Below are 44886 nucleotides of genomic sequence, written 5' to 3' on the forward strand. Positions count from 1 at the left end.
GACGTGAAACCCCCTCTTTTTCATCACTGTCCGTAAGCGGCTCACCTTCCATCAACTTGACAGTATGGGCAGTGCCATCTTCCAGGAGGCCTGTGACCTCAAGCCACCCAGACTGGCCTGCTTTCAGGAAGTCCCATTTTTTCACAACGACAGCGACGCTCCCTTCATCGCCACGCAACGTCAACACGTCATCAACGGCCTCGGGCACTTCCGGTCTCGACAACGCTACCGGGACACTGAAGTGAAGGTCGGTGATCACTTCACAAACTCGGGTCACGGTACTTCTGATCGTCATGACTTTGGTGATTTCAGGACTATTCAGCTGCGCTGGTTTCTGATCACATTTGATGCCACTTTTCGACGTTAACTGTTTATTAGTCACTGTAAGCCTCCAGGTCCGGCTAAATAGTCGTCATCCTTAAAACAAGGTCTATTTACTGTCCGAGCGCCAGAAGCTGTCTACTGTCATAGTTGACAGGTACATCAGGCAAGCGGCCGGCAAGGCCGCCCCCCGTTAAAGCCCCTCCAACTCGGCCATCAAATCACTCAACCGATCCACCTTCTCCACGCTGATCTCGTTGCCCACCAACCCCTCGATATACTCCGCCAGCTCTGCCACCGTGCTGCACTCGAACATCGCCCGCAGCGGCACATCGCGTTGCAGGGTTTTCTGCACCCGCGAGGCGATCTGTGTGGCGAGCAACGAGTGGCCGCCCAATTCAAAGAAGTTGTCCCGCACCCCTACCCGTTCGACTTTCAGCACCTGGGCCCAGATCGCAGCCAGCGTGATTTCCAGTTCGTTGCGCGGTGCCAGGTAATCCTGACGGTGCAATTGGCCGATTTCCAGTTCCGGCAAGGCGTTGCGGTCGAGCTTGCCGTTGGCGTTGAGTGGCAGGCGATCAAGCCATAGCCAGTGCAGCGGCACCATGTATTCCGGCAGTTCAGCGCGCAGGCGTTGCTTGATGCGGTCCAGGCGCTCGTCAGGGTCAAGCGCCGCGTCGGCGGCCACCAGGTAGCCCACCAGGTGTTTGCCATTGACGCCCTCTTGCACGCCCACCGCCGCGTCGCGCACTTCGGGTTGTTCGTGCAGACGCGCTTGGATCTCACCCAGCTCGATGCGGTAACCGCGAATTTTCACTTGATGGTCGATGCGCCCGACGTACTCCAGCACCCCGTCACTGCGCTGGCGCGCCAGATCGCCGGTGCGGTAGAGACGCTCGCCCGGCGCGCCAAAGGGGTTGGGCACAAACACCGGGGCGGTGCGCAGCGGATCGCCGACATAGCCACGGCCGACACCGGTGCCGGCAACACACAACTCACCCACCGCGCCTTGCGGCACCAGGTCCAGCGCACCGTCCAACAGGTACAAACGGTTGTTGTCGGTCGGTGTGCCAATCGGCAGGTACGTGCCGCGAGTCGAGGCCAGGTCGACGCGGAAGAACGCCACGTCGTCCGAGCATTCCGCAGGGCCGTAGGCATTCACCAGGCCAATCTGCGGATAGCGTTGCAGCCATTGATGCGCCAGCTCCGGCGGCATCGCTTCACCCGTCGGCAGCATCCAGCGCAGCCCGTCCAGGCTGATGCGGTCGTGGGCGAGCATGCCCTGGATCAGCGACGGCACGCTCTCCAGCACGGTAATGCCTTGCGCCTGCACATGTTCGAGCAAGCCCTGGGGGTCATGGGCGATGGCATTCGGCACGATATCCACCCGCGCACCGAACAACGGCGCCGCGAGAAATTGCCACACGGAAATATCGAAGCTCTGCGAAGCGGTCTGCGCGATGACGTCTGCCGGCGATAGCTCCAGGTACGGCACCTTGCTCAACTGGTTATTGAGCATGCCGCGCTGTTCGACCATCACGCCTTTGGGCAGGCCGGTGGAGCCCGAGGTGTAGATCACGTAGGCGAGATTGTCCGCCGCGCTGTAGATGCCAGGATTCTCGCCACGGGCCGGCACCTCTTCCCACACCAGCAACTGGCACTGGGTGCCTTCGAGTAACTCGATGGCCTGTTCGCGACACGCCTCGCTGCACACCAGCAACGGCGTGCGGCTCAACTCAATGATGCGGCTCAGCCGCTGGGCGGGCAGGCCCGGGTCGAGCGGCAGGTAACCGGCACCGGCCTTGAAGCTGCCGATGATCATGCCCAGCAGGTCGAGGTTGCGCTCGGCCAGCAATGCCACCGGCTGGTCTAGGCCCACACCCGCGCTGATCAACGCATGGCCCAGGCCGTTGCTGCGACGGTTCAGTTGCTCATAGGTCCATCGCTGGTCCAGGCAACTGGCAGCAATGCGCTGCGGATGCTGCGCCACCTGCTCTTCGAACAATTCGACATAGCTGCGCGCCAGCGGGTAATGCTGTGCACTCTGGTTACAGCCTTCCACCAGGAACGCACGCTCCTGATCGCCGATCAGCGGCAGGTCGGCCATGTCGCCATGAAAGCCCTGCATCAGCGCCAGCAGCAGACGCTTGAACTCGCCGAGCATGCCTTGCACGGTGGTTTCATCGAAGTAGCGCTGGTCGTAGGACAGGTGCAAACCGAGGTCATCGCCCGGATAGCACACCGCCGTCAGCGGGAAGTTGGTGTGGGTGCGACCGGAATCCGAGGTGGCGTTCAGGCTTTGCGCATGGTCCAGCACCGAGGTGTCCACCGGGGCGTTTTCGAACACGAACAGGCTATCGAACAGCGGCTGGCCCTTGGGCAGTTCGCTGTGTTCCTGGATCGTCACCAGCGGCAGGTATTCGTACTCGCGCAGTTGCATGTTGCTGTCGAGCAGGCCGTTCAACCACTGGCGCACGCTGCAAGGCTGATCGTCCTCGGGCAGTTTCACGCGCAGCGCGATGCTGTTGATGAACAGACCAACGGTGCGTTGCATCTCGGGCATGTCCACCGGGCGGCCGGCCACGGTGACGCCGAACAGCACGTCACGCTCGCCGCTCAAACGCCGCAATACCAGCGCCCATGCCGCCTGGGCAAAGGTATTGACGGTGAGTTGATGGGCCTGGGCCAGTTCGCGCAGTTGCGCGCCGTCGCAGGCATCCAGCCGGGTGTAGCAGTCGCCCACCAGCATGCCGCCGCTGTGGCCTGCATGTTCGCGCAGGAATGGCCGGTCGCTGGGGATCGGCGTGGTGCGTTCAAACCCCTGCAGATTGCGCTGCCACCACTGGCGCGCTTCGTTAAGGTTCTGGCGTTGCAGCCAGGCGATGTAGTCGCGATAACGTGGCGGCGTGGCCAGTTGCGCTGCGCGGCCTTCGCCCAGGGCGAGATAGATCTCGAAGAAGTCGTTCATCAACAGCGAACGGCACCAGGCATCGATGAGGATGTGGTGGTTGCTCATCATGAACCAGTAGCGCGCTTGGCCCACGCGAATCAGGCGCAGGTGGAACGGCGCCTGGTTGAGCAGATCGAACCCGGTTTCGCGCTCCTGCTTGAGCAACGCTTGCAGGCGCGGCTCTTGCTCGTCCTCGGGATCGCGGCTCCAGTCCAGGTACTCGATCGGCGCGCTGCCGGGTTTGTGGATCACTTGCAGCATGTCTTCGCCGACGTTCCAGCAGAACGACGCACGCAGGGCCTCGTGGCGCGCGATCACCGCTTGCCAGGCCTGGGCGAAACGCTCGGGGTCGAGCACGCTGTTGATGCGGTAGCGGTCCTGCATGTAATACAGGCCGGTGCCCGGTTCGAGCAGGGTGTGCAGCAGCAGGCCTTCCTGCATCGGCGTCAGCGGGTAGACGTCTTCGATCCGGCTGGCGGCCACCGGCAGGCTGTCGAGCTGCGCCTGGTTCAGGTGCGCCAGGGGGAAGTCGGACGGCGTGAGGCCAACAGCCTCGTCTTCCAGGCAATGGGCGATCAGGCCCTGCAGCTCGGCCAGATACCCCTCGGCCAACGCGCGAATGGTCTGCGGTGTATGGCGCTCGCGGCTGAAGGTCCAGCGCAGCACCAACTCGCCGCCGTACACCTGGCTGTCGACGCTCAGCTCATTGGGCAGCGGCGCGTCCGGGTCATGCGCCAGCCCGGCCGGCTCATCCAGCGGATGGAACAGCGCGTCACTGCCAAAGCTCTGGTCGAACTGGCCGAGGTAGTTGAAGGTAATGGGCGCATCCGGCAGGGCCATCAGGGTCTGTTTGCACAGGTCGTCGGCCAGATAACGCAGTACGCCGTAGCCCAGGCCTTTGTGCGGCACACCGCGCAGTTGCTCCTTGATCGCCTTGATCGAATCGCCCTGGGCAGCCGCTGGCGTCAGGCGCACTGGATAGGCACTGGTGAACCAGCCGACGCTGCGGGTCAGGTCGATGTCATCGAACAGCGCTTCGCGGCCATGGCCCTCCAGTTGGATCACTGCCGAGTCGTGGCCGCTCCAGCGGCACACCACCCGTGCCAGGGCGGTCAGCAGCAGGTCGTTGACTTGGGTGCGGTAAGCGCTCGGCGCCTGCTGCAACAGGTGGCGGGTGCGCTCGGCATCCAGGCGCACGCTGACCGTCTCGGCATCGCGGTTACGCAACGCGCCCTGAGGCCGCGCCACCGGCAACAGCACGCGGGGCCCGGCCAACTGGCGTTGCCACAGACTCAACTCTTCACGCAGGGATTCGCTATGGGCATACGCCTGCAAGCGTGCCGCCCATTCGCGCAGCGCACTGGTCTTGGCCGGCAGGCTGACGGAGCGGCCGTCGCTCAGTTGGCGATAAACGTTCTGCAGGTCTTCGAGCAACACGCGCCACGACACGCCATCGACCACTAGGTGATGGATCGCGATCAGCAATCGCTGCTGCCCCTCGGGGCCATCGATCAGCAACGCGCGCAGCAACGGGCCGTGTTGCAGGTCGAGGCTGCGCTGGGTCTCGGTGAACAGCGCTGCGCACTGCGCCATGTCCTTCACCTGCGCCTGCATCAGCGCCCCCCCGTGTGGCACGCCCAAGTGTTCGGCATGCCACTGGGCATCGCGCCGGGTGAAGCTCAGACGCAGCGCATCGTGATGCTCCAGTACCGCCAGCAACGCCTGCTCCAGGCGATGAGGGTCAAGCAGTTGCAGCGGCTTGAGCAGCAACGACTGGTTCCAGTGCTCGCGCGCCGGGATGTCGCTGTCGAAGAACCAGTGCTGGATCGGCGTGAGCGCCGAGGCACCCGTGAGCACGCCTTGCTCGGCAATGACCTGCTCGGCGCGCGTGGCGACGGCGGCCAGGGTCTGCACGGTCTGGTGCTGAAACAGGTCGCGCGGGCTGAAATGAATCCCGGCCTGACGCGCGCGACTGACCACCTGGATCGACAGGATCGAATCGCCGCCCAGCTCAAAGAAGTTGTCGTCGAGGCCAACCTGCTGCACGTTCAACACCGCGCACCAGATGGCGGCCAGGGTGCTTTGCAGTGCGGTGCGTGGCGCCACGTACTGTTGACGATTCGCCTCGGGGTCGGGCTGCGGCAAGGCGCGGCGGTCAAGTTTGCCGTTGGCGGTGAGCGGCATGCTGTCGAGCACGATCAGGTGCGCAGGCACCATGTAGTCCGGTAGCTGCGCCTTGAGGTGCGCTTTGAGCGCGTCGCGCAACGCGCCGTGCTCCGCATCGCTGACCAGGTACGCCACCAGCTGTTTACCGCTCGGCGCCTCCAGCGCCAGCACCACCGCTTCGCGCACGGCCGGGTGTTCGAGCAGACGGGTTTCGATCTCGCCCAGCTCGATGCGAAAGCCACGAATCTTGACCTGATGGTCGATGCGGCCCAGGTACTCGACCAGCCCGTCGGCACGCTGGCGCACCAGGTCGCCGGTGCGGTACAGACGACCGCCCTCGCGGGCAAACGGGTCCGCGACAAAACGCTCCGCCGTCATGCCCGGCCGTTGGTGATACCCCAGGGCCAGACCGGCGCCGCCAACGTAGAGCTCGCCGGTTGCGCCCTGCGGCACCAGCGCCAGGTCGGCGTCGAGAATATAGGCGACGCGCGCGCCGATGAGGCTGCCGATCGGTACGCTGGCGGCACCCTCGTCCAGCTGCTCCGGGGCCAGGCTGGCGAGCGGCATCACCACGGTTTCGGTCGGGCCATAGGCATTGAAAAACACTTGCGGCTGGAACGCTGCGCGAATGCGCTGCAGATGTTCACCGGTCAGCGCTTCGCCACCGGTGATGCACATGCGCACCGGTAACGTCTGCTGCTGGGTGGCCAGCCACTGCGCCAACTGGCTGCCATAGCTTGGGGTGAAACCGAGAATATTGATGCGATGGGTACGGATCAGCGCGCAGATTTGCTCGGCATCCCACTGCCCCTGGGCACGCAATACCACCTGCGCACCGCTGAGCAGCGGCACCAGCAAACGCTCGGTGGCGGCGTCGAAATTGATCGAATAAAAATGCAGCTCGCAGTCGTCCGGGCGCATGCCGAAACGCTCGATCACCGCCTGGCAATGCATGGCGATTTCACCATGGGACACCACCACGCCCTTGGGTTTACCGGTGGAGCCCGAGGTGTAGATCAGGTACGCCTGATGTTGCGCCAGGCTGACAAATGGCACCTCGCTGGCGGGGTAGTTCGCCAGCGACGGCAGGTCATTTTCCAGGCACCAGCAGGCCACGGTCGCCGGCAGCGGGCCGAGGGCCTCGAACATCGCCGCATCGCTGAGCAACAGGCCGATGCCGCTGTCTTCGATCATGTAGTGCAGGCGGTCCAGCGGGTACTCCGGGTCCAGCGGTACGTAGGCGCCGCCGGCCTTGAGGATCGCCAGCAAGCCGATGACCATTTCCAGTGAGCGCGGCAACGCCAGGCCCACCCGCACCTGCGGACCCACACCGCGTTCGCGCAGCACCCAGGCCAGGCGATTGGCGCGTGCATCGAGTTCGGCGTAGGTCAGGGTTTCACCGGCGAAGGTCAGCGCGGGGGCGTCACCGCGCTTGAGCGCCTGCTGGCTGAACAGCGAATGGATGCACTGGTCGAGGCGATACTCACCGGCTTCAACCCCGAGGCTGTCCTGCAAGGCACGCTGCTCTGCCGCCGCAAGCAGCGGCAATTCGCTGAGGCGCTGCTGCGGATCGGCGATCAACGCCTCCAGCAGGTTGCGCCAATGCTCGGCCATGCGTGCAATACGTGGTTCATCGAACAGGTCGGTGCTGTAGGTCAGGCAGCAACCCAGGCGATGGTCGAGGTCGGTGACTTCCAGGTTGAGGTCGAACTTGGTGGCGCGCGCATCGTTGGCCAGGTACTCGACGCTCATGCCGGCCAGTTGGCGGCTTTGCTGGAACTCCCAGCGCTGCACGTTGCACATCACCTGGAACAGTGGGTTGTACGCCGCACTGCGCGGCGGTTGCAAGGCTTCAACCAGGTGATCGAACGGCAGATCCTGGTGCGACTGCCCCTCGATCACCGTGTGGCGCACCTGCTCGAACAGCTCGCCGACGCTCATCTGCCCGTTGAGCCGGCAGCGCAGCACCTGGGTATTGAGGAACGCGCCGATCAGCCCTTCGCTTTCCGGGCGAATGCGGTTGGCCACCGGCGCGCCGATGCGCAGGTCGGTCTGGCCGCTGTAGCGGTAGAGCAACACCGCCAGTGTCGCGGTCATGGTCATGAACAGCGTGAGGCCACGTTCGGCGTTGAACGCGCGTACGCGCGCCGCCAGATCAACGCTCAGATCAAAGCGATACAGTTCGCCTCGGTGGCTTTGCACGGATGGCCGTGGACGGTCACCGGGCAGTTCCAGCAACGGGTGCTCATGCCCAAGTTGCGCGGTCCAGTAATCGAGCTGGCGCTGGCGCTCGCCGGCTTCCATCCACTGGCGTTGCCACACGCTGTAATCCAGGTATTGCAAAGGCAGCGGCGCCAGCGGCGAGTCGCGCTCGTCGATAAAGGCTTCGTACAGGGCGCTCAGTTCACGGGCAAAGATGTCCATGGCCCAGCCTTCGGTGACGATGTGGTGCAGGGTCAGCACCAGGTAATGGTCCTGCTCGGCGGCCTTGACCAGGCACGCGCGCAGTAACGGTCCGGTTTCCAGGTTGAAGGGGGTGTGGGCTTCGTGGTCGGCCAGTTGCTGGATGCGTTGCGGGCGCTCGGCCTCGTTCAGCGCCGAGAAGTCCTGCCAGTCCATGCGCAGGCCGGTTTGCGCCGCGACCCGCTGATACGCCACGCCATCGACGCTCGGGAACGTGGTGCGCAGGGTTTCGTGGCGCATGATCAAGGCCTGCAACGCCGCCTCGAACCGGCCCACGTCCAGCACGCCGCGCAAGCGTGCCATGCCACCGACGTTATAGGCCGGGCTGTCGGGTTCCATTTGCCAGAGGAACCACATGCGTTGCTGGGAGTAGGACAGCGGCACCTTCTGGTTGCGGTCGACCCGGGCGATGGCGGTTTGCTGATTGCGCTGGCCGGCGTTCTGGATCAGCGCGACTTGGGCTGCAAACGCGCCCAGTTCGCTGGCGTCGAACAAGGTACGCAACGACAGCTCGACGTCGCAGGCCTGACGGGTGCGCGAGATGATTTGCGTGGCCAGCAACGAGTGGCCACCGAGGGCAAAAAAGTCGTCGTGCAGGCCGATACGCGGCAAGCCGAGCACTTCGCGCCAGATCGCGGCGATCTGCTGCTGCAGCGGTGATTGCGGCTCGACGTGTTCGCGGATGTGCCACACCGGTTCCGGCAACGCGCGGCGGTCGAGTTTGCCGCTGGGGCTCAGCGGCATTGCGTCCAGGCGCATCAGCACGGCGGGCACCATGTATTCCGGCAGCTCGGCGGCCAGGGCGGCTTTCAGCGCCTGGGGGGCCAGCTCGGCATGGCCGGTGTAGTAGCCGATCAACTGCGCATCGCGCACCAGCACCACGGCCTGGGCGACGCCGTCCTGGGCGAGCAGGCGCGCTTCGATTTCTTCCGGCTCCACGCGGAACCCGCGCAGCTTCACTTGCTGATCCAGGCGGCCAAGGTATTCGAGCACGCCGTGAATGCTCCAGCGCGCACGGTCACCGGTGCGGTACAGGCGCGTGCCTGGCTCGCCCAGCGGGTCGGCGACAAAACGTTCGGCGGTCAGCCCGGCCCGGCCCAGGTAACCCCGGGCCAGGCCGATGCCGCCGATGCACAGCTCGCCCGGCACACCGGCCGGCAGCGGGTTGAGTTGCGCATCCAGCACGCGGCAGATCACGTTGCCCAACGGCCGGCCAATCGGCGAATGCTCGCCATCGACCACCGCGCACTGCCAGTGGGTGACGTTGATCGCGGTTTCCGTCGGGCCATAGCGGTTGTGCAACTGCACCGCCGGCAACTGCGCCAGCACACGGTTGCGCAACTCGGCGGGCAAGGCTTCGCCGCCCGAGAACAGGCGACGCAAGCTGGTGCACTCGGCCGCCAGCGGTTCGTCGATAAACAACTGCAACAATGGCGGCACGAAGTGCAGCGTGGTCACGCCATGCGCCTGCACCAACTGCGCAATGCGATGAGGATCGCGATGCTCACCGGGCCCGGCCAGCACCAGACGGCAACCGGTGATCAATGGCCAGAAGCATTCCCACACCGACACGTCGAAACTGATCGGCGCCTTTTGCATCAGCACGTCGTTGGCGTCGAGCTGATAGGTGGCCTGCATCCATTGCAAGCGTTCGGCCAGGGCCGCATGGGTGTTGCCCACGCCCTTGGGCTGGCCGGTGGAGCCGGAGGTGTAGATCACGTAGGCGAGATTATCGCCGTGCAGGTGCAGGCCGGGCGGCTGGGTGGGCCAGCTGTCCAGGTGCAGGCTGTCCATGGCGATGACGCACACCCCTTCAGCGCCGGGCAGTTGCGCCAACAGTGAGGTCTGGGTGAGCAGCAGGTGCACGCCGCTGTCCTCGAGCATGTAGGCCAGGCGCTCGGCCGGGTAATCCGGGTCGAGCGGCACATAGGCGCCGCCGGCCTTGATGATCGCCAGCAGGCCGACCAGCAGCTGCGGCGAGCGCTCGGCGGCGATGGCCACGCAAACGTCCGGGCCGACGCCTTTGTCGCGCAGGTAATGGGCCAGGCGGTTGGCCTGGGTGTGCAGTTGGGCGAAGCTCAGGCTGCCGTGCTCCCACACCAGCGCCGTGGCCTGCGAGGTGTGCTGATTGAGCAACTCGGGCAGCCACTGGGTGGCGGGCGCACACGGCGTGGTGTTCCATTGGCGCTGCTCGTCCTCAAGCATCAGCGGCAAGTCGCCAATCGCCTGTTGCGGCTGCGCGCAGGCGGCGTGCAGCAGCGCAATGTAGTGTTCGGCGAGACGCTGGATGGTTGCGCCATCGAACAGCTCATCGGCGTAGTCGAACGCCAGGCTCAGGCGTCCATGACGGTCTTCTTCGCTGTGCAGTTGCAGGTCGAACTTGGCTTCGCGACTGTGCCAGGGCAGCTCATCGGCGAGCAGGCCGGGCAGGCGGCGCAACGCACTCAGGTCGCGCTGCTGGTGGTTGAACATGACCTGGAACAGGCCCAGTTCGCGGGCCTGGGGGAAGGCTTCCAGCAGTTGCTCGAAGGGCAGGTCCTGATGGGCCTGGGCGCCGAGTGCGGCCTGGCGCGTTGCCGCCAGCAGTTGATTGAATGGCTGGCGCCCGTCCAGCTCGGCACGCAACACCAGGGTGTTGATGAAGAAGCCGACCAGCCCCTGGGTTTCCTGGCGCGGGCGGTTGGCGTTAGGCACGCCGATGCGGATATCGCGCTGGCCAGTGTAGCGATGGAGCAGGGTCTGGAACGCGGCGAGCAACAGCATGAACGGCGTCGACTCATGGGCCTGGGCCGCTTTGCGCACCGCTTCGCAGAGGTCGGCGCTCAGGCGCACGCTGTGGCGGGCGGCGGTGTGGCGGTGATGGGCCGAGCGCGGGTGGTCGGTGGCCAGGCTCAAGGCCGGATGCTCATCGCCAAGGCGGGCCTTCCAGTACGCCAGTTGCCGCGGGCCTTCGCCTTCGGCCAACCATTGGCGCTGCCAGCTGCCGTAATCGGCGTACTGCAGCGCCAGCGGCGCCAGCTCCAGGGGCTGGCCCTGGGAGGCCGCGGCGTACAGGCGCGAGAATTCATCGATAAGGATATTCAGCGACCAACCGTCGGCGATGATGTGATGCAGGGTCACCAGCAACTGGTGCTCTTCATCGTCCAGACGCACCAGGGTCACTTGCAACAGTGGGCCTTTTTCGAGATCGAACCGGGTCTGCGCTTCGTCCTCGCGGATCTGCTGCGCGCGGGCGTCACGCTCATGGGCAGGCTGGTCGCTGAGGTCGATGACGCGCAGCCCGAACGCCCCGCTCGCCTCGATGCGCTGGAAGGCCTGGCCGTCGCGCTCATAGAAGCGCGTGCGCAGCGCTTCGTGGCGCTGGACCAGGTACTGGAAGCTTGCGCGCACGGCGTCTTCATCCAGCTCGCCGCGCAGGCGCAGCGCGCCGGGAATGGTGTAGGCACTGCTGTCGGGCTGCAGCTGCCAGGTGATCCACAGGCGATTCTGTGCCAGGGATTGCGGCAGTTCGGCCTGGCGCGACAGGGCCTGAATCGCGCCCTGGGCGACACCGCCGTCCTGCTGCAAACGGGCAACGCTGGCGGCAAAATCCTGCAGGGTCGGTGCTTCGAACAGCAGGCGCAGGTTCAGCTCCAACCCCAGGCTTTCGCGCAGCCGTGCGACCACCTGGGTGGCGGTGATGGAGTTGCCGCCGAGCAGGAAGAAGTGATCGTCGGCAGCGACTTGGTTGACGTGCAAGTGCTCGCACCAGATCGCCGCGATCTGGTTTTGCAGCTCGGATTCCAGCACCGCATCCTGGGTCTGCACGGGCAAACCGGGGAACTGCGCGTAGCTGTCGAGGCTGCCATCGGCGTGACGAAGCGCGCAGGCTGAGCGCTGCACCTTGCCACTGGAGGTTTTGGGCAGCGCGCCAGGATTGAGCAGCACCACCACGCTCGGGGCCTGTTGATACGCCTCGGCCACCGCCTGACGGATAGCCTTGATCAGCGCTTCGGGCGGCAGGATTTTCTGCACGCTGCGGCTGATTTCGGCGGCGATGCCGATGCCTTCCAGGCCCTCATCGTTTACCGCAAACGCGGCGACCCGCCCCTTGCGCACCACTTCCACTTCGCGCTCGATGGTCTGTTCGATGTCCTGGGGATACAGGTTGTGGCCGCGCACGATCAGCAGGTCCTTCAAGCGACCGGTGATGTACACCTCGCCGTCGCGCATGAAGGCCAGGTCCCCGGTGCGCAACCAGGTGCGGCCGGCATGCTGCACGAACGTTTTGGCGGTGGCTTCAGGGTTGCGCCAGTAGCCGTGGGCGATGCTTGGGCCACTGGCCCAGAGTTCGCCGACGTGGTTGTCCGCCAGTTCGCTCAGGGTATGCGGGTCGACGATCAGTACGGCATGGTCGGGCTGACCGGTGCCGCAGCTCATGATCGCACTGCCCTGCCCCGGCTCGGCACGGTTGGCGGCCAGCGCCTGGTCATCCACCCGCAGCGCCGGGATGCCCTGACCACGGCGCCCACCGGCGACAAACAGGGTCGCTTCGGCCAAGCCATAAGAGGCGAAAAAGTTGTTGTCGCTGAACCCGCAGACGGCGAACTTCTCGGCGAAGCGTTCCAGGGTATCGAGGCGGATCGGTTCGGAACCGGAATAGGCCACGCGCCACCGGCTCAGGTCGAGGCGCTCCAGTGCGGACTCGCTGACCCGTTCGCTGCACAGGCGGTAGGCGAAATCCGGACCGCCACTGATAGTGCCGCCGTATTCGCTGATCGCTTCCAGCCAGCGCAACGGCCGGCCAAGGAAGTAGGCTGGCGACATCAGCACGCAAGGCACGCCGCTGAAGACCGGTTGCAGCAGGCCGCCGATCAGGCCCATGTCGTGGTACAGCGGCAGCCAGCTGACGATCACGTCATGCGGGTTCAGATCAATGCCAAAGCCACGGCGGATCAGCACTTCGTTGGCCACCAGATTGCCGTGGCTGACCTGCACGCCCTTGGGCAGCGCAGTGGAGCCGGAGGTGTATTGCAGGAACGCGATGTCGTCGGGCTGCAGTTGGGGCGCGATCCACTCGCCGACACCCTGCACGGTATCGACGCTCAGGATCGGCGGCGCGTTCTCAATCTGTGCCAGGCCCTCGGCGAGGCTGGCGATGGTCAGCAGCAGGCGCGGTTCGGCATCTGTGATGATCGACAGCAGGCGCTCCTGATGATGGCGTTTGGTGGACTCCGGCGGGTAAGCCGGCACCGCAATGACCCCGGCGTACAGGCAGCCGAAGAACGCCGCCACATAGTCCGGCCCGCTGGGGAACAGCAACACCGCACGGTCACCCTGTGCGGCGCTGGCTTGCAGGGCCGCGGCAATGGTGCGCGCGCGCAGGTCGAGGTCGCGGTAACTGAGCACCACGTTGTGCTCGGCCGACTCGGCAAGGAAGCGCAGGGCGACCTGTTCCGGGGTCTGCGCGGCACGGCGTTGAAGGGACTGGACCAGGGTGCGGGGAAGTTCGAAGGCGTCCATCATGGGGTTCCTGCCTGAAATCGGCTTGCGGGAAATCGGGAAATAGGGGCTGTCAGCCGGCGGCCAGTTGCCGCGCCGCGCCATTGCGAAAGCGGGCCAGGTGTTCCTCGGCGTAGCGGCGCAGGCAGCGCAATACGGCGCTTTCGTGCTGCATGAGGAAGAAGTGGTGGCCGTCGAACATGTCCAGAGAAAACCCGCTGGCTGCGTCGAGTTGCCAGTCGAGCAACTGGTCGGCGCGCACGCTGTCCTGCTTGCCGCCGAACACATGGATCGGCAGGCCCAGCGGCTCACGCTGGCCGTAGGTGAAACTGCCGCACAGCAGGAAGTCGGCGCGCAGAATCGGCAGCATCAATTGCATCAATTCGGGGTTGGCCAGCGCTTCTTCGGCGGTGCCCTGCAGTTCGCGCAGGCGGGCGATCAGTTGTTCATCGGTCTTTTCGACGGCGTATTCGCTGACGTCCCTGGTTGCGGGTCCAGCCGTGCCGGAGGCAAACAGCGCCAGCGGCGCGGGCACGTTGAGGGCGCGCAGGGCGTGGACCAGCTCGAAGGCCAGCAACCCACCGAGGCTGTGGCCGAACAAGGCGTAGGGGCCGTTCAAATCGCGGCTGATTTCCTCTGCAAGCTGCGCGGCCAGGGCCTTGATATCGCGCTGCAAGGGCTCGTCCATGCGCATGCCGCGCCCAGGCAGTTCCAGCGGGCACACTTGCAGCCAGTCCGGTAAGGATCGACGCCAGCGCGCATACACCATGGCGCTGGCGCCTGAGTAAGGCAGGCAAAACAGCCGCAACCGGGTTGGCGTACTCATCGAGCCGGAACTCCAGGCAAAGACATGCTGCGTGCGCGATAAAAACCCATTGCGTCCTCCTGCGGGTGCTGGTCCATGGCCGTTTTTCCAACGAGCCTGTCACCCAGAAGAACGGACGGCATCGGCAAATAATTAGTCGTCGAGGGCGAGCAAGAGCGCTCACTGCAAGGAGGCGCACCCAGGATTAGTTCGTCTTCTCATTTGACAATCATTATCATTAAGCATAATTTGTTGCCCGATGTGTAGGAGGCCTCAGCAAGGAAGCCCTCCCCTAACCTATTCAGCAGTCAGGTGATTTCCATGACGGAACAAGTATTCACAGGCAGGTGCGACTCGCCCCTTCTGCAGGCCTTTGTCGATAATCGGCTGATTCTGGTGAAGATCGCGGCACGCATCACCGGGTGCCGCTCCCGAGCCGAAGACGTGGTGCAGGACGCTTACTTCCGGCTGCAATCGGCGCCGACGATCACTTCATCGTTCAAGGCCCAGTTGAGTTACCTGTTCCAGATCGTGCGCAACCTGGCCATTGATCACTATCGCAAGCAGGCGTTGGAGCTCAAATATTCGGGAACCGAAGAGGAAGGCCTGAATGTGGTGATTCACGGCGCGTCACCGGAAACCTCGCATATCAATTTCAGTACCCTGGAAAACATCGCTGACGCCCTGACGGAACTGCCCCAACGCACCCGCTACGCGTTCGAGATGTACCGCCTGCACGGCGTGCCGCAAAAGGACATCGCCAAGGAACTGGGGGTTTCGCCGACGCTGGTGAACTTCATGATCCGCGATGCGCTGGTGCATTGCCGCAAGGTCTCGGGCAGCCATAGCGATACGTTTGCGCGCAGGGTCTGACACACGGCACACATTCATGTGGGTGGGAGCGTGCTCCCTCCCACATTTTGATTATCTTTGGCTTCAGTGCACCGGCATCACATCGATGCGATACGGCTGGAAAATCTTCAACAGCTGGCCGTCTTCGCGCAGGCGCTTGAGCAACCCGGCGAACGCCTCGCCGCTGATCGGCGCGTTCGGCCGTAACAGGGCGTAGTGGTGATACACCTGGTCAACGCGGTCGGAGACCAGGTATTGCTCGGCCATGTCGGCATTGCGCACCAGAAAATCACTCAGGTACGAGCGCGTCACCAGCGCGATATCCGCCCTGCCGCGCGCGACCATCAGCAGATTGCTGTCGTGGGAGTAGGTCAACGTCGCGTTGAACTGCTCGACCATGAACCTGGGGTCGGGGTTGAAGTTGGCAAAGGCGTAGTGGTAACCGCTGAACACCGCCAGGCGCTTGCCCTTGAGGTCGGCGAAATAGCCCTGGTCGCGCCCGGGCTGTCGCTGAGCGACGAACACCTCGGCGTCTTCCAGGCCCATGTCGACGCTGGTGTGGGGGATGTCCTGCCAACCCCAGTCGGGATTCTCGAAAATGGCCATGTCGATCCGGCCTTGCTCAAGGTCGCGAAAGCGCCGGGGGATCGAGGTGGGCACCAGCACAAAGCGGTAGTCGGTCTGCGTGGCATTCAGGGCTTCGATCAGTTGCGGCAGCAGGCCGGTGTCGGCACCCTGCTCGGGGCGTACGGTGTAAGGCGGAAAATGCGCGGCGCCGATCCTGACCACTTGCGCGGGATTGGTCTGCGCCCACCCTGCGGTGCCCAGTGCCCATAAAGTCAGTCCTGCAGCCAGCCGCCATGGCGAAAACATCAAGGCACACACCGTTCGATTCTCTGATGGCGATAAGCTAGGCGTTTTTGTCTGCGGAGACAACTTTGTACTGGCAAATTAATAGTTTGCCTCTCGATCGGCGTTCAGCCCGGGCGCTGATCAAAAAGCGGCGCGGAACTACAGGCGCGGGCTACGCTCTATCCCCATCAGGACGGGAAAAGTACGGGAACCTGCACCATGCCTCATTGGCTGATTATTGACCTTGAAGCCACAACGGATGAAGGCGGCTGGCCCGTTACGGAGATGGAAATCATCGAGATCGGCGCGAGTCTGGTGAACCGCCAGGGCCGCGAGCTGGATCATTTCCAGCGTTTTGTACGGCCGTTGCGTCGGCCACTGCTGACGCCCTTTTGCCGTCAACTCACCCATATCACCCAGGCGAATATCGACGCCGCCGCGCCGATCACCGAGGTGTGGCCGCTGTTCGAACGCTGGCTGGGCCAGCATCAATCACGCCTGGAAGGCTGGGCCAGTTGGGGCGACTATGATCGCGCGCAGCTGGAGCTTGAATGGCAGCGTCATGGCCTGACCAGCGCGCTCGCAAACACACTGCATGTGAACCTCAAGCAGCGCTTCGCCAAGGCCCGGCGCCTGGACAAACCGCTTGGGCTCAACGGCGCCCTGCAATTGGCCGGCATGCAGTTCCACGGCCAACAGCACCGGGCGCTGGAGGATGCACGTAACACTGCGCGCCTGCTGCCACTGATTTTGCCGGTCTAGGCAGTTACAGCGGCCTTGGGCATACTGGCCGACCTTTCCAGACCCTTTTGCGAGGATTCGCCCATGTTCAAAGTCAACGAGTACTTCGACGGCACCGTCAAGTCGATCGCCTTCGGCACCGCAGAAGGTCCGGCGACCATCGGCGTCATGGCCCCGGGTGAATATGAATTCGGCACCGCCCAGCGCGAAATCATGCACGTGGTGTCCGGCGCCCTGAGCGTCAAGCTGCCCGACGCCAGCGACTGGGAAACCTTCGCCGCCGGCAGCCGCTTCAATGTGCCGGCCAACAGCAAGTTCCAGCTCAAGGTCGCCGTCGACACCGCCTACCTCTGCGAATACCGCGGCTAAGCGTTGCGGCGCGAAAAAATGCCCGTCTCCTGCGAGACGGGCATTTTTTATTCCAGCACCGTCACCGGCATCCCGACCGCCAACTCACCGATGCCGTCGTTGACCAGGTTCTGGCCGAACATCGCACCGTTCTCGGTCTTGCGATAGGTTTCGAGCGTCGCGAAAGGCTCGCGGTCGGCGCTGCGCTCGCCGGTCTGCGGGTCGATGGTGGTAAGGATGCAGCGTGAGCAGGGCTTGACCACGCGAAATTCGATATCGCCGATGCGCAGGCGTTTCCAGCCATCCTCAGCGAAAGCTTCGGCACCTTCGATCACAAGGTTGGGACGAAAACGCAACATCGGCATGGGGCGCCCTATGCGCGCGGATAAATCGTCGAGCGACGCCTGGCCAATCAACAGCAGCGGGTAGCCGTCGGCAAAGCCCACTTGATCGCTGTCCTTGCCAAAGCCTGCGTCGGTGGCACGCGCACGCTCCAGCGGCATGTGCACCAGGCGCGTTGGCTTGCCGATGAAGTCGCTGACCCAGCGCGCGGCGGCTTCCCCCGCATCCGGCACGCGCAGAGTGTCGCGCCAGATTGTGATGCCGCGCAGTTCGGCCGCGCTGTCGGGCAACGCCACGTCTAGCGTGGCGTAACCCGGCGAGCTCAGCGTGAGGCCGCCAGCAGGGTTGTACAGCGCCGACAGCTGGCTCATTTTCGCCACTGCCCGCTGTGTGAGAAATCGCCCGCTGGCTTCGTCCACCAGCATCCAGCGTCGATCCCCTTGCAGCCCGAGTTTATCCAGGCCGATGTGCTGCAAGGTGTCGGCCTTGCCGGACTTCAAGGGGTAACGGTACAACGCGCTGAGACGAAGCATGGGCCTGCTTTCCTGAGGGGCAAAGCCGTCACCCTAAGGTCAAGCCGACGCTTCGTCCAGCATCAGACGTTGACGTACTACATCCACCAGCTTGTCGGGCTGGAATTTGGAGAGGAAGTTGTCGCAGCCGACCTTCTTCACCATGGAGTCGTTGAAGCTGCCCGACAACGAGGTGTGCAGCACCACATACAGCTGCCGCAGGCGCGGATCGTTGCGGATCTCGGTGGTGAGGCGGTAGCCATCCATCTCGGGCATTTCGGCGTCGGTGAAGATCATCAGCAGTTTGTCGGTCATCACCTGGCCGCTGTCGGCCCAGCCCTTGAGCATGTTGAGCGCCTTGAGGCCATCGCTGGCTATGTGCATTTTCATGCCGAGCTGACCCAGGGTGTCGCGCAATTGCGAAAGGGCGACATTGGAGTCGTCCACCAGCAGCACTTCGCGGCCACGGGCGCGCTCGAGCACCGGGTCTTCGAGTTTTTCGCGGGAGACCTTGGCGTTGTACGGCACGATTTCGGCCAGCACTTTTTCCACGTCGATGATTTCCACCAACTGGTCATCGACCTTGCTGATGGCGGTGAGGTAGTGCTGACGCCCGGCGCTGGTCGGCGGCGGCAGGATGGCTTCCCAGTTCATGTTGACGATGCGGTCGACGCCGCCCACCAGGAATGCCTGCACCGAGCGGTTGTACTCGGTGACGATGATGGTGCTGTTCGGACCCGGTACCAGCGGGCGCATGCCGATCGCCTGGGACAGGTCGATGACCGGCAGGGTCTGGCCACGCAGGTTGACCACGCCGCACACGAACGGGTGACGCTGGGGCATCAGGGTCAGCTTGGGCAGTTGCAGCACTTCCTGCACCTTGAACACGTTGATCGCGAACAGTTGCCGCCCGGCCAGGCGAAACATGAGGATCTCCAGGCGGTTCTCACCCACCAGTTGCGTGCGTTGATCTACCGTGTCGAGAATGCCGGCCATTGAAAGCTCCTGGTGCGCTGAGGGATTGTGCTGTTCGCTTAAGGTTGTTTATCGGCGGCGGGCGCCAGACCTTGACCCCTGTAAAATGCCATTTAAACGCGTTGATGTCACACTGATATCATGCTTTACTTCGTTGGTGCTTCCATACGGCATTGCCATGACGCCACGCGACCTTCAAAACGACGCAGGGTTCCGTCGTGTAAGGGGTTCCCCTAGGCGCAATCAGGCCCAACCTGATATTCGCAATATCTAATAGCCATTAATGTGACGCCATTCTCATTGCACGAATGGAGTCAGGCTTTTGCTTGCCATCGCCAGCCCTCGGCCTAAAGGCCTTCAAGACGTAAACCTGACGGCAACCGAAGCGGTGCGAATGAACCCGGCTGCACGTGTCACACGGGTCAGCCAGACGCTTTTAAATAAACTTCCTACTAAAATATCGGAAGCTGCCTACAGATCTCAGTCATATTTCAGCGCTAGTTTTAAGCCATTCACCCAGTGCGGCATCTCACCACCCGACCTTACGTTGTGGAGACTTGCATGATGAACGACGCTAACGAATGGCAAGTTGCACTTTCCCGATTTCAGCAGGAGTCCGAAAAACTGCTGGCCAAGTCGGAAGAGTGCCTGAGCCACCTGCAGATGATTCGCAACGACAGTGACGCCATCGACTGCATGCAGAGCAGCCTCAGCACGCTGGCGGAAAAGGCCGACAGCCTGGCCCTGCAGGGGATCGGTGAGTTTTCGCGGCACATCCAGCACCTCATCGCCAATGCCGAAAACCCCTTGCAACTGCACGATCAGGCGCTGGCAGCCCTGCACGACTGTCTGACCTTACTGGCCTGGCAACTTGAGCTGATAGATGCCCGTACCGGCCGACTGCAATTGGACGAAACTGAACAAACCACGCTGATCGCGACGGCCTCTCTGCAGATTCCGCAGAAGAACTTCAGCTATAAACCCCAGCAACGTTTGCACCACAGCGCCTGAGTTGCAGGCGGGCATATATTCGTTAACGACGCGAATCGTCGCCGTTTGAACTTTACTTGCCGGCAAAAATATCGATTGGTTGTAAACCGCCCTGCCAATACATACGCGACGGGATACCGCACCGTCCCTTTTCTGACTGCCAAAACTGCCGCCCGGGCCATTGGCCTGAACGGGCCGGGCGACGTCATGCGCCTGGCGACCAACGGTAATAGTGGTGGTACTATGCGCCGCTCGAAGACTCAACTTCATTGGCTCCATCTGCTATGTACGCCAGCCTCAAGTCACTCATCACAAGGTCTGTTTCGCGCAGCAATGCGCGCCGCATGGTTCTTGTCCTGTGCCTTGGCTCGCTGTTGCTGAGTCTGTGGGCGTACGCCCGCTCCAACCCGCTGCCGCTGGCGGTGCTGCTGCTCAACCTGGCGATGTTGCTGGTGGTCGGCCTGCAACAGTGGAAATCACGCACAGCCATCAGGTTCCAGCCTCAGGAGCTGGCCGAGCGCCTGCTGCAGGTGCAGGAAAACGAACGCCACCGCCTCAGCCGCGAACTGCACGACGATATCGGCCAACTGCTCACCGCCGCCAAGCTGCAAAGCGAATGGCTGCAGCGCCGCCTGCCGGACGACCTGCAGGGTCACTGCACGGTGCTGTGCAACACCCTGACTGAAACCTTGGCCAAGGTGCGCGACGTGTCCGCCATTCTCAACCCGCGTCAATTGTCCAGCCTGGGCCTGGAAGCCAGCCTGCGCGCGCATCTGCTCAAGACACTGGCGAACACCCCGGTGCACTGGAGCCTGGAATGCCAGCAGCGGCTGACCGGTATCCCGGAAGAAATGGCCGTGGCGGCCTTTCGCATTACCCAGGAAGCGGTCACCAACATGCTGCGCCACGCCCAGGCGCACAATCTGCTGGTGCGCCTGCAACGCCTGCCCGAAGGCCTGTCGCTGGTGATCCACGACGACGGCCAGGGCTTCTCCCCCGCCAGCAACCCCGCGCTTGAAGGCCAACGCGGCATGGCCGGGATGTGCGAGCGGGTCGACCAGCTGGGGGGCACCCTGGTGGTGAGCAGCCAGCCCGGCAAAGGCACTTGCATCGACGCACTATTCCCCTGGGCACCGCGCGCCCTCGAGCGCGCCAATCGTACGAAGGTTATCGAGTGACCTGCAGTGTGCTCCTGGTGGACGACCACGCGCTGATCAGAGCCGGCGTGCGCGCAATGATCATGGATATTCCCGACTACGCTGTGATCGGCGAAGCCAGCGATGGCGCGCAGTTGCTTGAACGATTCGGCGCCCTGCAACCGGACATCGTGCTGCTGGACCTGTCGATGAAACACACCGGCGGCCTCGATGCCTTGCAGCAACTCAAAGGTGCGTATCCCAGGAGCAAGGTGTTGATTCTGTCGATGCACACCGACCCGGAGATGATCATGCGCGCCCTGGAGTGCGGCGCCCATGGCTATCTACTCAAGGACACCACCGCCACCGAACTGGAACACGCCTTGCGCGCACTGCGCAACAACGAGCGCTACCTGAGCCCGGCCATCGCCCACACCGTGATCAACCAGGCACTGGTGCGCAGCCAGGGCACAACTTGCGCTGCCGTGCCGAGCCACACGCTCACCGCGCGGCAACTGGAAATCCTGCGCCTGATCGTGCGCGGCAAGTCCACCCGCGAAATAGCCCAGGGCCTGGGCCTGAGCATCAAAACCATCGAAGCGCATCGCTCGCAGATCATGAAGCGGCTGCAGATCTTCGACGTGGCGGGGTTGGTGTTATTCGCCGTGCGCGAGCAGATTATCAGCCTGGACGACTAGCGGCGAACCCTCGGGCAGGTGCACGCGCAGGGCCTTGGGCAGGGCCTCGAAACGCAGGTCATCACCGTTGAGCGGCTCACCGTCGAGGTTGATGTAAAGCTCCCTTGCCTGCCTGATCTGCACCCACGGCAGGCGCGCCCGCACAAACATCGCGTCCAGGCCCCAGCCATTGTTCATCAGCTCGCGCAGTGTGCCGACCACTTCCTGGGGCGCCGGGAGGATACTCACGTCGAGCAGGCCGTCATCGGCCATCGCTTCAGGGCACAGCTCATGCCCACCACCCGCCTGCCGACCGTTGCCAATCCCCAGCGCCAGCAGCTCGCCCTGCCAGTGAAAATCCGGCCCGTCCAGCTCGGCATAGGCAGCCTTCAACTCGCTGAAGCGCGTGAGACCGGTAAACAGGTAGGCGGCGCCACCGAGGACTTTTTTGAGGTCTTCAGAAGTGTTGGCGGTGACCTGGCTGCCGAAGCCACCGGTGGCCATATTGAGGAAGATCTGCCCGCCCACCTGGCCCAAGTCAATCGCCCTGGCCGGCGTATCCAGCAGTGCCAGCGCCTGGGCCGGCTCCTGGGGCACACCGGCGGCCTTGGCGAAGTCATTGGCGGTGCCCAAGGGCATCAGCACCAGGCTGGCATCAGCCTTGGACTGGGCCATGGCTTCGGCCACATCACGCAAGGTGCCATCGCCGCCACCGGCGATGATATGGGTGTAGCCGTTGCCCAGCGCTTCATCGACCAGGCGCCGCGCATCCCCACCCTCCCATGTCACCCGAACCGCCAGCTCCCAGCCCAGCTCGCGCCTGGCGTTCACGGCGCTGCGCACGTCCTCGTTGAGGGCTTGCTTGCCGTGGAGGATCAACAGGGCTTTGGGGGTGGTCATGGGTGGGTTACTCCGGGAGTTGAAGGTGCATGAGCAATGTGACCTTTGCCGAGGGGGATTGGTTTACCGGGGTTGGCGCGATTTTTTGATGATGGCGACTTTGGGTGAGGCTAGGCATGCACTCACTCCGACCCGCGTGTTTAACGCGGCGCTCCAGATCAAAAGCAACATCGCGGCAGCCTTTGCGTCGACCGGTATGGGGGTGTGAACCCGATCAAATGTGGGAGCTGGCTTGCCTGCGAAGGCATCGACCGGGTGTTCCTGATGAATTGAGGTGCCTGCATCGCAGGCAAGCCAGCTCCCACAGAGAAGCGGATTGGGGACAGATCATGCTTTTGCCCTGCTTTTGATCTGCTTTGCTTTGGCTTTTGATCTTGCTTTTGATATTGATCTCAGGCGCCCCGTCAACCACGCTGGCCGAACGCAGGCTTGAATCCGAGGGTAACCCGGCGTCCTGCCGGGTTACCCTCGGATTCAAGCCTGCGTGCGGGCACACCGAGCCTGAGCGAGGTGCCGAGTGGTGGGCCCCCTCCCACAAAAGCCAAGCGCTCCAACCGCACACCTAGCTCTTGTGCAACTTGCTCATCAACTGCGCCTCAGCCTGGGTCAGCCCGCACGACTGCGTCAGCTCATCCACCGTCGCCCCCATGCCGACCAACCTCGCCGCCTGGGCAAACGACAGATTCGCCGGATCACGCTGCTCAAGCTGCTCCAGCTTGTCCGGGATCGGCGCCAGAATCGCGCGCAGTTCATGCACCTCATCCCCCACCTTCACCGCACTCTGCTGGTAGTGATCCACCCGCCGGACCAGATCGAGAATGCGCCGCTCACGCAGCGTATCCCGCTCGGCCTGTTGCAGGGCCAACTCCCGTTGCTGGCGCATGTAACGCAGCACGAACGCCACCGTCCCGGCCCACAGCAGGGCCAGGACAATCACCAAGGCTTCAAAGAACAAATCAGATGTTCTCCAGATCCGACCACTCTTCCTCGCTCATCATCTTGTCCAGCTCAACCAGAATCAGCAGTTCGCCGTTCTTGTTGCACACGCCCTGGATGAATTTGGCGGATTCTTCGTTACCCACGTTCGGCGCGGTTTCCACTTCCGATTGGCGCAGATAGACCACTTCGGCCACGCTGTCGACCATGATCCCGACCACTTGCTTGTCGGCTTCGATGATGACGATACGCGTGTTGTCGTTGACCTCGGTCGGCACCAGGCCAAAGCGCTGGCGGGTGTCGATCACGGTCACCACGTTGCCGCGCAGGTTGATGATACCCAGCACGTAGCTGGGCGCACCCGGGACCGGCGCGATCTCGGTGTAACGCAGGACTTCCTGCACGCGCATCACGTTGATGCCGTAGGACTCGTTGTCCAGTTTGAAGGTAACCCATTGCAGGATCGGATCATCCAAACCTTGTGCGGACGCTGACTTGTTCATTTCTCTGACCCCTTCAAATACCGTAGACACGGCGTGTGTACTTGCCTGACCGCACTTGCGCGCAGCCCTTATTGTTCACTCAACTGCGTTTGACCTGCGCCATCGTCTTGACTGCACCGCTGGCGATCAACTCGGCCAGTTCGGCGACATCAAGCAACGCGCACATGTGTTCGATCACGGTGCCCGCCAGCCACGGCCGTTGGCCACGGTGACTGCGCCATTTGATTTCGTTCGGGTCCAGGCGCAACGAACGGCTGACTTGATGCACCGCCAGCCCCCACTCGTAGCCCTGCACCGAGATCACGTATTGCAAGCCCTGGCGGAAGTCGTCGCGATAGCGATCGGGCATCACCCAGCGCGCGGTGTCGAGCACCTTGAGGTTGCCGGCCTGGCTGGGCAGGATGCCGAGGAACCACTCTGGTTGCCCGAACAGCGGCGTCAACTCCTGGCCTTCGAGCGAATAGATCGAACCCAGGCATACCAGCGGCACCGCCAAGGTGAGGCCGGCGACATCGAACAGCAGGCACTCGAACGGCTCGGCGGCCCAGGCCGGACGTTCATCGCCACGCACCGGCGGCGGCGTGATGCTCGGTGGCATGTGCACTTCGACCACGGGCTCGACCACTGCCGGCGCAACCACCACCGGCAGCGGAACAATCGGCACCACCACCTGCGCATCGCGCGCCTGTTCTTCCAGTACCGCCAGCTGGAACTCGTCCAACGGGGCTTGCGCCGCCTGGGCCGGTTCGAGCACGAGGATCGGCTCCGGCAATTCTTCGGCGGTCGCTTCCTGCAGCAAGGCATCCAGATAGGATTCGAGTGCCAGCTGCGGCCGGGTCTTGAGCTTGAAGTCGACAGGTCGGTTCATCATGCCACCTGCGCCACAAGCTGCTGCGACAACAGGTGCTTGAGCAACGCACGGTAGGCCAGCACGCCACGGCTCTTGCCATCGAACTGCGACGGCGTGAGCCCCGCGCGGCTGGCGTCACGCAGGCGCGTGTCGACCGGGATGTAGCCGTTCCAGATCGCGTCCGGGTAGCCGTCGCGCAGCACGCGCAAGGTGCCGAGCGATGCCTGGGTACGCCGGTCGAACAGGGTCGGCACGATGCTGTAGGGCAACGGCTGCTTGCGCGAGCGGTTGATCATCGCCAGAGTGCTGACCATGCGCTCCAGGCCTTTGACGGCGAGGTGTTCGGTCTGCACCGGGATCACCAACTGCTGGCTGGCCGCCAGGGCGTTGACCATCAGCACACCGAGCAACGGCGGGCTGTCGATGATTGCGTAGTCGAATTCCTGCCACAGTTGCGCCAGGGTCTTGGCGATCACCAGGCCCAGGCCGCTTTGCCCTGGAGACTGTCGCTCAAGGGTGGCCAGCGCGGTGCTGGACGGCAGCAGGGAAATGCTTTCGTTGCTGGTGGGCAGCAGCAGCTGCCCCGGCAAGTCGGCCGGCACACTGCCCTTGTGCAGGAACAGGTCGTAGCAGCTGTGTTCCAGGGCATCCGGGTCGTAGCCGAAATAGCTGGTCATCGAGCCGTGAGGGTCCAGATCGACCACGACCACACGCTTGCCCGCCTCGGCCAGCAAGCCGGCTAAAGCGATGGAGGTGGTGGTCTTGCCGACTCCACCTTTTTGATTGGCAACTGCCCAGACTCTCATTCGGTTGGTTCCTCCCGGCAGGCAATGGCGCGACCGAGACAGTGCATAAAATTAGTGAGCCGGCGACGGGGAATTGACGGAGCCCTGTCGAACCGGCGGCTTAACCGCTGGCGGTGCAGTTTGTGTGCCAGCGCGCTTCAACGCGGCATCCGGTGTTGCATTTGCAGTGCCGGTGCCCGTAAGGCTGCGGCGTACGTCCAGGTTGCGTGATACCACCAGCACCACGCGGCGGTTGCGCGCGCGGCCCTGCACCGTGGCATTGTTGGCCACCGGCTGAAACTCGCCATAACCCACCGACGCCAGGCGGCCGGGGTTCACACCCTGCATGGCGAGCATGCGCACGATGCTCGCCGCCCGCGCCGACGACAGCTCCCAGTTGGTCGGGTACTGCGCGGTGCTGATCGGCACGTTATCGGTAAAGCCTTCCACATGGATCGGGTTTTCAAACGGCTTGAGGATCGCCGCCACCTTGTCGATGATGCTGAACGCCTGGTCGCTGGGGATGGCGTCGGCACTGGCGAACAACAGGCTGGAGTTGAGTTCGATCTCCACCCACAGCTCATTGCCGCGCACAGTCATCTGATTGGAGTTGATCAGGTCGCCGAACGCCGCACTGATGTCATCCGCGATGCTTTTCAGCGGGTCGCTGGTGCCACCTATTCCCGCAGCGGTTTCGTCGCTGTCGTTGACCAGCGGCTTGGCCGGGGTCACGGTCTTGGGCCGCTCGTCGCCAATGGGAATCGGCTTGAGCGCGCGATCCGTGTCGTTGAACACGCCCACCAACGCCTGGGAAATGATCTTGTACTTGCCTTCGTTGACGGACGAGATCGAATACATCACCACGAAAAACGCGAACAGCAAGGTGATGAAGTCCGCGTAGGACACCAGCCAGCGTTCATGATTGACGTGTTCTTCAGGCTCGCGGCGGCGACGGCTCACTGGCAACTCCCCCCATCAATCCATGAAGCCCTGGAGCTTCAATTCGATGGAACGCGGGTTCTCGCCCTCGGCAATCGACAGGATGCCTTCGAGCAACATTTCGCGATAACGGGACTGGCGCAGCGCAATCGACTTGAGCTTGCTCGCCACCGGCAGCAGCACCAGGTTGGCACTGGCCACACCATAAATGGTGGCGACGAACGCCACGGCAATCCCGCTGCCCAGTTGCGACGGATCAGCGAGGTTGCCCATCACATGGATCAGGCCCATCACCGCACCGATGATGCCGATGGTCGGCGCGTAGCCGCCCATGCTTTCAAAGACTTTGGCGGCATTGATATCGCGGCTTTCCTGGGTGTAGAAATCCACTTCCAGGATGCTGCGGATCGCCTCCGGTTCGGCGCCGTCAACCAGCAGTTGCAGGCCTTTGCGGGCGTAGCTGTCGGGCTCGGCATCGGCCACGCCTTCCAGACCCAGCAGACCTTCCTTGCGTGCGGTGAGGCTCCAATTGACCACGCGGTCGACGCCGCCGGCCAGGTCCACGCGCGGCGGGAAAATGATCCACACCAGAATCTGCATGGCGCGCTTGAACGAACTCAAGGGCGCCTGCAGCAAGGCCGCGCCCACGGTGCCGCCGATCACGATCAACGCAGCCGGACCGTTGGCCAGGGCGCCGAGGTGGCCGCCCTCCAGGTAGTTGCCGCCAATGATCGCGACAAAGGCCAGGGTAATGCCGATCAGGCTCAACACATCCATCAGAGACAGGCCTCCACCAGATGCCGGCCGATGTCGTCCAGGCTGTAGACAGCGTCGGCAAGGTCAGCCTTGACGATGGCCATGGGCATGCCATAGATCACGCAGCTGGCTTCGTCCTGGGCCCAGATGGCGCTGCCGCCCTGCTTGAGCAGGCGCGCGCCTTCACGGCCGTCGGCGCCCATGCCGGTGAGCACCACCGCCAAAACCTTGTCGCCGTAGGACTTGGCGGCGGAGCCAAAGGTGATGTCCACGCACGGCTTGTAGTTGAGGCGCTCGTCGCCCGGCAGGATTTTGATCGCGCCACGCCCGTCCACCATCATCTGCTTGCCACCCGGTGCCAGCAGCGCCAGGCCAGGACGCAGGATGTCGCCATCCTCGGCTTCCTTGACGCTGATGCGGCACAGCTTGTCCAGGCGCTCGGCGAACGCCTTGGTGAACGCAGCGGGCATGTGCTGGATCAGCACGATGGGCGCCGGAAAGTTGGCCGGCAGTTGGGTCAACACCCGTTGCAGGGCTACCGGGCCACCGGTGGAGGTGCCAATGGCGACCAGCTTGTAAGCCTTGCGCTTGGGCGCCGATGAGTGCGTGTGCGCATGGGCGCCGGGCGCCGGGTTACGGGCTGGCGCGGCGGGTGCAGGCCGGGTCGTCGGCGCAGGTGCCGGGCGGTTGAACGAGGAACCTGCGGGCGCAACCGGTGCGGCTGCCGGCGCTGGTGCGCTGGACAGGCTGCGGCGGTTACTGCGCGCAATGCTGTGCACCTTCTCGCACAGCATCTGCTTGACCTTCTCGGGGTTGCGCGAGATGTCTTCGAAATTTTTCGGCAAAAAATCCACCGCGCCGGCGTCCAGCGCGTCGAGGGTCACTCGGGCGCCTTCGTGGGTCAGCGAGGAGAACATCAATACCGCGGTGGGGCAGCGTTGCATGATATGGCGCACGGCCGTGATGCCATCCATCATCGGCATCTCGTAGTCCATGGTGATCACGTCCGGCTTCAACGCAATCGCCTGGTCAATCGCCTCTTTGCCGTTGGTGGCCGTGCCGACCACCTGGATGCTTGGATCGGCGGAAAGAATTTCCGAGACGCGGCGGCGGAAGAAACCCGAATCGTCCACCACCAGGACCTTGACTGCCATAAACACTCCGTTAGGTGGGGCGGGCGTTACCGCCTGGGCCCCACCAAAATCAAATACGCCGTGCGGCGTAACGCTTGAGCATGCTCGGAACATCGAGAATCAGCGCGATCCGACCGTCACCGGTAATGGTCGCACCCGACATGCCCGGGGTCCCCTGCAGCATTTTGCCCAATGGCTTGATCACCACCTCTTCCTGGCCCACCAGTTGGTCGACCACGAAGCCGATGCGCTGGGTGCCCACGGACAGGATCACCACATGGCCTTCGTGTTGTTCCTCATGCTTGGCCGATGCCACCAGCCAGCGCTTGAGGTAGAACAGCGGCAAGGCCTTGTCGCGCACGATCACCACTTCCTGGCCGTCGACCACGTTGGTGCGCGACAGGTCGAGGTGGAAGATCTCGTTGACGTTGACCAACGGGAAGGCGAACGCCTGGTTGCCCAGCATCACCATCAGGGTCGGCATGATCGCCAGGGTCAGCGGCACCTTGATGACGATCTTGGAGCCCTGGCCCTTGGTCGAGTAGATGTTGATCGAGCCGTTGAGCTGGCTGATCTTGGTCTTCACCACGTCCATGCCGACGCCACGGCCGGACACATCGGAAATCTCGGTCTTGGTCGAGAAGCCCGGGGCGAAGATCAGGTTGTAGCACTCGGTGTCGGTAAGACGGTCGGCGGCGTCCTTGTCCATCACGCCACGCTTGACGGCGATATTGCGCAGGATCGCCGGGTCCATGCCTTTGCCATCGTCGGTGATCGACAGCAGGATATGGTCGCCTTCCTGCTCGGCCGCCAGAATCACCTTGCCGTTGCGCGACTTGCCCGCCGCTTCACGCTCTTCGGGAGTTTCCACGCCGTGGTCGACAGCGTTGCGCACCAAGTGGACCAACGGGTCGGCCAGGGCCTCGACAAGGTTCTTGTCGAGGTCGGTTTCTTCGCCCACCAGTTCCAGGTTGATTTCTTTCTTGAGCTGGCGTGCCAGGTCGCGAACCAGACGCGGGAAGCGGCCGAAGACTTTCTTGATCGGCTGCATGCGGGTTTTCATCACCGCGGTCTGCAGGTCGGCGGTGACCACGTCGAGGTTCGACACGGCCTTTTGCATGGCTTCATCGCCACTGCTCAGGCCCAGGCGCACCAGACGGTTACGCACCAGCACCAACTCGCCCACCATGTTCATGATGTCGTCCAGGCGTGCGGTGTCTACCCGTACGGTGGTTTCGGCTTCGGTGGTGACCGGTTTTTCGGCCACGGCGGCAGCCGGGGCACGCGCAGGTGCTGCGGCCGGTGCCGGCGCGGGCTTGGCGACCGGTGCAGGTGCTGGCTTGGCGGCCACAGGCGCCGCAGTCGCCGCTGCGGCCGGGGCCACTTCGGCGAACTTGCCCTTGCCATGCAGTTCGTCGAGCAAGGCTTCGAATTCGTGATCGCTGATCAACCCGTCACCGGCCGGTGCTGCGCTGGCGGCAGCAGCGGCTGGCGCCGTCGCGGCGACTTCCGGCAAGGCATCGGCAGCGAACGTGCCCTTGCCGTGCAGTTGGTCGAGCAAGGCTTCGAATTCGTCGTCGGTGATATCGGTGCTGGCGCTGGCTGCGGCTGCGGGCGGCGCGGCCACCGGTGCCACGGCGTCGGCAGCGAACTGACCTTTGCCATGCAACTGGTCGAGCAGGGATTCGAATTCGGCGTCGGTGATGTCTTCGCTGGTCGGCGCGGCAGGTGCCGCAGCCGGTGGCTGTGGCGCTTGCGGTGCTTCGGCCTCGGCCTTCACAGCGTTGAGCGAATCGAGCAGTTGTTCGAACTCGCTGTCGGTGACATCCGGCTCAGGCTCAGGCTCGGCCACCGGCGCAGGCGCAGCTTGCACGGCGACCGCCTCGTCAGCTGGCTCTGCCAGGCGCGCCAGGGCGGCCAGCAGTTCCGGGGTGGCGGCGGTGATCGGGGCACGTTCGCGCACTTCGCTGAACATGCCGTTGACCGCATCCAGTGCTTCGAGAATCACGTCCATCAACTCCGAGTCGACCTTTCGCTCACCCTTGCGCAGGATGTCGAACACGTTCTCGGCGATGTGGCAGCACTCCACCAGCTCATGGAGCTGGAGGAAGCCGGCGCCCCCTTTTACAGTGTGAAAACCGCGAAAAATTGCATTGAGCAGGTTCGCATCATCCGGTCGGCTTTCCAGCTCGACCAGTTGTTCGGACAGTTGCTCTAAAATTTCGCCGGCCTCTACAAGGAAATCCTGAAGGATTTCTTCATCGGCGCCGAAGCTCATGTGGGTGCTCCTTAGAAGCCTAAACTGGATAACAGGTCATCGACATCATCCTGACCTGACACAACGTCTTCACGTTTATCGGCATGAATCTGCGGACCTTCACCCTTGGCGAGATGTTTTTGTGGATCTTTTTCCGAAAGGATCGCCGCACGGTCATGTTCGATGCCGGCAAAACGATCGACCTGCCCGGCCATGAGCACCAGTTTGAGCAGGTTGCTTTCCACTTCGGTGACCAGTTGGGTCACGCGCTTGATCACTTGACCGGTGAGGTCCTGGTAATCCTGGGCCAGCAGAATATCGTTGAGGTTGCTCGCCACGGTGCGGTTTTCCTGTTCGCTACGCGACAGAAAACCGTCGACCCGACGGGCCAGCTCACGAAACTCTTCAGCACCCACTTCGCGACGCATGAAGCGGCCCCAGTCGTGACTGAGCGCCTGGGCTTCGGTGGCCATGCCATTGACCAGCGGCGTGGCGTTTTCCACCAGGTCCATGGTGCGGTTGGCCGCTGCCTCGGTCAGCTTGACCACATAGGACAGGCGTTCAGTGGCATCGGTGATCTGCGAAATTTCTTCGGCCTGGGGCATGTGCGGATCAATCTGAAAATTGACGATCGCACTGTGCAGCTCGCGCGTGAGCTTGCCCACTTCCTGGTACAGGCCGCGGTCACGGGTCTGGTTAAGCTCATGGATCAACTGCACCGCGTCGCCGAAATGACCTTTTTCAAGGCTCTCGACCAACTCGTGAGCATGCTTTTTCAGGGTCGACTCAAAATCGCCCAATGTTGTTTCTTTCTGCTCCATAGCTCCCCCGCGATGGCATTAGCCTTGGATGCGTTCGAAGATTTTTTCGATCTTCTCTTTTAGCGCCAATGCCGTGAATGGCTTGACCACGTAACCGTTTACCCCGGCTTGGGCGGCTTCGATGATCTGTTCACGCTTGGCTTCGGCGGTCACCATCAGCACAGGCAGGCTGCGCAGCTTCTCGTCGGCGCGCACATGGCGCAACAGGTCGATGCCGGTCATGCCCGGCATGTTCCAGTCGGTTACCAGAAAGTCGATGCTGCCGCTGTTGAGGATTGGAATCGCGGTAATACCGTCATCCGCCTCGACCGTGTTTGTGAACCCAAGGTCACGCAACAGGTTTTTTATGATCCGCCGCATCGTTGAGAAGTCATCAACGATGAGGATTTTCATGTTCTTGTCCAATTCGACCTCCAAGCAGTCTTAAACGCGCCCAGCACCTGGACGCGCCATTTCAATCAACAGGCGTTACACAAAAAGGACTGCCGGGTCCACCACGGGTCGAACCCGCGAAAGTAGTGACCTTCGCGGTATCGTCTGCAGTGTCCCCACACTGCCTGTCAGCGCGCGCGCCACTCTCCCAAACGCCCCCGCAAACGGGCTGCGCACTGGCTATGCAACTGGCTGACACGCGATTCGCTGACCCCCAGGACCTCACCGATTTCCTTGAGGTTCAGCTCTTCGTCGTAGTACAGCGCCAGGACCAGGCGCTCACGCTCCGGCAAGTTGGCAATGGCGTCCGCCAGTGCGCCCTGAAAACGTTCATCTTCCAGGTCGCGTGACGGCTCCATATGCGCACTCGCGCCGTCCTCGTGCAGCCCTTCGTGTTCGCCGTCCTGCAACAGGTCGTCGAAACTGAACAGGCGGCTGCCCAAGGTATCGTTCAAAATCCCGTAATAATCATCGAGACTCAATTGGAGTTCGGCCGCAACTTCGTGATCTTTAGCGTCGCGACCGGTTTTTGCTTCAATTGAGCGAATTGCGTCACTGACCATCCGCGTATTGCGGTGCACCGAACGCGGCGCCCAATCCCCTTTACGCACTTCATCGAGCATGGCGCCACGGATACGAATACCCGCATACGTCTCGAAACTGGCGCCCTTGCTCGCGTCGTACTTGGTCGACACTTCGAGCAGACCGATCATGCCGGCCTGGATCAGGTCTTCGACCTGCACGCTGGCCGGCAGGCGTGCCAGCAGGTGATAGGCGATGCGCTTGACCAGCGGCGCATAGCGCTCGATCAATTCGCCCTGGCTGTCACGTGCCGATTTTTTATAGAGGTTGTAGCCGCTGGATGTCATAGCACAGGACCCGCGCTTGTCTGATGCACCAATCGCTCGACGAAGAACTCCAGATGTCCGCGCGGGTTGGCGGGCAGCGGCCAGGTATCGACCTTCTGGGCAATCGCCTTGAATGCCAGCGCGCATTTGGAACGCGGGAATGCTTCGTAGACCGCACGCTGTTTTTGCACAGCCTTGCGCACGCATTCGTCGTAGGGAACCGCGCCAACGTATTGCAGGGCGACATCAAGAAAACGATCCGTGACCTTGGTCAGCTTGGCGAACAGGTTGCGCCCTTCCTGCGGGCTCTGGGCCATATTGGCCAGCACGCGGAAGCGATTCATGCCGTAGTCACGGTTAAGCAGTTTGATCAGGGCGTAGGCGTCGGTGATCGAGGTGGGCTCGTCGCACACCACCAGCAGCACTTCCTGCGCAGCGCGTACAAAGCTGACCACGGACTCGCCAATGCCGGCGGCGGTATCGATCACCAGCACGTCGAGGTTGTCGCCAATGTCGCTGAACGCCTGGATCAGGCCGGCATGCTGCGCCGGGCTCAGGTGCACCATGCTCTGGGTGCCAGAGGCAGCCGGCACGATGCGGATCCCGCCAGGCCCCTGCAGCAGCACATCGCGCAGCTCACAGCGCCCCTCGATCACATCGGCGAGCGTATGTTTGGGGGTCAGCCCCAGCAGAACGTCCACGTTCGCCAGGCCCAGGTCAGCGTCCAGCAGCATGACGCGACGGCCAAGCTCTGCCAGGGCCAGGGACAAATTCACTGACACGTTAGTTTTCCCGACGCCACCTTTGCCGCCGGTCACCGCGATCACCTGTACGGGATGCATGCTGCCCATTTTATTTCTTTACCTTGTCTTGCTTAGACGCAGGCTACATGGCTTGGCCGCTTGAATCGCTTGCAGACCATCGATGTAGGTACATTTCACGGCGTTCATCCTGCCTCAACCGACCCGTTTTGCCGGGTTGTGGTAAAGGTCGGCGAACATATCAGCCATTGCTTCCTCGCTAGGCTCGTCTTGCATTTGCACACTCACGGCACGGCTGACCAACTGATGACGACGCGGCAGATGCAGATCATCCGGGATCCGCGGGCCGTCGGTCAGGTAGGCGACCGGTAATTCATGGCTGATTGCCAGGCTCAGCACCTCGCCCAGGCTCGCGGTTTCGTCGAGCTTGGTGAGGATGCAGCCGGCCAGCCCGCAGCGCTTGTAACTATGATACGCAGCGGTAAGAACCTGTTTCTGGCTGGTGGTTGCAAGCACCAGGTAATTTTTCGACTTGATCCCGCGGCCCGCCAGGCTTTCCAGCTGCATGCGCAACGCCGGGTCGCTGGCTTGCAGGCCGGCGGTATCGATCAGCACCACGCGCTTGCGCAGCAGTGGGTCGAGGGCGTTGGCCAGGGACTGGCCCGGGTCGACGTGGGTCACCGGCACATTGAGAATGCGGCCGAGGGTCTTGAGCTGCTCCTGGGCGCCGATACGGTAGCTGTCCATGCTCACCAGCGCGATGTTGTTGGCGCCGTACTTGAGCACGTAACGGGCGGCCAGCTTGGCCAGGGTGGTGGTCTTGCCCATGCCGGCAGGGCCGACCATGGCGATCACACCGCCCTCTTCCAGGGGTTCGATTTCCGGGGTGGCGATCATCCGAGCCAGGTGCGCCAGCAGCATGCGCCAGGCCTGGCGGGGCTCTTCGATGCTGCCGGTCAGCGCCAGCAGGTCGCGCGACAGCGGGCCGGACAGGCCAATGCGTTGCAGACGGCGCCACAGATTGGCCTGTTGCGGCTTGCTGCCTTGCAATTGGTTCCAGGCCAGCGAGCCCAGTTGCACTTCGAGCAGTTCACGCAGGCCGTTGAGTTCAAAGCGCATCGAATCGAATACGCGCTGGTCGACGCTGGCGGCCGGGGCCGGTGCGGCAGGACGCGGCGGTTCGACAAAGGTCGGCTCCACCAGCGGCTCGGCAGCGGTCAGCGGCAGGCCGGCAAACAGCTGGCGATTGGTGGTGGTGTCGCTGTCGCCGCGCATGCTCAGTTCGGCCTGGGCCGACACAATGCGCGAGGCGGTCTTGCGCAGCTCGTCTTCGAGTTCCATGTTCGGCACGCGTGGCGCCAGGGCCTGAGGGGTGTAATCCAGGGCAGCCGTCAGCTCCACACCGCCGGCGATGCGGCGGTTACCGATAATGGCGGCATCGGCGCCCAGCTCATCACGCACCAGTTTCATGGCCTGACGCATATCGGCGGCGAAAAAACGCTTCACTTGCATAACCCACTACCTCAGCCGTTGGGCCCTACTGTCGCGACGATAGTCACTTGCTTATTGTCAGGAATTTCCTGGTAAGCCAACACGTGCAAATTCGGTACTGCCAGACGTCCAAACCGCGACAACATCGCTCGGACCGGGCCTGCCACCAGCAGAATCACCGGTTGGCCCTGCATTTCCTGGCGCTGTGCGGCGTCGATCAACGAACGCTGCAGTTTTTCAGCCATGCTTGGCTCCAGCAGAACGCCCTCTTCCTGGCCTAATCCTGCCTTCTGAATACTATTGAGCAAGATCTGTTCCAACCTTGGCTCCAGGGTGATAACAGGCAGCTCGGAGTCAAGCCCTACAATGCTTTGCACGATTGCGCGGGACAATCCAACGCGCACCGAAGCCACCAACGCGGCGGTATCTTGACTCTTGGCGGCGTTGTTGGCGATAGCCTCGGCAATGCTGCGAATGTCGCGCACCGGCACCTGTTCGGCCAGCAGCGCCTGCAGCACCTTGAGCAACTGCGACAGCGAGAGCACGCCCGGCACCAGCTCCTCGGCGAGCTTTGGCGAGGCCTTGGCGAGCAAACCCATCAATTGCTGGACTTCCTCGTGCCCGATCAGCTCGTGGGAGTGCTTGTAGAGGATCTGGTTGAGGTGGGTGGCGACCACGGTGCTGGCGTCCACCACGGTGTAACCGAGTGATTGCGCCTGGCTGCGCTGGCTGACTTCGATCCACACCGCTTCCAGGCCAAAAGCCGGATCTTTGGCGGTAATGCCGTTGAGGCTGCCGAACACCTGGCCTGGGTTGATCGCCAGTTCCCGATCCGGGTAGATCTCGGCTTCGGCGAGGATCACGCCCATCAGGGTCAGGCGATAGGCACTGGGAGCCAGGTCGAGGTTGTCGCGAATGTGCACAGTGGGCATGAGGAAGCCCAGGTCCTGGGACAGTTTCTTGCGCACACCCTTGATCCGCGCGAGCAACTGGCCACCCTGGTTGCGGTCCACCAGTGGAATCAGGCGGTAGCCGACCTCCAGGCCGATCATGTCGATTGGGGTCACGTCGTCCCAGCCCAGCTCCTTGGTTTCCTGGGCGCGGGCCGGGGATGGCAGCAATTCCTGCTGGCGCGCCACTTCCTGCAGGGCCTGCACCTTGACCGCGTTCTGTTTTTTCCAGAACAGATAAGCACCGCCGCCAGCCAGGGCCGCCATGGTCAGGAACGACACGTGGGGCATGCCCGGCACGATACCCATGATCGCCATGATGCCCGCCGCCACGGCCAGGGCTTTGGGCGAGGCGAACATCTGCCGACTGATCTGCTTGCCCATGTCTTCAGAGCCTGAAGCACGGGTCACCATGATGGCCGCTGCTGTGGATAACAACAGTGATGGCAATTGCGCCACTAAACCGTCACCGATGGTCAGCAGGGCGTACACCTTGCCGGCGTCGCCGAAGGTCATGCCATGCTGGAAGATGCCCACGGCCATGCCGCCGATGAGGTTGATGAACAGAATCAGCAGACCGGCGATGGCGTCGCCACGCACAAACTTGCTCGCACCGTCCATGGAACCATAGAACTCGGCTTCCTGAGCCACTTCCAGGCGGCGGCTCTTGGCCTGGTTCTGGTCGATCAGGCCGGCGTTGAGATCGGCGTCGATGGCCATCTGTTTGCCGGGCATGGCGTCGAGGGTAAAGCGCGCGCTCACCTCGGAAATCCGCCCGGCGCCCTTGGTCACCACCACGAAGTTGATGATCATCAAGATCGCGAACACCACGATACCAACCACGTAGTTACCGCCGATCACCACCTCACCGAACGCCTGGATCACCTTGCCGGCGGCGGCGTGGCCGTCCTGGCCGTGCAGCATCACCACGCGGGTGGACGCGACGTTCAGGGCCAGCCGCAGCAGGGTGGCCACCAGCAGGATGGTGGGAAACACCGCAAAATCCAGCGGCCGCAGCGCGTACACGCAGACCAGCAGGACCACGACGGACAGGGCAATGTTGAAGGTGAAGAACACGTCGAGCAGAAACGGCGGCATCGGCAACATCATCATTGCCAGCATCACCAGCAACAACAACGGCACACCCAGATTGCCCCGCGAGAGGTCAGTCAGGGTCGTACGGGCCGTACCGAACATTTGAGAGCGATCCACCACCGGTATTCCTCGTAACGTAAAGCAAACTTTTGACGCCAAGAGGCGACTTGCAGGCGGTATTGCAAGAAGCTGTCCAACTTTGGTTTTGGTATCAGGATCAAAAAAATATGGGAGGGGGCTTGCCCCCTCCCATATTTTTTGTCTCGTTGTGTCATCAAGGCTTGGGGGTGGCTGATTTGATCGGCGGCAGCGCGTACGGGCCTTTGGGTCGATGGATCAATTGAAAGGCCAGTTTCCGGCCGACCGAAAACCTGGTCTTGCCCCAATCTCTCTTGTCGACAAATACTTCATCTTTCCAGTCATCAGACCAAATCACCCACTCTTCCCTGATCCGATCGTAGGATTTGACAGCCCCGCTATACACCTTCAACACCGCTCTCCCCGCATCTAGCTCAAAACCTGCGTCACGTTTTCAATGCAATGGAACCGCGCACAGGTATTGCTGGCTACTGTCAAAGTTGACAGGTAGACGCTGCACAACAACGAGTGTTAGAGATGTAAAAATGGGCCACTGTGAAGCCACACCGCGTCAGGAATCGCGCCGCAGCTCCGGCGGAATCGGCAGGTCCTTGAGCGGGTCCGGCCGTTTGCCTTTACCCGCGCGGTACTGGCGGATCTGGTAGACATAGGCCAGAACCTGCGCCACGGCCAGGTACAGACCGGCGGGAATTTCCTGGTCCAGGTCGGTGGAATAGAAGATCGAGCGCGCGAGCGCCGCCGATTCCAGCAACAGGATGTCGTTGGCCACGGCAATTTCACGGATTTTCAGCGCGGTAAAGTCGCTGCCCTTGGCCAGCAGCATTGGCGCGCCGCCTTTCTCGGGATCGTACTTGAGGGCCACGGCGTAGTGGGTCGGGTTGGTGATGATCACATCGGCGTCGGGCACCGAGGACATCATCTTGCGCTGGGACATTTCACGCTGCAGCTGACGGATGCGCTGCTTGACCTCCGGCCGCCCTTCCTGGTCCTTGTGCTCGTCACGCACCTCCTGCTTGGTCATCAGCAGTTTCTTGTGGCTCTCCCACAGTTGGATCGGTGCGTCCACCGCCGCAATGATGATCAACCCCGCAGACATCCACAGCGCGCTCCAGCCCACCAACTGCAAGCTGTGGATGATCGCCGACTCCAACGGCTCGTGGGCGATGCGCAGCAGGTCGTCGATATCCGACGACAACACCGCCAGCGCCACGAACAGAATCAGGATGAATTTGGCCAGGGCCTTGAGCAGCTCCACCAGCGCCTTGGCGGAGAACATGCGTTTGAGCCCTGCCCCCGGGTTCATGCGGCTGAACTTGGGCGCCATACTGCTGGCGGCGAACAGCCAGCCTCCCAGCGCCACTGGGCCGATCAACGCAGCCAGCAACAAGGTGATCAGGATCGGCAGCACCGCCAACAGCGCGATATTGCCCGAATGCATCAGGTAATGGCCCATGGCGTCGGGATTGAGCAGCACCTCGCGCGGCAGGCTGAAGTTGTATTTCATCAACTCCAGCAAATCCAGGGCCAGGCCGCCACCATAGATCAGCAGCGCGCCGGAACCGGCCATCATGGTCGCGACGGTGTTGAGTTCCTTGGAGCGGGCGATCTCACCCTTTTCCCGGGAGTCCTTTTTACGTTTCTCCGTGGGGTCTTCTGTCTTGTCCTGACCACTCTCGCTCTCGGCCATGGCTCAGCGCGCCCGTGCCAGGTCACGTAAAAACTGCAGGGCGTCGGTCGCCAGCGGTTGATACTGATTGAGAATGTCAGCCAGGCCGACCCAAAAGATGACCATGCCCATTACAAGGGTCAGCGGGAAACCGATGGAGAAAATGTTCAACTGCGGCGCCGCGCGCGTCATCACGCCGAACGCGATGTTCACCACCAGCAACGCGGTGATGGCCGGCAGCACCAGCAACAGCGAGGCGCCCAGCACCCAGCCAAGGCGCCCCACCACTTCCCAGAAATGATTGACCACCAGCCCCGATCCCACCGGCAAGGTGGTGAAGCTTTCGGTCAGCACCTCGAACGCCACCAGGTGGCCGTTCATGGCCAGAAACAGCAAGGTCACCAGCATCGTCAAAAACTGCCCGATCACTGCTGCCGAGACGCCGTTGGTAGGGTCGACCATGGACGCGAAGCCCATGCCCATCTGCACCGAAATGATTTGCCCGGCGACCACGAAGGCCTGGAAGAACAGGGTCAGGGAAAAACCCAGCATGGCACCGATCAGCACCTGCTCGGCGATCAGCAGCAAGGCACTGAGGTCGAGCGCGTTGACCGGCGGCATCGGCGGCAGACCGGGCACGATCACCACCGTGATAGCCACCGCAAAATACAGACGCACACGCCGGGGCACCAGGGTGGTACCGAACACCGGCATCGCCATCAGCATCGCTGTGACGCGAAACAGCGGCAGGATGAACGAGGCCACCCACGTACTGATCTGGGTGTCGGTCAACGCCAGCAGCGATTGCATGGGCTCAGCCGATCAACTGCGGAATACTGCCGTACAGCTGCAGGATGTATTCCATGAAGGTTTGCACCAGCCACGGGCCGGCGACGATCAGCGTGATCAGCATCACCAGCAGGCGCGGCAAAAAGCTCAAGGTCTGTTCGTTGATCTGGGTCGCGGCCTGGAACATCGCCACCAGCAGGCCCACCAACAGGCTCGGCACCACCAGCACGGCGACCATCATGGTGGTCAGCCACAGCGCTTCACGGAACAGGTCGACCGCTACTTCTGGCGTCATGGCCTCATACCCCTCCGAAGCTGCCGGCCAGGGTGCCGATTATCAGCGCCCAACCGTCCACCAGCACAAACAGCATGATCTTGAACGGCAACGAGATGATCAGCGGCGACAGCATCATCATGCCCATGGCCATCAACACGCTCGCCACCACCAGGTCGATGATCAGGAACGGGATGAAGATCATGAAGCCGATTTGAAACGCGGTCTTGAGCTCCGAGGTGACGAACGCCGGCACCAGGATGGTCAGCGGCGCCTGATCCGGGGTGGCAATGTCGGTGCGCTTGGACAGGCGCACGAACAGCTCAAGGTCGCTGGAGCGCGTCTGCGACAGCATGAAGTCCTTGATCGGACCCTGGGCCCTGTCGATTGCGACCTGGGGCGTGATGGTCTCGGCCAGATAGGGTTGCAGGGCTTGCTGGTTCACCTTGTCGAACACCGGCGCCATGATGAACATGGTCAAAAACAGCGCCATGCCAGTGAGGATCTGGTTCGACGGCGTCTGCTGCAGGCCCAGGGCCTGGCGCAGGATCGAGAACACGATGATGATCCGCGTAAAGCTGGTCATCAGCATGACGAACGCCGGGATAAAACTCAGCGCGGTCATGATCAGCAAAATCTGCAGGCTGACCGAATACTCCTGCGCGCCGGCTGCGTTGGTGCCCAGGGTGATCGCCGGGATCGACAACGGGTCGGCGCCCAGCGCCAGTGGCGCGACCAGCAACAGCATGAGCGTCAATAAAACGCGCATTACTTCTTATCCTTCTGATCCTTGCCCAGCAACTCCATCAGGCGCTGAGCGAATTCCGGCGTGGCAGGCGTGGACGTGTCCACGTTCACCGGGTTCTTGAGCACGTGCAGCGGGGTGATACGGCCCGGCGTGATGCCCAGCAAGATCTGTTCGCCGCCCACCTGCACCAGCACCAGCCGGTCACGCGGCCCCAGCGCACGCGCGCCGATCATCTCGATCACCTGGCCATTGCCGGGGCCGATACGCTGCATGCGGCGCATCACCCAGGCCAGCACGAAGATCAGCCCTACCACCAGCAGCAACCCCAGCACCAGCTGGGTCAGTTGCCCGCCGACACTGCCGCCGACCAAGGGCGCGGCCGCCTTCGCCACAGGTTCGGCCGCGAGGGCGCTCAATGGCAGCGCCAGACACAGTCCCGCCAGTGAATACTTCATGTCAGCGCAACTTCTTGATGCGTTCGCTCGGGCTGATCACGTCCGTCAGGCGGATGCCGAACTTTTCGTTGACCACCACCACTTCGCCGTGGGCGATCAGCGTGCCGTTGACCAGCACATCCAGCGGCTCACCGGCCAGGCGGTCCAGCTCGATCACCGAGCCCTGGTTGAGCTGCAGCAGGTTGCGGATGTTGATTTCGGTGCTGCCCACTTCCATGGAGATCGACACCGGAATGTCGAGGATCACGTCCAGGTTGGGACCGTCGAGGCTCACCGGGTCATTGTTCTTCGGCATGCTGCCGAATTCTTCCATCGCCAGGCGCTTGCCGGCGGGCGCGGTGGCGGCATCGGCGGCCAGCAGCGCGTCGATATCGTCCTGGCCGACATCGCCGGTTTCTTCCAGGGCCGCTGCCCATTCGTCAGCCAGAGCCTGGTCTTCGGCGGAAGTGTTTTCGTGTTCGGTAGCCATTACATGTCCTCGGCGAAGCAAACATTCATAAAAAGAGGGGGATCAGCGCCGGTTGATCGGCTCGATCACCTGCAGCGCCAGGTTGCCCTTGTGGGAACCGAGCTTGACCTTGAACGACGGCACGCCGTTGGCGCGCATGATCATTTCTTCCGGCAATTCGACCGGAATCACGTCGCCGGGCTGCATGTGCAGAATATCGCGCAGGCGCAACTGGCGACGGGCCACGGTGGCGCTCAGCGGTACGTCGACGTCGAGCAGGTCTTCGCGCAGGGCCTTGACCCAACGTTCGTCCTGGTCGTCAACGTCGGACTGGAAGCCGGCGTCGAGCATCTCGCGCACCGGTTCGATCATCGCGTACGGCATGGTCACGTGCAGATCGCCGCCGCCGCCATCGAGTTCGATGTGGAACGTCGACACCACAATAGCCTCGCTCGGTCCGACGATGTTGGCCATGGCCGGGTTCACTTCCGAGTTGATGTACTCGAAATTGACCTCCATGACGGCCTGCCAGGCTTCCTTCAAGTCGATGAAGGCCTGCTCCAGCACCATGCGCACCACACGCAATTCGGTAGGGGTGAATTCGCGGCCTTCGATCTTGGCATGGCGACCGTCGCCACCGAAGAAGTTGTCCACCAGCTTGAACACCAGCTTGGCGTCGAGGATGAACAGCGCGGTGCCGCGCAGCGGCTTGATCTTGACCAGATTGAGGCTGGTGGGCACGTACAGCGAATGCACGTACTCGCCGAACTTCATCACCTGCACGCCGCCCACCGCCACGTCGGCAGAGCGACGCAGCATGTTGAACATGCTGATGCGGGTGTAGCGGGCGAAACGTTCGTTGATCATCTCCAGGGTCGGCATGCGCCCACGGACGATGCGATCCTGGCTGGTCAGGTCATAACTTTTGACGCTGCCGGGCTCGGCAACCATTTCGGTCTGTACCAGACCATCGTCCACGCCATGCAGCAGCGCATCGATTTCATCCTGGGACAGCAGGTCCTGCACGGCCATGTCGTGATCCTACTGCAATACGAAATTAGTGAAGAGCACTTGCTCGACGGCGACTTTACCGAGTTCCTTCTGGGACACTTCCTGCACGCTGGCGGTGACTTTCTGGCGCAGCATTTCCTGGCCAACCGGGGTCACCAGGCTGTCGAAGCCCTGTGCGGATAACAGCATCACCAGGTTGTTGCGGATCACCGGCATATGCACCTTGAGCGCATCCAGGTCCGCCTGATTACGCGCCAACAGCGTCATGCTCACCTGCAGGTAGCGTTGACGGCCGTTCTGATTGTAGTTGGCGACAAAGGCCGGCAGCATCGGCTCGAAGATAGCCGGTTGCTTGGCGTTGGTGGCGGCCTCGGCGACGGGGGCCGGTTTGCTGGCACTGCTGTGCATGATGTACCAGGTGCCGCCCACTGAAGCACCAATGGCCAGGAGCAGACCCAGGACGATCATCAGGATAAGCTTGAGTTTGCCCTTCCCCTTGACCTTGCCTTCGGGTGCTTGTGCTGCGTCTTCGCTCTTCGCCATGCCAATAATCCGTCACTATTTTGGGATTCATAGATCTACGGAAAGGCAAGAGCAAGTGTTATGCCAGAATTGTCTGGTAGACAGGCACATATCCATGTGGGAGGGAGCAAGCCCCCTCCCACATTTAATCAGGCGTAGTAATCGACGGCGCTGGAGCCGATCACGCTGGTCGTTACCGGCGCTGTGGCAGCGGTGACTTCCGCGTGGTCAGCACTGTCGGCCCTGCCACCCCGTGCGCCGCCACTCACGCCGCGCATCTGGTTCTGCTGTTGCTGTTGCTGCTCCTGGCCACGGGACTGGTCGGACACGTTCACGTCCACCTGGCCCATGCCCTGCTGAGCGAACATCTCGCGCAGGCGGCCGGACTGGCTTTCCAACGCTTCACGCACCACGGCGTGACCGCTCATGAACGTCACCTGAGCCTGCTGATCCGGTGTCATGTTGACCTTGATGTCCAGACGCCCCAGCTCGGCCGGCTGCAACTGAATCTCGGCCGACTTGAGGCTGGCGCTGGAGAGGTACATCACGCGGTTGACCACCTCTTCGGTCCAGCCGCTCTGGTGCATCGCCAACGGTGCGTTGGCTACCGGCGGCAGCGCATTGGCGGTTTTCGGCGTGGCGGCCTGGGTCAGCGCGGCCAGGCGATCGGCGAAGTTATCGACGCGGGTATCGCTGCCGGCGTTTTTCAGGTCCTTGAGACCGTCATCGATCAACGCGCCGAACGCCTTCTCGCCGCCCTGATGGGTGCTGTCCTTGGCGGCTTGCTGGTCCACCAGGGTGGCGATGCCGGCGGCAAATGTCTGCGCGGCGGTTGGCTGATCCTGGGTGGCGGTGGTCGGTGCGGCCTTCTGCGGCGCCTGGCTGCTGGCGGACACGTGACCGCCCTGTTCCATCGCCAAACGCACGGCGGGCATATCGTCCAGCGGGTCGGCGGCGGGGTCGAAGGCAGGCTTGGCTGCATCGGTTGCCGCGACAGGCGCTGCGACCGCAGGTTGCGTCTTGTCAGCCTTGTCGGGCTTGGCGGCAACCGGGGCCGGCGTTTCCGGCGGTACCGGCAAAGCCACTGGCGTGAGCGTGGCCACCAGGGCCGGGTCGACTACCGGATCGGCCGGCGGCTGTTGCGCCAGGGCCGGGTCGGTGGGTTTGTCGTCGTCACTGCTGGCGCTGTCGTCGGACTTGGCTGGCGGCGTGGCAGGCAAGGGTTTGCCGCTATCGGCAACCGCCGGCGTGCTGGCGGCAGGTTTGTCGCTGTCGGCAACCGGCTTGGCCGGGCTTTCGACAGGCTTGTCGCGCGTGGGTTTGGCCGGGCTGGCGTCGGGTTTTGCGGCAGGTTTTGACGCTTGGTTGGCGAACACTTGAGCGAAGCCAGGGCCTTTATCCCGGGGGGCCGCCGCCACTGAAGGTGAAACGGCGACGGGCGCTTGAGGCTTGGCCGCAGGGGCAGCCTGAAGGAGGGCGTTGGGGGCGACTGGCATAAGTAGGGTCTCCAACTGCATGGGGGTCATGGGATGCAGTTGTGGAGATAAAGCAAGAGTTGGGCCAGGTTGGATTGGTTGGATATATATCGCCGCACTGGGCCAGTGCGCTAACCCGGTGTCCTGCCGGGTTACCCACGGATTCAAGCCTTCGTTCGGCCAGCGTGGTTAACGGGGTCGCCTGGGACTGTCATAAATTTTGTGTTCGGGCATAACATGTTGATAGAGGTGCATGTATGCCGACCAAAAAGAAACCGGCCCGTGAGGCCCCGCGAGACCTTCCATCCATTCCCCAAGAGCTGATCGACCA

Annotated in this window: 36 protein-coding genes (1 of these 36 cut by a window edge); 6 read left to right on the forward strand and 30 right to left on the reverse strand. The window is 62.7% G+C overall.

Annotated elements, in window-relative coordinates; genetic code table 11:
* The 3 genes from TU75_RS17590 to TU75_RS17600 all read right to left on the reverse strand — a co-directional run.
* On the reverse strand, positions 1 to 382 hold the 5' end (the start) of the coding sequence (locus TU75_RS17590; protein ID WP_060549639.1) for a carbohydrate binding domain-containing protein. 596 nt of this gene lie to the left of the window's left edge; 382 of the gene's 978 nt are visible here — the first part of the coding sequence; its start codon is at positions 380 to 382; its stop codon lies off the left edge, out of view.
* A gap of 132 nt (positions 383 to 514) precedes the next feature.
* Entirely contained in the window at positions 515 to 13405 is a 12891-nt protein-coding gene (locus TU75_RS17595) for a non-ribosomal peptide synthetase (protein WP_060549649.1), read from the reverse strand.
* Positions 13406 to 13454: 49 nt separating this feature from the next.
* On the reverse strand, positions 13455 to 14207 hold the full coding sequence (locus TU75_RS17600) for a thioesterase II family protein (RefSeq protein WP_015372580.1): 753 nt from the start codon (positions 14205 to 14207) through the stop codon (positions 13455 to 13457).
* Positions 14208 to 14507: 300 nt separating this feature from the next.
* Between TU75_RS17600 and TU75_RS17605 the strand changes: the two genes are divergently transcribed.
* Positions 14508 to 15059, forward strand: coding sequence for an RNA polymerase factor sigma-70 (locus TU75_RS17605; RefSeq protein WP_015372581.1), 552 nt, complete (start codon positions 14508 to 14510; stop codon positions 15057 to 15059).
* Positions 15060 to 15122: 63 nt separating this feature from the next.
* On the opposite strand, the gene TU75_RS17610 is transcribed toward TU75_RS17605, so the two are convergent.
* Complete coding sequence (locus TU75_RS17610) at positions 15123 to 15911, reverse strand: substrate-binding periplasmic protein (protein WP_003236822.1); 789 nt, start codon at positions 15909 to 15911, stop codon at positions 15123 to 15125.
* Between the two features lie 198 nt (positions 15912 to 16109).
* Between TU75_RS17610 and TU75_RS17615 the strand changes: the two genes are divergently transcribed.
* Together TU75_RS17615 and ppnP are read left to right on the forward strand one after the other, a co-directional pair.
* Positions 16110 to 16652, forward strand: coding sequence for a 3'-5' exonuclease (locus TU75_RS17615; RefSeq protein ID WP_015372583.1), 543 nt, complete (start codon positions 16110 to 16112; stop codon positions 16650 to 16652).
* A gap of 63 nt (positions 16653 to 16715) precedes the next feature.
* Positions 16716 to 17000, forward strand: coding sequence for a pyrimidine/purine nucleoside phosphorylase (gene ppnP, locus TU75_RS17620; RefSeq protein WP_003236826.1), 285 nt, complete (start codon positions 16716 to 16718; stop codon positions 16998 to 17000).
* Between the two features lie 47 nt (positions 17001 to 17047).
* On the opposite strand, the gene TU75_RS17625 is transcribed toward ppnP, so the two are convergent.
* The gene (locus tag TU75_RS17625; RefSeq protein ID WP_015372584.1) at positions 17048 to 17854 is read right to left on the reverse strand and encodes an MOSC domain-containing protein; all 807 of its coding nucleotides are present in this window, start codon (positions 17852 to 17854) and stop codon (positions 17048 to 17050) included.
* A 39-nt stretch (positions 17855 to 17893) separates the two neighbouring features.
* Entirely contained in the window at positions 17894 to 18829 is a 936-nt protein-coding gene (locus TU75_RS17630; RefSeq protein WP_003236830.1) for a chemotaxis protein CheV, read from the reverse strand.
* A gap of 540 nt (positions 18830 to 19369) precedes the next feature.
* Between TU75_RS17630 and TU75_RS17635 the strand changes: the two genes are divergently transcribed.
* The 3 genes from TU75_RS17635 to TU75_RS17645 all read left to right on the forward strand — a co-directional run bounded on the left by TU75_RS17635 (position 19370) and on the right by TU75_RS17645 (position 21632).
* Positions 19370 to 19819 (forward strand): hypothetical protein, encoded by a 450-nt coding sequence (locus tag TU75_RS17635; RefSeq protein WP_003236832.1) that lies wholly within the window; start codon positions 19370 to 19372, stop codon positions 19817 to 19819.
* A 263-nt stretch (positions 19820 to 20082) separates the two neighbouring features.
* The gene (locus TU75_RS17640; protein WP_082630456.1) at positions 20083 to 20976 is read left to right on the forward strand and encodes a sensor histidine kinase; all 894 of its coding nucleotides are present in this window, start codon (positions 20083 to 20085) and stop codon (positions 20974 to 20976) included.
* Positions 20973 to 21632: a response regulator transcription factor gene (locus tag TU75_RS17645; RefSeq protein WP_060549641.1), complete on the forward strand. Its 660-nt coding sequence runs from the start codon at positions 20973 to 20975 to the stop codon at positions 21630 to 21632. The genes TU75_RS17640 and TU75_RS17645 overlap by 4 nt, the downstream gene beginning before the upstream one ends.
* Here TU75_RS17645 and yegS read toward each other — a convergent pair.
* From yegS to TU75_RS17775, 24 genes are all read right to left on the reverse strand, one after another.
* Positions 21591 to 22511, reverse strand: a complete 921-nt coding sequence (gene yegS / locus TU75_RS17650) for a lipid kinase YegS (protein ID WP_003236838.1) — start codon at positions 22509 to 22511, stop codon at positions 21591 to 21593. The two genes, TU75_RS17645 and yegS, sit on opposite strands and share 42 nt — an antisense overlap.
* Positions 22512 to 23073: 562 nt before the next feature.
* On the reverse strand, positions 23074 to 23466 hold the full coding sequence (locus TU75_RS17660) for a DUF2802 domain-containing protein (RefSeq protein ID WP_003236841.1): 393 nt from the start codon (positions 23464 to 23466) through the stop codon (positions 23074 to 23076).
* 1 nt (position 23467) lies between these two features.
* Complete coding sequence (locus TU75_RS17665) at positions 23468 to 23950, reverse strand: chemotaxis protein CheW (RefSeq protein WP_003236843.1); 483 nt, start codon at positions 23948 to 23950, stop codon at positions 23468 to 23470.
* 79 nt (positions 23951 to 24029) lie between these two features.
* Complete coding sequence (locus TU75_RS17670) at positions 24030 to 24818, reverse strand: CheW domain-containing protein (protein WP_003236845.1); 789 nt, start codon at positions 24816 to 24818, stop codon at positions 24030 to 24032.
* Entirely contained in the window at positions 24818 to 25606 is a 789-nt protein-coding gene (locus TU75_RS17675; protein WP_003236847.1) for a ParA family protein, read from the reverse strand. The genes TU75_RS17670 and TU75_RS17675 overlap by 1 nt, the downstream gene beginning before the upstream one ends.
* Before the next feature lie 51 nt (positions 25607 to 25657).
* The gene (gene motD, locus TU75_RS17680; protein WP_060549642.1) at positions 25658 to 26545 is read right to left on the reverse strand and encodes a flagellar motor protein MotD; all 888 of its coding nucleotides are present in this window, start codon (positions 26543 to 26545) and stop codon (positions 25658 to 25660) included.
* A 15-nt stretch (positions 26546 to 26560) separates the two neighbouring features.
* The gene (locus TU75_RS17685; RefSeq protein ID WP_003236851.1) at positions 26561 to 27301 is read right to left on the reverse strand and encodes a flagellar motor protein; all 741 of its coding nucleotides are present in this window, start codon (positions 27299 to 27301) and stop codon (positions 26561 to 26563) included.
* Positions 27301 to 28434 (reverse strand): protein-glutamate methylesterase/protein-glutamine glutaminase, encoded by a 1134-nt coding sequence (locus tag TU75_RS17690; RefSeq protein WP_003236854.1) that lies wholly within the window; start codon positions 28432 to 28434, stop codon positions 27301 to 27303. Before TU75_RS17690 ends, TU75_RS17685 begins: the two co-directional genes overlap by 1 nt.
* Positions 28435 to 28483: 49 nt before the next feature.
* On the reverse strand, positions 28484 to 30691 hold the full coding sequence (locus TU75_RS17695; RefSeq protein WP_060549643.1) for a chemotaxis protein CheA: 2208 nt from the start codon (positions 30689 to 30691) through the stop codon (positions 28484 to 28486).
* An 11-nt stretch (positions 30692 to 30702) separates the two neighbouring features.
* The gene (locus TU75_RS17700) at positions 30703 to 31491 is read right to left on the reverse strand and encodes a protein phosphatase CheZ (RefSeq protein WP_003236860.1); all 789 of its coding nucleotides are present in this window, start codon (positions 31489 to 31491) and stop codon (positions 30703 to 30705) included.
* An 18-nt stretch (positions 31492 to 31509) separates the two neighbouring features.
* Positions 31510 to 31884 carry a chemotaxis response regulator CheY gene (locus tag TU75_RS17705; RefSeq protein WP_162276124.1) on the reverse strand — a complete coding sequence of 125 codons (375 nt, stop codon included), beginning with the start codon at positions 31882 to 31884 and terminating at the stop codon, positions 31510 to 31512.
* Positions 31885 to 32051: 167 nt separating this feature from the next.
* The gene (gene fliA / locus TU75_RS17710) at positions 32052 to 32792 is read right to left on the reverse strand and encodes an RNA polymerase sigma factor FliA (protein WP_003236863.1); all 741 of its coding nucleotides are present in this window, start codon (positions 32790 to 32792) and stop codon (positions 32052 to 32054) included.
* Positions 32789 to 33622 carry a flagellar synthesis regulator FleN gene (fleN, locus tag TU75_RS17715; protein WP_003192912.1) on the reverse strand — a complete coding sequence of 278 codons (834 nt, stop codon included), beginning with the start codon at positions 33620 to 33622 and terminating at the stop codon, positions 32789 to 32791. The genes fliA and fleN overlap by 4 nt, the downstream gene beginning before the upstream one ends.
* A gap of 105 nt (positions 33623 to 33727) precedes the next feature.
* A complete protein-coding gene (flhF, locus tag TU75_RS17720; RefSeq protein ID WP_003236865.1) occupies positions 33728 to 35044 on the reverse strand; it encodes a flagellar biosynthesis GTPase FlhF in 1317 nt (438 codons plus the stop codon).
* Positions 35045 to 35055: 11 nt separating this feature from the next.
* The gene (gene flhA, locus TU75_RS17725) at positions 35056 to 37170 is read right to left on the reverse strand and encodes a flagellar biosynthesis protein FlhA (RefSeq protein WP_186351057.1); all 2115 of its coding nucleotides are present in this window, start codon (positions 37168 to 37170) and stop codon (positions 35056 to 35058) included.
* A gap of 547 nt (positions 37171 to 37717) precedes the next feature.
* Complete coding sequence (gene flhB / locus TU75_RS17735) at positions 37718 to 38854, reverse strand: flagellar biosynthesis protein FlhB (protein WP_060549644.1); 1137 nt, start codon at positions 38852 to 38854, stop codon at positions 37718 to 37720.
* Between the two features lie 3 nt (positions 38855 to 38857).
* Entirely contained in the window at positions 38858 to 39643 is a 786-nt protein-coding gene (fliR, locus tag TU75_RS17740) for a flagellar biosynthetic protein FliR (protein WP_003236874.1), read from the reverse strand.
* Positions 39644 to 39647: 4 nt separating this feature from the next.
* Positions 39648 to 39917, reverse strand: coding sequence for a flagellar biosynthesis protein FliQ (gene fliQ / locus TU75_RS17745; protein ID WP_003214552.1), 270 nt, complete (start codon positions 39915 to 39917; stop codon positions 39648 to 39650).
* Between the two features lie 4 nt (positions 39918 to 39921).
* Complete coding sequence (gene fliP / locus TU75_RS17750) at positions 39922 to 40665, reverse strand: flagellar type III secretion system pore protein FliP (protein WP_003236875.1); 744 nt, start codon at positions 40663 to 40665, stop codon at positions 39922 to 39924.
* Positions 40665 to 41099, reverse strand: a complete 435-nt coding sequence (gene fliO / locus TU75_RS17755) for a flagellar biosynthetic protein FliO (RefSeq protein WP_060549645.1) — start codon at positions 41097 to 41099, stop codon at positions 40665 to 40667. The genes fliP and fliO overlap by 1 nt, the downstream gene beginning before the upstream one ends.
* A 1-nt stretch (position 41100) precedes the next feature.
* Positions 41101 to 41568: a flagellar motor switch protein FliN gene (fliN, locus tag TU75_RS17760; protein ID WP_003236880.1), complete on the reverse strand. Its 468-nt coding sequence runs from the start codon at positions 41566 to 41568 to the stop codon at positions 41101 to 41103.
* 42 nt (positions 41569 to 41610) lie between these two features.
* Entirely contained in the window at positions 41611 to 42579 is a 969-nt protein-coding gene (gene fliM / locus TU75_RS17765) for a flagellar motor switch protein FliM (protein WP_003236882.1), read from the reverse strand.
* Positions 42580 to 42588: 9 nt separating this feature from the next.
* Positions 42589 to 43101: a flagellar basal body-associated protein FliL gene (fliL, locus tag TU75_RS17770; protein ID WP_003236883.1), complete on the reverse strand. Its 513-nt coding sequence runs from the start codon at positions 43099 to 43101 to the stop codon at positions 42589 to 42591.
* Positions 43102 to 43229: 128 nt separating this feature from the next.
* Positions 43230 to 44576 (reverse strand): flagellar hook-length control protein FliK, encoded by a 1347-nt coding sequence (locus TU75_RS17775; RefSeq protein WP_060549646.1) that lies wholly within the window; start codon positions 44574 to 44576, stop codon positions 43230 to 43232.
* Between the last annotated feature and the right edge of the window lie 310 nt (positions 44577 to 44886).

Origin of the sequence: Pseudomonas poae, from assembly GCF_001439785.1 — a bacterium.
GTDB classification, from domain to species: Bacteria; Pseudomonadota; Gammaproteobacteria; order Pseudomonadales; family Pseudomonadaceae; genus Aquipseudomonas; species Aquipseudomonas poae.

Excerpts from the sequence above, each read along its gene's own strand:
- TU75_RS17595 (WP_060549649.1), bottom strand. The coding sequence starts at position 13,405 with ATGATGGACGCCTTCGAACTTCCCCGCACCCTGGTCCAGTCCCTTCAA.
- TU75_RS17600 (WP_015372580.1), bottom strand. The coding sequence starts at position 14,207 with ATGAGTACGCCAACCCGGTTGCGGCTGTTTTGCCTGCCTTACTCAGGC.
- TU75_RS17605 (WP_015372581.1), top strand. The coding sequence starts at position 14,508 with ATGACGGAACAAGTATTCACAGGCAGGTGCGACTCGCCCCTTCTGCAG.
- TU75_RS17610 (WP_003236822.1), bottom strand. The coding sequence starts at position 15,911 with ATGTTTTCGCCATGGCGGCTGGCTGCAGGACTGACTTTATGGGCACTG.
- TU75_RS17615 (WP_015372583.1), top strand. The coding sequence starts at position 16,110 with ATGCCTCATTGGCTGATTATTGACCTTGAAGCCACAACGGATGAAGGC.
- ppnP (WP_003236826.1), top strand. The coding sequence starts at position 16,716 with ATGTTCAAAGTCAACGAGTACTTCGACGGCACCGTCAAGTCGATCGCC.
- TU75_RS17625 (WP_015372584.1), bottom strand. The coding sequence starts at position 17,854 with ATGCTTCGTCTCAGCGCGTTGTACCGTTACCCCTTGAAGTCCGGCAAG.
- TU75_RS17630 (WP_003236830.1), bottom strand. The coding sequence starts at position 18,829 with ATGGCCGGCATTCTCGACACGGTAGATCAACGCACGCAACTGGTGGGT.
- TU75_RS17635 (WP_003236832.1), top strand. The coding sequence starts at position 19,370 with ATGATGAACGACGCTAACGAATGGCAAGTTGCACTTTCCCGATTTCAG.
- TU75_RS17640 (WP_082630456.1), top strand. The coding sequence starts at position 20,083 with ATGTACGCCAGCCTCAAGTCACTCATCACAAGGTCTGTTTCGCGCAGC.
- yegS (WP_003236838.1), bottom strand. The coding sequence starts at position 22,511 with ATGACCACCCCCAAAGCCCTGTTGATCCTCCACGGCAAGCAAGCCCTC.
- TU75_RS17665 (WP_003236843.1), bottom strand. The coding sequence starts at position 23,950 with ATGAACAAGTCAGCGTCCGCACAAGGTTTGGATGATCCGATCCTGCAA.
- TU75_RS17670 (WP_003236845.1), bottom strand. The coding sequence starts at position 24,818 with ATGAACCGACCTGTCGACTTCAAGCTCAAGACCCGGCCGCAGCTGGCA.
- TU75_RS17675 (WP_003236847.1), bottom strand. The coding sequence starts at position 25,606 with ATGAGAGTCTGGGCAGTTGCCAATCAAAAAGGTGGAGTCGGCAAGACC.
- TU75_RS17685 (WP_003236851.1), bottom strand. The coding sequence starts at position 27,301 with ATGGATGTGTTGAGCCTGATCGGCATTACCCTGGCCTTTGTCGCGATC.
- TU75_RS17690 (WP_003236854.1), bottom strand. The coding sequence starts at position 28,434 with ATGGCAGTCAAGGTCCTGGTGGTGGACGATTCGGGTTTCTTCCGCCGC.
- TU75_RS17695 (WP_060549643.1), bottom strand. The coding sequence starts at position 30,691 with ATGAGCTTCGGCGCCGATGAAGAAATCCTTCAGGATTTCCTTGTAGAG.
- TU75_RS17700 (WP_003236860.1), bottom strand. The coding sequence starts at position 31,491 with ATGGAGCAGAAAGAAACAACATTGGGCGATTTTGAGTCGACCCTGAAA.
- TU75_RS17705 (WP_162276124.1), bottom strand. The coding sequence starts at position 31,884 with ATGAAAATCCTCATCGTTGATGACTTCTCAACGATGCGGCGGATCATA.
- fliA (WP_003236863.1), bottom strand. The coding sequence starts at position 32,792 with ATGACATCCAGCGGCTACAACCTCTATAAAAAATCGGCACGTGACAGC.
- fleN (WP_003192912.1), bottom strand. The coding sequence starts at position 33,622 with ATGGGCAGCATGCATCCCGTACAGGTGATCGCGGTGACCGGCGGCAAA.
- flhF (WP_003236865.1), bottom strand. The coding sequence starts at position 35,044 with ATGCAAGTGAAGCGTTTTTTCGCCGCCGATATGCGTCAGGCCATGAAA.
- flhA (WP_186351057.1), bottom strand. The coding sequence starts at position 37,170 with ATGTTCGGTACGGCCCGTACGACCCTGACTGACCTCTCGCGGGGCAAT.
- flhB (WP_060549644.1), bottom strand. The coding sequence starts at position 38,854 with ATGGCCGAGAGCGAGAGTGGTCAGGACAAGACAGAAGACCCCACGGAG.
- fliR (WP_003236874.1), bottom strand. The coding sequence starts at position 39,643 with ATGCAATCGCTGCTGGCGTTGACCGACACCCAGATCAGTACGTGGGTG.
- fliQ (WP_003214552.1), bottom strand. The coding sequence starts at position 39,917 with ATGACGCCAGAAGTAGCGGTCGACCTGTTCCGTGAAGCGCTGTGGCTG.
- fliP (WP_003236875.1), bottom strand. The coding sequence starts at position 40,665 with ATGCGCGTTTTATTGACGCTCATGCTGTTGCTGGTCGCGCCACTGGCG.
- fliO (WP_060549645.1), bottom strand. The coding sequence starts at position 41,099 with ATGAAGTATTCACTGGCGGGACTGTGTCTGGCGCTGCCATTGAGCGCC.
- fliN (WP_003236880.1), bottom strand. The coding sequence starts at position 41,568 with ATGGCTACCGAACACGAAAACACTTCCGCCGAAGACCAGGCTCTGGCT.
- fliM (WP_003236882.1), bottom strand. The coding sequence starts at position 42,579 with ATGGCCGTGCAGGACCTGCTGTCCCAGGATGAAATCGATGCGCTGCTG.
- fliL (WP_003236883.1), bottom strand. The coding sequence starts at position 43,101 with ATGGCGAAGAGCGAAGACGCAGCACAAGCACCCGAAGGCAAGGTCAAG.
- TU75_RS17775 (WP_060549646.1), bottom strand. The coding sequence starts at position 44,576 with ATGCCAGTCGCCCCCAACGCCCTCCTTCAGGCTGCCCCTGCGGCCAAG.